The sequence below is a fragment of the Maritimibacter alexandrii genome (genome assembly GCF_005871115.1).
Classification (GTDB): Bacteria; Pseudomonadota; Alphaproteobacteria; order Rhodobacterales; family Rhodobacteraceae; genus Maritimibacter; species Maritimibacter alkaliphilus.
In genome coordinates, this window is sequence record NZ_SWKQ01000011.1 from 335,569 (window position 1) to 390,320 (window position 54,752).

At 64.9% G+C, this 54,752-nt stretch carries 62 protein-coding genes (2 of these 62 only partly in view); 48 read left to right on the top strand and 14 right to left on the bottom strand.

Annotated features, from left to right (window positions below; all coding sequences use genetic code 11):
• From FCT00_RS09680 to FCT00_RS09690, 3 genes are all read right to left on the bottom strand, one after another.
• A protein-coding gene (locus FCT00_RS09680; RefSeq protein ID WP_138422834.1) for a Hint domain-containing protein crosses the window boundary here: on the bottom strand, positions 1 to 723 show its 5' end (the start). Its footprint begins 1,704 nt before the window's first position; 723 of the gene's 2,427 nt are visible here — the first part of the coding sequence; its start codon is at positions 721 to 723; its stop codon lies off the left edge, out of view.
• Positions 724 to 1,020: 297 nt separating this feature from the next.
• Entirely contained in the window at positions 1,021 to 3,240 is a 2,220-nt protein-coding gene (locus tag FCT00_RS09685; protein ID WP_138422835.1) for a xanthine dehydrogenase family protein molybdopterin-binding subunit, read from the bottom strand.
• Position 3,241: 1 nt separating this feature from the next.
• Positions 3,242 to 3,706, bottom strand: coding sequence for a (2Fe-2S)-binding protein (locus FCT00_RS09690; protein ID WP_008327846.1), 465 nt, complete (start codon positions 3,704 to 3,706; stop codon positions 3,242 to 3,244).
• 111 nt (positions 3,707 to 3,817) lie between these two features.
• Here FCT00_RS09690 and FCT00_RS09695 point away from each other — a divergent pair, with 111 nt between their 5' ends.
• Positions 3,818 to 4,417 (top strand): TetR/AcrR family transcriptional regulator, encoded by a 600-nt coding sequence (locus tag FCT00_RS09695; RefSeq protein WP_138422836.1) that lies wholly within the window; start codon positions 3,818 to 3,820, stop codon positions 4,415 to 4,417.
• A gap of 3 nt (positions 4,418 to 4,420) precedes the next feature.
• Here the strand turns inward: FCT00_RS09695 and FCT00_RS09700 are convergent, their stop codons facing one another.
• Positions 4,421 to 5,182 carry an SDR family NAD(P)-dependent oxidoreductase gene (locus FCT00_RS09700; RefSeq protein ID WP_138422837.1) on the bottom strand — a complete coding sequence of 254 codons (762 nt, stop codon included), beginning with the start codon at positions 5,180 to 5,182 and terminating at the stop codon, positions 4,421 to 4,423.
• A 190-nt stretch (positions 5,183 to 5,372) separates the two neighbouring features.
• Here FCT00_RS09700 and FCT00_RS09705 point away from each other — a divergent pair, with 190 nt between their 5' ends.
• The 3 genes from FCT00_RS09705 (at position 5,373) to FCT00_RS09715 (ending at position 8,988) form a co-directional block, all read left to right on the top strand.
• Positions 5,373 to 5,783 (top strand): methyltransferase family protein, encoded by a 411-nt coding sequence (locus FCT00_RS09705; RefSeq protein WP_138422838.1) that lies wholly within the window; start codon positions 5,373 to 5,375, stop codon positions 5,781 to 5,783.
• A 139-nt stretch (positions 5,784 to 5,922) separates the two neighbouring features.
• Positions 5,923 to 7,497, top strand: a complete 1,575-nt coding sequence (locus FCT00_RS09710) for a Re/Si-specific NAD(P)(+) transhydrogenase subunit alpha (protein ID WP_040884259.1) — start codon at positions 5,923 to 5,925, stop codon at positions 7,495 to 7,497.
• Between the two features lie 15 nt (positions 7,498 to 7,512).
• The gene (locus FCT00_RS09715) at positions 7,513 to 8,988 is read left to right on the top strand and encodes an NAD(P)(+) transhydrogenase (Re/Si-specific) subunit beta (RefSeq protein WP_008327856.1); all 1,476 of its coding nucleotides are present in this window, start codon (positions 7,513 to 7,515) and stop codon (positions 8,986 to 8,988) included.
• A gap of 67 nt (positions 8,989 to 9,055) precedes the next feature.
• On the opposite strand, the gene FCT00_RS09720 is transcribed toward FCT00_RS09715, so the two are convergent.
• From FCT00_RS09720 to FCT00_RS09730, 3 genes are all read right to left on the bottom strand, one after another.
• The gene (locus tag FCT00_RS09720) at positions 9,056 to 9,289 is read right to left on the bottom strand and encodes a hypothetical protein (RefSeq protein WP_138422839.1); all 234 of its coding nucleotides are present in this window, start codon (positions 9,287 to 9,289) and stop codon (positions 9,056 to 9,058) included.
• Between the two features lie 192 nt (positions 9,290 to 9,481).
• On the bottom strand, positions 9,482 to 10,036 hold the full coding sequence (locus FCT00_RS09725; RefSeq protein WP_138422840.1) for a hypothetical protein: 555 nt from the start codon (positions 10,034 to 10,036) through the stop codon (positions 9,482 to 9,484).
• A gap of 240 nt (positions 10,037 to 10,276) precedes the next feature.
• On the bottom strand, positions 10,277 to 10,822 hold the full coding sequence (locus FCT00_RS09730) for a pseudouridine synthase (protein ID WP_138422841.1): 546 nt from the start codon (positions 10,820 to 10,822) through the stop codon (positions 10,277 to 10,279).
• A gap of 251 nt (positions 10,823 to 11,073) precedes the next feature.
• Between FCT00_RS09730 and FCT00_RS09735 the strand changes: the two genes are divergently transcribed.
• Both FCT00_RS09735 and FCT00_RS09740 read left to right on the top strand, forming a co-directional pair.
• A complete protein-coding gene (locus FCT00_RS09735; protein WP_138422842.1) occupies positions 11,074 to 12,231 on the top strand; it encodes a type III PLP-dependent enzyme in 1,158 nt (385 codons plus the stop codon).
• Positions 12,232 to 12,346: 115 nt separating this feature from the next.
• Complete coding sequence (locus FCT00_RS09740; RefSeq protein ID WP_138422843.1) at positions 12,347 to 13,633, top strand: DUF3422 family protein; 1,287 nt, start codon at positions 12,347 to 12,349, stop codon at positions 13,631 to 13,633.
• A gap of 19 nt (positions 13,634 to 13,652) precedes the next feature.
• On the opposite strand, the gene FCT00_RS09745 is transcribed toward FCT00_RS09740, so the two are convergent.
• From FCT00_RS09745 to glmU, 6 genes are all read right to left on the bottom strand, one after another.
• Positions 13,653 to 14,705, bottom strand: coding sequence for a YeeE/YedE family protein (locus tag FCT00_RS09745; protein WP_138422844.1), 1,053 nt, complete (start codon positions 14,703 to 14,705; stop codon positions 13,653 to 13,655).
• Between the two features lie 224 nt (positions 14,706 to 14,929).
• The gene (locus FCT00_RS09750) at positions 14,930 to 16,042 is read right to left on the bottom strand and encodes a 5-methyltetrahydropteroyltriglutamate--homocysteine S-methyltransferase (RefSeq protein WP_138422845.1); all 1,113 of its coding nucleotides are present in this window, start codon (positions 16,040 to 16,042) and stop codon (positions 14,930 to 14,932) included.
• A gap of 59 nt (positions 16,043 to 16,101) precedes the next feature.
• Entirely contained in the window at positions 16,102 to 16,779 is a 678-nt protein-coding gene (locus FCT00_RS09755) for a DNA alkylation repair protein (protein ID WP_138422846.1), read from the bottom strand.
• Positions 16,776 to 17,318: a pyridoxamine 5'-phosphate oxidase family protein gene (locus tag FCT00_RS09760; protein WP_138422847.1), complete on the bottom strand. Its 543-nt coding sequence runs from the start codon at positions 17,316 to 17,318 to the stop codon at positions 16,776 to 16,778. The genes FCT00_RS09755 and FCT00_RS09760 overlap by 4 nt, the downstream gene beginning before the upstream one ends.
• 17 nt (positions 17,319 to 17,335) lie before the next feature.
• Positions 17,336 to 19,162, bottom strand: a complete 1,827-nt coding sequence (gene glmS / locus FCT00_RS09765) for a glutamine--fructose-6-phosphate transaminase (isomerizing) (RefSeq protein ID WP_138422848.1) — start codon at positions 19,160 to 19,162, stop codon at positions 17,336 to 17,338.
• Positions 19,163 to 19,164: 2 nt separating this feature from the next.
• A complete protein-coding gene (gene glmU, locus FCT00_RS09770; protein ID WP_138422849.1) occupies positions 19,165 to 20,517 on the bottom strand; it encodes a bifunctional UDP-N-acetylglucosamine diphosphorylase/glucosamine-1-phosphate N-acetyltransferase GlmU in 1,353 nt (450 codons plus the stop codon).
• 87 nt (positions 20,518 to 20,604) lie between these two features.
• Between glmU and FCT00_RS09775 the strand changes: the two genes are divergently transcribed.
• The 25 genes from FCT00_RS09775 to nuoF all read left to right on the top strand — a co-directional run bounded on the left by FCT00_RS09775 (position 20,605) and on the right by nuoF (position 40,705).
• Complete coding sequence (locus FCT00_RS09775) at positions 20,605 to 21,264, top strand: HAD-IA family hydrolase (protein ID WP_138422850.1); 660 nt, start codon at positions 20,605 to 20,607, stop codon at positions 21,262 to 21,264.
• A 42-nt stretch (positions 21,265 to 21,306) separates the two neighbouring features.
• The gene (locus FCT00_RS09780) at positions 21,307 to 22,500 is read left to right on the top strand and encodes a DegT/DnrJ/EryC1/StrS family aminotransferase (protein WP_138422851.1); all 1,194 of its coding nucleotides are present in this window, start codon (positions 21,307 to 21,309) and stop codon (positions 22,498 to 22,500) included.
• 326 nt (positions 22,501 to 22,826) lie between these two features.
• Positions 22,827 to 23,990, top strand: coding sequence for an isovaleryl-CoA dehydrogenase (locus FCT00_RS09785; RefSeq protein WP_138422852.1), 1,164 nt, complete (start codon positions 22,827 to 22,829; stop codon positions 23,988 to 23,990).
• 45 nt (positions 23,991 to 24,035) lie between these two features.
• Positions 24,036 to 24,521: a lysozyme inhibitor LprI family protein gene (locus tag FCT00_RS09790; RefSeq protein WP_235888982.1), complete on the top strand. Its 486-nt coding sequence runs from the start codon at positions 24,036 to 24,038 to the stop codon at positions 24,519 to 24,521.
• Positions 24,518 to 24,802, top strand: a complete 285-nt coding sequence (locus FCT00_RS09795; RefSeq protein WP_138422854.1) for a hypothetical protein — start codon at positions 24,518 to 24,520, stop codon at positions 24,800 to 24,802. Before FCT00_RS09790 ends, FCT00_RS09795 begins: the two co-directional genes overlap by 4 nt.
• Positions 24,799 to 25,383, top strand: coding sequence for a hypothetical protein (locus FCT00_RS09800; protein ID WP_138422855.1), 585 nt, complete (start codon positions 24,799 to 24,801; stop codon positions 25,381 to 25,383). Before FCT00_RS09795 ends, FCT00_RS09800 begins: the two co-directional genes overlap by 4 nt.
• 1 nt (position 25,384) lies before the next feature.
• Entirely contained in the window at positions 25,385 to 25,507 is a 123-nt protein-coding gene (locus tag FCT00_RS21750) for a hypothetical protein (RefSeq protein ID WP_268920920.1), read from the top strand.
• Complete coding sequence (locus FCT00_RS09805) at positions 25,504 to 27,108, top strand: carboxyl transferase domain-containing protein (RefSeq protein WP_138422856.1); 1,605 nt, start codon at positions 25,504 to 25,506, stop codon at positions 27,106 to 27,108. The genes FCT00_RS21750 and FCT00_RS09805 overlap by 4 nt, the downstream gene beginning before the upstream one ends.
• Before the next feature lie 4 nt (positions 27,109 to 27,112).
• Entirely contained in the window at positions 27,113 to 27,613 is a 501-nt protein-coding gene (locus tag FCT00_RS09810) for an O-acetyl-ADP-ribose deacetylase (RefSeq protein ID WP_138422857.1), read from the top strand.
• Complete coding sequence (locus FCT00_RS09815) at positions 27,610 to 28,134, top strand: class I SAM-dependent methyltransferase (RefSeq protein ID WP_138422858.1); 525 nt, start codon at positions 27,610 to 27,612, stop codon at positions 28,132 to 28,134. Before FCT00_RS09810 ends, FCT00_RS09815 begins: the two co-directional genes overlap by 4 nt.
• Positions 28,134 to 30,083: an acetyl-CoA carboxylase biotin carboxylase subunit gene (locus FCT00_RS09820; protein ID WP_138422859.1), complete on the top strand. Its 1,950-nt coding sequence runs from the start codon at positions 28,134 to 28,136 to the stop codon at positions 30,081 to 30,083. Before FCT00_RS09815 ends, FCT00_RS09820 begins: the two co-directional genes overlap by 1 nt.
• Complete coding sequence (locus FCT00_RS09825) at positions 30,080 to 30,739, top strand: glutathione S-transferase family protein (protein WP_138422860.1); 660 nt, start codon at positions 30,080 to 30,082, stop codon at positions 30,737 to 30,739. Before FCT00_RS09820 ends, FCT00_RS09825 begins: the two co-directional genes overlap by 4 nt.
• Positions 30,732 to 31,580, top strand: a complete 849-nt coding sequence (locus FCT00_RS09830; RefSeq protein ID WP_138422861.1) for a hydroxymethylglutaryl-CoA lyase — start codon at positions 30,732 to 30,734, stop codon at positions 31,578 to 31,580. Before FCT00_RS09825 ends, FCT00_RS09830 begins: the two co-directional genes overlap by 8 nt.
• 2 nt (positions 31,581 to 31,582) lie before the next feature.
• A complete protein-coding gene (locus FCT00_RS09835) occupies positions 31,583 to 32,368 on the top strand; it encodes a crotonase/enoyl-CoA hydratase family protein (protein ID WP_138422862.1) in 786 nt (261 codons plus the stop codon).
• The gene (locus FCT00_RS09840; RefSeq protein ID WP_138422863.1) at positions 32,365 to 32,745 is read left to right on the top strand and encodes a hypothetical protein; all 381 of its coding nucleotides are present in this window, start codon (positions 32,365 to 32,367) and stop codon (positions 32,743 to 32,745) included. The genes FCT00_RS09835 and FCT00_RS09840 overlap by 4 nt, the downstream gene beginning before the upstream one ends.
• 274 nt (positions 32,746 to 33,019) lie before the next feature.
• On the top strand, positions 33,020 to 33,385 hold the full coding sequence (locus tag FCT00_RS09845; RefSeq protein WP_008327895.1) for an NADH-quinone oxidoreductase subunit A: 366 nt from the start codon (positions 33,020 to 33,022) through the stop codon (positions 33,383 to 33,385).
• Positions 33,385 to 33,909, top strand: coding sequence for a NuoB/complex I 20 kDa subunit family protein (locus FCT00_RS09850; protein ID WP_008327896.1), 525 nt, complete (start codon positions 33,385 to 33,387; stop codon positions 33,907 to 33,909). Before FCT00_RS09845 ends, FCT00_RS09850 begins: the two co-directional genes overlap by 1 nt.
• Before the next feature lie 2 nt (positions 33,910 to 33,911).
• Positions 33,912 to 34,526, top strand: a complete 615-nt coding sequence (locus FCT00_RS09855; protein ID WP_138422864.1) for an NADH-quinone oxidoreductase subunit C — start codon at positions 33,912 to 33,914, stop codon at positions 34,524 to 34,526.
• 1 nt (position 34,527) lies between these two features.
• Positions 34,528 to 35,388: a sulfotransferase gene (locus FCT00_RS09860; protein ID WP_138422865.1), complete on the top strand. Its 861-nt coding sequence runs from the start codon at positions 34,528 to 34,530 to the stop codon at positions 35,386 to 35,388.
• Complete coding sequence (locus FCT00_RS09865; RefSeq protein WP_008327911.1) at positions 35,385 to 36,608, top strand: NADH-quinone oxidoreductase subunit D; 1,224 nt, start codon at positions 35,385 to 35,387, stop codon at positions 36,606 to 36,608. The genes FCT00_RS09860 and FCT00_RS09865 overlap by 4 nt, the downstream gene beginning before the upstream one ends.
• Entirely contained in the window at positions 36,608 to 36,874 is a 267-nt protein-coding gene (locus FCT00_RS09870) for a hypothetical protein (RefSeq protein ID WP_008327913.1), read from the top strand. The genes FCT00_RS09865 and FCT00_RS09870 overlap by 1 nt, the downstream gene beginning before the upstream one ends.
• Entirely contained in the window at positions 36,874 to 38,145 is a 1,272-nt protein-coding gene (locus FCT00_RS09875; RefSeq protein WP_138422866.1) for an NADH-quinone oxidoreductase subunit E, read from the top strand. Before FCT00_RS09870 ends, FCT00_RS09875 begins: the two co-directional genes overlap by 1 nt.
• Before the next feature lie 112 nt (positions 38,146 to 38,257).
• Positions 38,258 to 39,154, top strand: coding sequence for an endonuclease (locus tag FCT00_RS09880; protein WP_138422867.1), 897 nt, complete (start codon positions 38,258 to 38,260; stop codon positions 39,152 to 39,154).
• 15 nt (positions 39,155 to 39,169) lie between these two features.
• Entirely contained in the window at positions 39,170 to 39,397 is a 228-nt protein-coding gene (locus FCT00_RS09885) for a DUF5337 domain-containing protein (protein ID WP_008327917.1), read from the top strand.
• 6 nt (positions 39,398 to 39,403) lie between these two features.
• Entirely contained in the window at positions 39,404 to 40,705 is a 1,302-nt protein-coding gene (gene nuoF / locus FCT00_RS09890; protein ID WP_008327918.1) for an NADH-quinone oxidoreductase subunit NuoF, read from the top strand.
• Positions 40,706 to 40,786: 81 nt separating this feature from the next.
• Here nuoF and FCT00_RS09895 read toward each other — a convergent pair whose 3' ends face one another.
• Positions 40,787 to 40,972, bottom strand: a complete 186-nt coding sequence (locus tag FCT00_RS09895; RefSeq protein WP_008327919.1) for a hypothetical protein — start codon at positions 40,970 to 40,972, stop codon at positions 40,787 to 40,789.
• Positions 40,973 to 41,050: 78 nt separating this feature from the next.
• On the opposite strand from FCT00_RS09895, the gene FCT00_RS09900 reads away from it, so the two are divergent.
• The 17 genes from FCT00_RS09900 to FCT00_RS09980 all read left to right on the top strand — a co-directional run.
• Positions 41,051 to 41,551: a DUF3291 domain-containing protein gene (locus tag FCT00_RS09900; protein WP_138422868.1), complete on the top strand. Its 501-nt coding sequence runs from the start codon at positions 41,051 to 41,053 to the stop codon at positions 41,549 to 41,551.
• A complete protein-coding gene (locus tag FCT00_RS09905) occupies positions 41,548 to 41,961 on the top strand; it encodes a hypothetical protein (RefSeq protein WP_138422869.1) in 414 nt (137 codons plus the stop codon). The genes FCT00_RS09900 and FCT00_RS09905 overlap by 4 nt, the downstream gene beginning before the upstream one ends.
• Positions 41,962 to 42,017: 56 nt before the next feature.
• Positions 42,018 to 44,042, top strand: coding sequence for an NADH-quinone oxidoreductase subunit NuoG (gene nuoG, locus FCT00_RS09910; RefSeq protein WP_138422870.1), 2,025 nt, complete (start codon positions 42,018 to 42,020; stop codon positions 44,040 to 44,042).
• Entirely contained in the window at positions 44,039 to 44,461 is a 423-nt protein-coding gene (locus FCT00_RS09915) for a hypothetical protein (protein ID WP_407943653.1), read from the top strand. The genes nuoG and FCT00_RS09915 overlap by 4 nt, the downstream gene beginning before the upstream one ends.
• A gap of 8 nt (positions 44,462 to 44,469) precedes the next feature.
• Positions 44,470 to 45,507 (top strand): NADH-quinone oxidoreductase subunit NuoH, encoded by a 1,038-nt coding sequence (nuoH, locus tag FCT00_RS09920; RefSeq protein ID WP_008327927.1) that lies wholly within the window; start codon positions 44,470 to 44,472, stop codon positions 45,505 to 45,507.
• Between the two features lie 3 nt (positions 45,508 to 45,510).
• Positions 45,511 to 46,005, top strand: a complete 495-nt coding sequence (nuoI, locus tag FCT00_RS09925; RefSeq protein WP_008327928.1) for an NADH-quinone oxidoreductase subunit NuoI — start codon at positions 45,511 to 45,513, stop codon at positions 46,003 to 46,005.
• A 14-nt stretch (positions 46,006 to 46,019) separates the two neighbouring features.
• Positions 46,020 to 46,427 carry a DUF4259 domain-containing protein gene (locus tag FCT00_RS09930; RefSeq protein ID WP_138422871.1) on the top strand — a complete coding sequence of 136 codons (408 nt, stop codon included), beginning with the start codon at positions 46,020 to 46,022 and terminating at the stop codon, positions 46,425 to 46,427.
• Complete coding sequence (locus FCT00_RS09935; RefSeq protein WP_008327933.1) at positions 46,424 to 46,840, top strand: carboxymuconolactone decarboxylase family protein; 417 nt, start codon at positions 46,424 to 46,426, stop codon at positions 46,838 to 46,840. The genes FCT00_RS09930 and FCT00_RS09935 overlap by 4 nt, the downstream gene beginning before the upstream one ends.
• Positions 46,837 to 47,451 (top strand): NADH-quinone oxidoreductase subunit J, encoded by a 615-nt coding sequence (locus FCT00_RS09940; protein WP_008327935.1) that lies wholly within the window; start codon positions 46,837 to 46,839, stop codon positions 47,449 to 47,451. The genes FCT00_RS09935 and FCT00_RS09940 overlap by 4 nt, the downstream gene beginning before the upstream one ends.
• Entirely contained in the window at positions 47,448 to 47,834 is a 387-nt protein-coding gene (locus FCT00_RS09945) for a hypothetical protein (RefSeq protein ID WP_138422872.1), read from the top strand. Before FCT00_RS09940 ends, FCT00_RS09945 begins: the two co-directional genes overlap by 4 nt.
• A 2-nt stretch (positions 47,835 to 47,836) precedes the next feature.
• The gene (locus tag FCT00_RS09950) at positions 47,837 to 48,193 is read left to right on the top strand and encodes a hypothetical protein (RefSeq protein ID WP_138422873.1); all 357 of its coding nucleotides are present in this window, start codon (positions 47,837 to 47,839) and stop codon (positions 48,191 to 48,193) included.
• A gap of 88 nt (positions 48,194 to 48,281) precedes the next feature.
• Positions 48,282 to 48,587 (top strand): NADH-quinone oxidoreductase subunit NuoK, encoded by a 306-nt coding sequence (nuoK, locus tag FCT00_RS09955; protein WP_040884267.1) that lies wholly within the window; start codon positions 48,282 to 48,284, stop codon positions 48,585 to 48,587.
• Positions 48,588 to 48,592: 5 nt separating this feature from the next.
• A complete protein-coding gene (nuoL, locus tag FCT00_RS09960; protein WP_138422874.1) occupies positions 48,593 to 50,704 on the top strand; it encodes an NADH-quinone oxidoreductase subunit L in 2,112 nt (703 codons plus the stop codon).
• On the top strand, positions 50,704 to 52,257 hold the full coding sequence (locus FCT00_RS09965) for an NADH-quinone oxidoreductase subunit M (RefSeq protein ID WP_138422875.1): 1,554 nt from the start codon (positions 50,704 to 50,706) through the stop codon (positions 52,255 to 52,257). Before nuoL ends, FCT00_RS09965 begins: the two co-directional genes overlap by 1 nt.
• Positions 52,258 to 52,269: 12 nt before the next feature.
• Positions 52,270 to 53,706 (top strand): NADH-quinone oxidoreductase subunit NuoN, encoded by a 1,437-nt coding sequence (gene nuoN / locus FCT00_RS09970; protein ID WP_138422876.1) that lies wholly within the window; start codon positions 52,270 to 52,272, stop codon positions 53,704 to 53,706.
• Between the two features lie 72 nt (positions 53,707 to 53,778).
• On the top strand, positions 53,779 to 54,537 hold the full coding sequence (locus tag FCT00_RS09975) for a biotin--[acetyl-CoA-carboxylase] ligase (protein ID WP_040885368.1): 759 nt from the start codon (positions 53,779 to 53,781) through the stop codon (positions 54,535 to 54,537).
• Between the two features lie 16 nt (positions 54,538 to 54,553).
• Positions 54,554 to 54,752, top strand: the beginning of a protein-coding gene (locus FCT00_RS09980; RefSeq protein WP_138422877.1) for a type III pantothenate kinase. It continues 581 nt past the right edge of the window; only the first 199 of its 780 coding nucleotides appear in the window; it begins with the start codon at positions 54,554 to 54,556; its stop codon lies beyond the right edge, outside the window.

Consider the following 54,752-nt stretch of genomic DNA (forward strand, 5'->3'; position numbering starts at 1 on the left):
GTCGTCGATCAGGTCGCCGTCCGGGTCGCCGAAATAGGCGGCGTCGATCGTATCGGCACCCGACGTGCCCTCGACCACACCGTCGCCAAAGACGGGCTGGCCATTCACGAAGAAGAAGTCGGTGGTGCCGTTCGGGTCGTTGGTGCCGAAGTCGTAGGTTTCGTAGTTCGACATCGTGGTGGCATTGCCGGAGCCTGGGAGGATGAAGTCGTTCGCCCCTCCATCCGTGATGCCCGCCTGGGCGACCTGGCTGTAGCCGGTCGTCCACTGGATGTCTTCGTAGATGAATTCGACCGTGAAATTGCCGCCGCCGATGTCGGTCAGCACGATCTGGAACGAGTTCGCGCCGGACCCGTTGTAGGGCGCGACCCCGTCCCACGTGATCGTCACGGTGCCTGCGGCGGCGTCGAGATCCCAGTAAATCTCGCCGCCCGAATTGATGTTCACGTCGCCCCAGAAGGGCGCGATCATGCGTGACGAGGTGCCCGCGAGGTTCGAGGTCTGATAGGCGGTGTTGGCGGCCCCGAAGGTGATGTTGCCGTTGGAGTTAACGTAAAGCCCGGAATAGGTGGTTCCGAAAAAGTCGATGCCGTCGCCGAAGACGGACGAGGTATCGACATAGACCGACCCGTCGTCGTTGTTGCCCGTGGTCTTGGAGGTGGAGGAAAAGAGGTTCTCGCCGTAGCCCGCTGGCCCGCCGAGGCCTGAATTCATCGTGGCCATGATCGCGCCTCACACCCGGGGCGGGGCGAGGCGAAGGGGCGGATGTAGGGGAGGCCGGCAAAACCCGCCAGCAAATACCTGCAACGATCAATGGCTGACCAATACGCCATCACACCTGAACCACTCTGCCTCGATGCCGCCGGTTATGATCCGGTCGTGCTGAAGTGATTTGTAACGAACTGGTTCATTCATTTCGATGATTGACGTAGCGTCAATATTTTCGGGCAGGTAAGGAATTCCGCCATGAGGCGGAATTCCGTGCTTTTATGCAACAGGGCGCAGTCTCATTTGCGCACCTTAGGCGTAGAAGTCGACCTCGTGTCGGAAGGGCATTTTGCGCAGGCGCGTGCCGTTCAGGTCGAAAATCGCATTCGCGAGGGCGGGGGCCGCGGGGGGCGTGCCGGGTTCGCCGACGCCACCGACCGCACCGCCCAAGGCAAGGGCCTTGACCTCGAATTCCGGCGTCGCGTTCATGCGGAGCGCGTCGTGATCCCAGAAGTTGCCTTCGACGACCATGCCGTCTTCGAACGTGATCTCGTCATGGATCGCGGCGGACAGGCCATAGATCGCGCCCGAGATAAGCTGGGCCTCGACGTTGCCGGGGTCGATGATCTTGCCCAGATCGGCGGCGATCCAGACCTTGTCGATCTTGACCGCGCCATCCACGTCGGACACCTCGACGATCTCGGCCACGGGCGTCCCGAAGGAATAGGTGACGGCGATGCCGCGCCCTTTGCCCGCAGGTGTCTTCCCCGTCCAGTTCGCCATGTCGGCCACGGTCTTGACGACCTCGACCGTCTCGGCGTCCACGCCCTCCATATGCGCAAGGCGGAACGCCACCGGATCGACGCCCGCCTTGTGGGCCAGTTCGTCGATGAAGCTTTCCATGAAGAACGCGTTCTGCGAATTGCCGACCGAGCGCCAGAAGCCGACGCGCGGGGACCGCTCGGGCACGTAGCCCCGGATCAGCACGTTGTCGAAGCCATAGGGCTGTTCGGCCACGCCTTCGGTCACCATCGGGTCGGCCATCGGGCGGTCGATCCCCATGAACGCCTTCATCGTCGCGCGCATGACGGACCCGGCGGCGAGGTCGGCCTTGAACATCTCGACCTTGTCGCCGTTCAGGCGTGCCCGCATCCGGCCGATCGCGCCGGGGCGGTAGAAGTCGTGCCGCATGTCCTCTTCGCGCGACCACGTGACGTTGACCGGGGTGCCGGGCATCTCTTTCGCGACCTTCGCGGCGTAGATGGCGAAGTCGTTGAAGCCGCGGCGGCCGAAGCTGCCGCCCATGATCGTGGTGTGGACCGTGACCTGATCCTGTTTCAGCCCCACGGCCTTGGCCGTCTGCTGCTGGGTGATGATCGGGCCCTGAATGCCCGCCCAGAGTTCCAGCGCGTCGCCGGTGAACAGCGCGGTGGCGTTCATCGGCTCCATCGGCGCGTGGGACAGGAAGGGCGCGCGATACTCGGCCACCACATCGTCGTCGGACTCGGTGATTTCGCCGTGATCGTGCGGGGTCGAGTTCACCTCGCCGTCGAAGGCGGCTTCGAGGTCTGCGAAAACCTCGTCCGTGGTCGCGCCATAGGGCGCTTCGCCCCATTCAAACGTGATCGCTTCGGCGGCCTGCATGGCGAGCCAAGTGTTGTTGGCAACCACCGCGACGCCGTCGCCAAGGTCGATGATCTTCTCGATCCCCGGCATCCCTTCGGCCACGCTCGCGTCGAACGAGATCATTTCGCCTTCGATCCGGGGCGTCATCTTGACGGTCGCGAACTTCATCCCCTCGGCCCGCGTGTCGATGGCGAAGGGCGCGGTGCCCGTCGCTTTGGCAGGCTGATCCAGGCGTGGGAGCGCCTTGCCCACCAGCTTGAAATCCTTGGGGTCTTTCAGCGGCGGGTTGTCCGGCGGCGTGATGGCGGCGGCGGCTTCGGCAAGCTCCGCGTAAGGAAGGGTGGTGCCGTCGGTCGCCACGATGGCCCCGTTTTCGGCCCGCAGCTGGTCGCGGCCCACGCCCAGTTTCTCGGCGGCGGCGGAAATCAGCATTTCGCGTGCGGCGGCCCCTGCGATCCGGTTCTTTTCCCACGCGTCCACGGCACTCATCGAGCCGCCGGTGATCTGCATCCCCATCATGCGGGGCATCGCCTCCATCACCGTGTTCACCAACTTGCCCGGCGGTTCGCTGTCATAGCTGCGCGGCAGAATGAACTTGGAGTTGGCATAGGCCTTGGCGGGGGGGCCATGTTCGACGCGCACCATGCTCATCGGCACTTCCAGTTCCTCGGCCACCAGCGCGGCGAGCGAGGTCTGGACGCCTTGCCCCATCTCGGCGCGCGGCACGATGACCGTCACGCCGTCCTTGTCGATGATGACGTAGGAGTTGAGCGACGCGCCCTCGGACGGGTCGAGCGGGTTTTCGGGATCGCGCGTGATCGCATAGGCGCCGACGGCAACGCCGCCGGTCACGGCGACGGCACCAACGAGGAAGACGCGGCGGGTGATTTTTCCGAGACGGGACATATCAGGCCTCCTGCATCGCTTTGGCCGCGTCGTGGATCGCGGCGCGGATTTTCGGATAGGTGCCGCAGCGGCAGAGGTTGCCCTGCATGGCGTCGTCGATGTCCTGATCGGTCGGGTTCGGAATGTCGGCGAGCAGGGCGGCGGCCTGCATGATCTGGCCGGACTGGCAATACCCGCACTGCGCGACGTTGTTGTCGACCCAGGCCTGCTGAATGGCGGCCAGATTGTCCGGCGTGCCGACGCCCTCGATCGTGGTCACCTCGCCCTCGACCGCTTCGAGCGGCAGTTGGCAGGACCGCTGGGCGATGCCGTCGACCTGAACCGTGCAGGCCCCGCAGGCCGCGACACCGCAGCCGAACTTGGTCCCGGTCAGGCCCAGTTCGTCGCGCAGGACCCACAGAAGCGGCACCTCGCCCGGCAGGTCGACGTCGTGCGACGTTCCGTTGACGGTGATCTTGTAACTCATGGCTGGTCTCTCCCGTGACTGGCTGTTCGCGCGCCATTGCTTCTGACAAAATGCACGAAAAATGTCAGCGCGTCAATTGACAGATTTTGTCCAAAGTGTCAGAAGGCTCTCATGCAGGTTGATACGGGACGAATTGGGCAGTCGGATGACAAACAGCAGGTGATCCTCACCGCTGCGATGGCGGCGTTCGCCCAATACGGCTTTCGCCGGGTGTCGATGGACGAGATCGCCAAGCGGGCGGGCATGTCGCGCGCGGCGCTCTATCTGCATTTCCGCAACAAGGAAGACATCTTCGCCACGGGTGTGGAGCTTTACTTCGAACAGGTCGCGGGCGCGATGGCGCAGGTTCTGCACGGCGCGGGCGACCCGGTCGATGCGCTCAGGGGCGCATTCGCGGCCAAGGTCGCGCCGCCTTACGACATGCTTATGGATTCACCGCATGGCGAGGAACTTATCGACCTCAAGACCACCGCCGCCGCCGGTGTGGTGGCCGAGGGCGACGCCAAGCTGATCGCGGTGATTTCGGATTGGCTCGCACGGGCGCAGGCGGCAGGCAATGTGACGCTCGAGGATTATGGAACGGCGGAGGATGCCGCCCGCACGATCCTGAACGCGCTTCACGGGGTCGTCATGGCCGCGCGCAGCTATGCCGTGCTGCGCGCCGACCTCGACCGCCTCGCGCGGCTCATCGGACGGTCGCTGCGGCCCTGACCGCTACATCTGACCGCCGGCGATCTCGATGGTCTGGCCGTTCACGCTTTCCGATCCCGCGCCGACCAGCCACATCGCGGCCGCCGCGACCTCTTCGGGCTGGATCAGGCGCTTGTGGCGGTTGAGATCGCGCATCATGGCCAGCGCCGCCTCGCGGTCGCCGCCGATCTTTTCCGAGATCGCATCCACGTTGCGGGTGACGATGGCTGTATCGACATAGGCCGGGCAGATCGCGTTGAACGTAAGCCCCGATCCCATGAAATCTTCCGAGAACGACCGGATCAGGCCGATGACCCCGTGTTTCGAGGCGGAATAGGCGCCCGCGCCCTTCAGCCCCTTGAGCCCCGCGATGGACGAGATCGCGACGACACGGCCCCAATCCTCGCGCTCCATGTCCGGCACCACCTCGCGCAGCGTGTAGAACACCCCGTCGAGGTTCACCGCCATCACCTTGCGCCACATCTCGGTCGAGGTCTTGGTAAGCTTGCGCCCCTCGGCGATCCCCGCGTTCGCGACGCAGATGGTGATCGGCCCACGCGCCTCGCGCGCCTTGGCGACCGCCGTTTTGACGTCGGCCTCGTCCGACACGTCCATCACGCCCGGATGCAGGTTCGGATGCGCCTTGGCCGCGTCCTCCAGAACCTCGATCCGGCGTCCGGTGATGGTCACGTCGGCCCCGGCGCCCGCCAGCGATGTCGCGATGGCCAGACCGATGCCCGTGCCGCCGCCTGTCACAAGCGCATGTTTTCCCGTCAGTTCGTTCATGGTTCCTCCCGCGTTTGTGGTCACGCTACGCCTGTGACGCTGCGGCGCAATCGCTACGTTACGGAAATGCTGCACCTGCGAGGGGTTGCGTCGGCAAGATTGTTCCTCAATAAACGGTGGCTGATGAAATTATGTTGCGCGAGAGATTCTGCTGCTCAAGTGGCTCGACATACCGCCCTTCTGGCTGATCGTGGCGATCGCCGCGTCGTTCGGACTGGACCGGCTGGTTCCCGGCGGCACGTTCGGGCCGGGCTGGGTGCGCTATCTGGGCGATGCCCTTGTCGTGGTCGGCCTGGGGCTGATGGCCTTGGCGCTCGTGGAGTTTCTGCGCGGGCGAACGAGCTTCATTCCGCGCCGCGTGCCTTCGGCCTTTCTTCGATCCGGCATCTACCGCGTGACGCGCAACCCGATCTACCTCGGCGACGCGCTGGTGCTTGCAGGGGTGATCCTGCATCTCGACGTGCCGCTCGCGCTGATCCTCGTCCCGATCTTCGCCGCCTTCATCTCGCACAGGTTCATCCGGGGCGAGGAGCGGGGCCTGATCGAAGCCTTTGGCGACGAGGCGCGGGACTGGATGGACCGCGTGGGCCGATGGTTGTGACGCAGGGGCAAGCACGCTAGGAGAACATAAAGTCGCAAACCCTACGGTTTCGGTCGCAATCCGGAATCGTAGCGTATAGGAAATTTTCTTGAGACTGCGGGGGAAACACCCGCGGCGTGAGTGGGAGAAGGAAAGTACCGTGAAGATAGGGGTTCCAAAGGAAACCATCGCGGGGGAAAACCGCGTTGCCATGACGCCGGAATCGGCGGGCATGTTGCAGAAGCTGGGGTATGACTGCCTCATCGAAACCAAGGCCGGCGAAAAAGCCGGGTTCAACGATGCGGATTACGAAGCCGCGGGCGTGAAGGTGGTCAAGACCGCCGCGAGCCTGTGGAAAGAGGCCGACATCATCGCCAAGGTGCGCATTCCGACCGATACGGAACTCAAGCGCCTAACCAAGGACAAGACGCTCATCACCTTCTTCAACCCCGGCGGGAACGAAGAGGGGCTGGAACTGGCCAAGTCCAAGGGCGCGACCGTCATCGCGATGGAAATGGTGCCGCGCATCAGCCGCGCGCAGAAGATGGACGCGCTGTCGTCCATGGCCAACATCGCGGGCTACCGTGCCGTGATCGAGGCGGGCAACAACTTCGGCCGGTTCTTCACCGGTCAGGTGACGGCGGCGGGCAAGGTGCCCCCGGCGAAAGTGCTCGTCATCGGTGCCGGTGTGGCCGGACTTGCCGCGATCGGCACCTCGACCTCGCTGGGTGCGCAGACCTTCGCCTTCGACGTGCGGCCCGAAGTGGCCGAGCAGGTCGAGTCGATGGGTGCCGAGTTCGTTTATCTCGACTTCGAGGAAGAGCAGGCCGACGGCGCCGCGACCGGTGGCTACGCCGCCGTATCGTCGCCGGAGTTCCGCGAGGCCCAGCTTGCCAAGTTCCGTGAACTGGCCCCCGACATGGACATCGTCATCACGACGGCGCTCATCCCGAACCGGGAAGCGCCGAAGCTGTGGCTGAAGGACATGATCGACTCGATGAAGCCGGGTTCGGTCATCGTCGACCTCGCCGCCGAAAAGGGCGGGAACGCCGAAGGCACGGTGATGGACGAGAAGGTGGTGACACCCAACGGCGTGACGATCATCGGCTACACCGATTTCCCGAGCCGCATGGCGACCCAGTCGTCCACGCTCTACGCCAACAACATCCGGCACATGATGACCGATCTGACGCCCGACAAGGACGGCAAGATCAACGTCAACATGGAGGACGACGTCATCCGCGGGTCCACCGTGACCCATGCGGGCGAGATCACCTTCCCGCCGCCGCCGCCAAAAGTGCAGGCCATCGCGGCCCAGAAAAAGGCGCCGCCGCCCAAGGAACTGACGGCGGAAGAGAAGCGGGCGCAGGAAATCGCGGCCTTCAAGCAGCAGACCAAGACGCAGGCGACCCTTCTGGTCGTGGGCGGTGGCCTGATCCTGCTTGCCGGTCTCTTCGCGCCCGCCAGCTTCATGCAGCACTTCATCGTGTTCGTGCTGTCGGTCTTCGTCGGCTTCCAGGTCATCTGGAACGTCAGCCACTCGCTGCACACGCCGCTGATGGCCGTCACCAACGCCATTTCGTCGATCATCATCCTCGGCGCGCTCATGCAGATCGGATCGGGGAGCTTCCTCGTGATCCTGCTGGCGGCCGTGTCGGTCTTCATGGCCGGGATCAACATCTTCGGCGGCTTCCTCGTCACCCGGCGCATGCTCGCCATGTTCCAGAAATCGTAAGGGGGAGACGGACTTATGGAATTCGGATTCACCACCGCGGCCTATGTGGTCGCAGCCGTCCTCTTCATCCTGTCGCTGGGCGGGCTTTCGGGCCAGGAAAGCGCCAAACGGGCTGTCTGGTACGGCATCGTCGGCATGGCGCTGGCGGTTTTCGCAACGCTGATCGGGCCGGGCACCGGCCTGTGGCTTCTGTCGGTCGTGCTCGTCGCGGCGGGCGGGATCATCGGCTTCTACGTCGCCAAGCGCGTCCAGATGACCGAGATGCCGCAACTCGTGGCCGCCATGCACTCGCTCGTCGGTCTTGCTGCCGTGTTCGTGGGCTACAACGCGCATCTCGAAATGGGCCGCGTGGCCGAGATCATGGCGTCGGCCCCCACCTCGCTCAACGCGCAAGGCATGTCCGTCTGGCTGCATGAGCAGGGGCTGGGCACGTTCGGGGAACTGATCGCCAAGAAAAGCCAGGCCGAGCTGAACATCCTGAAGGTCGAACTGTTCCTTGGGATCTTCATCGGTGCCGTGACCTTTACCGGCTCGGTCATCGCCTATGGCAAGCTTGCAGGCAAAGTGACCTCGGCGGCGAAAAAGCTGCCCGGTGGCCACGTTCTTAACGCGGGCGCCGCGATCATCTCGCTCATCGCGCTGATCTGGTACGTGGGCTCGGGCGCGTTCCTGCCGCTCGCGATCATGACCGTCATGGCGCTTTTCATCGGCTACCACCTCATCATGGGGATCGGCGGCGCGGACATGCCCGTCGTGGTCTCGATGCTCAACTCGTATTCGGGCTGGGCGGCGGCGGCCATCGGCTTCTCGCTGGGCAACGACCTCCTGATCGTGGTCGGCGCACTCGTGGGTTCGTCCGGTGCGATCCTGTCCTACATCATGTGTAAGGCGATGAACCGGTCCTTCGTCTCGGTCATTCTGGGCGGTTTCGGCGGCCCGGCGGGCGAGCAGATGGAGATCGAGGGCGAGCAGAAGCCGATCGACGCAGAAGGTGTCGCGCAGGCGCTCAAGGATGCCGACAGCATCGTGATCGTGCCGGGCTACGGCATGGCCGTGGCGCAGGCGCAGAACGCGGTCAGCGACCTGACCAAGAAGCTGCGCGGGCAGGGGAAAGAGGTGCGTTTCGCCATCCACCCCGTCGCCGGGCGTCTTCCGGGCCACATGAACGTGCTGCTGGCCGAGGCCAAGGTGCCTTACGACATCGTGCTCGAGATGGAAGAGATCAACGACGACTTCCCCTCGACCGACGTGGTCATCGTCATCGGGTCGAACGACATCGTGAACCCGGCGGCGCAGGAAGATCCGAACTCGCCCATCGCCGGGATGCCGGTGCTGGAGGTCTGGAAGGCCAAAGACGTGTTCGTTTCCAAGCGCGGGCAGGGCACCGGCTATTCGGGCATCGAGAACCCGCTGTTCTACAAGGACAACACGCGGATGTTCTACGGCGACGCCAAGGATTCGGTCACCAGCCTGTTGTCGCTGCTCGACTGACCCGACCACACATCATCGAAAAGGCCCCGCGATCTGCGGGGCCTTTTTCATTGCGGGGCCGGGCGGTTCAGTCCAGTTCGCTGGCGCCGTCCGCCTCGTCCTCCTGCCCGAATGTTTCGAGTGAGAAATCGTTGTCGGCGATTTCGACCATCGTGTCGTCAACCGCGTCGGCGAGTCCGGTGACGCTGTGATCGAAGGCGAAGATCACGCCGGTCGCAAGGCCGAATACGGCGGCGGTGAGAACAAGCCAGTCAACGGTGACAGCACCTGCATCGCTGCCGAGAAAAATTTTCAAACGCATCGGTTTTCAATCCCGTCATAATGTGTCGTCCGAAATAAAAGTTATGTGGTCAATGCGGTCGCGTCGTGGCCCGAACCGGCGCGATGAAAGGTTCTTTTGGGACCGCCGCGCCACAGCTGTTACCAGATGATTGACGCCGCGGCCGGTCTGCGGCGCGGGCGGCCCGATCCCTCCGCCTGCGCCTGTCGGGTATCAGTCGTTCCACCCGTTGTGGTTGCCGTTGTTCCCGTTATTGCCGTTGTTGGCGTTGTTGCCGTTGTTTCCCGAGTTCCCGTTGTTCCCGGAATTGCCGTTCGAACCGGAATCGCTCATCCCGTTTGACCCCGATCCCCAGTCGTCACGCCCGTTCGGGTTTTCACCGGCATTCCCGACATCCTTGTCGTTGCCCGGGTTGCCCGTGCCACCGTCGTTGCCACTGTCGCTTCCGCTGTCGGAGCCTCCGGTTTCGTTGGACGCCGTGTCCTCGGTCCCGGTCTCGTCGTCGTCGGACGGGTCGTCGTCGTTTCCGGTCTGGTCGGGTGCGGCGGTCGTGGCGATGCCGGTGATTTCTTCGAGCGACAGGTTGGTCGCCGCGATTTCCTCCAGCGCGCCGGAAATGCCGTCGGCAGCGCGGATCACGCCATGCGACACATCGCCGACGACGGTATAGGCCATCAGCATGGAGCCCCCCCAGAACACCACGAAATCGACCGTGATGGCGCCGGTTTCGTCTTTGAGGAAGTTCGTTATCGCGGATTTGAGCAGCATTCTAAACGTCTCGATCTGATGAACTGGTATCGTCGGGCAGAAGACGACTTGGGGTAGGGATTACCCCCGGTTTCAGGCCGGAATAGGGTGCGATCACGCTTGGATTGGGCCATTTCTCGGCGATTGGTGACGAAAAAGGGGCAGGATAACCCGTCCATGGCACCCTTGGGACCGGACGGGTCGAACGCGGCACCAATGTGGCCCGCGACCTGTGCCAAAGGATAGGGTCGGTATCCCGGCCTAGCGCGCGTCGCGCCACGTGCCGGGTGCGATTCCCTCGACCGACCAGTCGCCCACGCGCCAACGCACGAGCCGGAGAGTGGGAAAGCCCACGGCGGCGGTCATGCGCCGGACCTGCCGGTTGCGCCCCTCGGTGATGGTGAGCTCGATCCACCGATCCGGCACGCTCTTGCGATAGCGGACGGGCGGATCGCGCTCCCACAGGTCCGGCGGTTCGATCAGACGCACCTCGGCGGGGCGGGTGAGACCGTCTTTCAACGTCACACCCTTGCGCAACGGGTCGAGGTCGGCGTCGGTCGGTGCCCCTTCGACCTGCGCGAGATAGGTTTTCGGGGTGCGCGACTTGGGCGACGAAATGCGCGCCTGCAACCGCCCGTCATCGGTCAGAAGCAAAAGCCCCTCGCTGTCGCGGTCAAGCCGTCCTGCCGGGTAAACCTTTGGCACGTCTATGTAATCCGACAGCGTCGCCCGCGGAGAGGGGGACTTGGTGTCGGTGAATTGCGACAGCACGTCGAAGGGTTTGTTGAACAGGATCAATCTCGCCATGTGTTCCGCATAAGCGGGTTTTCAAAAAATTTCACCCACGGATTCAAAAACTCTTGCAACGACTCAACACATGCCCCAAATGCGCAATTCAAGACGCCAACGCACGCGCCTCTGGCCACGACCGGCAGACCATATGAGCGACCCCCCGCCAAAAGGGGCTGCGAGGATGGATCGGCACGCGTTTATGCAGCGACGGTAACGTCTCCACTTGGAACCTTGGGGTACTGCACCCCTGTCTATTGGAGATAGACATGACCTACGTTGCACAGGGCGATTTCGCCCCGATCACCCGTCTCGAATCCGCTGTTCAGTCGATGTCCGTGGACCGTCCGACGCTCGTCCTCGACGTGGACCGTGTCGAATTCCAGTACCATCAGCTCAAGCAGGGTCTGGGCCGCGCCAACATTCACTACGCGGTGAAGGCGAACCCGACCCGCGAAATCATCGAGCGCCTCGTGAACATCGGCTCGCATTTCGATGCGGCCTCGCGCGCCGAGATCGAGCTGTGCCTCAGCCAAGGTGCGGACCCGGCGGACATTTCCTTCGGCAACACCGTGAAAAAGGTGAACGACATCGCGTTCGCCTGGCACGCCGGTGTGACCCTCTTCGCCGCCGACGCGGAAGAAGAGCTCGAGAAGATCGCCGAGCACGCGCCGGGCGCCGAAGTCTATATCCGCATGATCGTGGAAAACAGCCAGGCCGACTGGCCGCTCAGCCGCAAATTCGGCTGCCGTGGCGAGAAAGCGATCGCGCTCATGGCCTATGCGGTCGAACTGGGCCTCAAACCCGTCGGCCTGTCGTTCCACGTGGGTTCGCAGACCAAACGCGCCGAGATGTGGATCGGTGTCCTCGATGCCGTGGCCGAGATCTGGCACCGCGCCGTGGCCGAAGGCTTCGACCTCGACCTCCTGAACATCGGCGGCGGCTTCCCGGCCTTCTACGGCGAAGCGATCGACGCGCCCGCAGCCTACTCGGCCCGCGTTATGGAACTCGTCACCGAGCGGTTCGGCATGGTCGAGCGTGTGATGGCCGAGCCGGGTCGTGGCCTTGTCGCCGAGTGCGGCGCGATCATTGCCGAAGTGCTGCTCGTGTCGAAGAAATCCGACGACGACATGCACCGCTGGGTCTACCTCGACATCGGCCGCTTCTCGGGCCTTGCCGAGACCGAAGGCGAAGCAATCCGCTACCAGATCGCGACGCCGCGCGATTTCGACGAGATGGGGCCCTGCATCCTTGCCGGTCCGTCCTGCGACAGCGCCGACGTGCTGTACGAAAAGCGTCCGATCATGCTGCCGATGACGCTGAAATCGGGCGACCGTGCGATCATCCGCAACGCGGGTGCCTATACCTCGTCCTACTCCTCGGTCGGCTTCAACGGCTTCCCGCCGCTGGACGTCGTCGTCCTCTAAGTCCTTGGCCGGGGTGGCGCATTCGCCGCCACCCCAGCGCGACAATCGACCACTGTATCGGTGCCCTGACTTCGCGTAACCTCGTGAAACGAAACGCGACGAACGGGACCGGGACATGGCCACCATCGAAGACCATCCGCTGCGCTATGCGCTGGCGAACGAGCTGCATGCCCGCCCGTTCCCCACGCTCGACGCACCGTGCTTTGCCGTCTACCTCGCCATCAAACGGCCCGAGAATGCGGCGGGGCGGGATCGGTCTGCGGACGTGGCGCATCTGACCGATCTGCTCGACCGCTACGGCACGGCGCATCCCAAGCCGGGGGCCAACCATTTCTTCGGCGATCTGGGCAAATATCGGCTGAAGTGGGAAAGCCACACGGAATTCGTGACCTACACGATCTTCGGTGACGGTAATTCCGATACGCCCTTCGACGGCAAGAATTTCGGTGTGTTCCCCGAAGACTGGCTGGCCCAAGCGCCGGGCGTGCGCATGACCTCGGCCCTGATCCGGGTGGAGCGGATGCCTTCGGACGACGAGATTCGGGCGAAGATCGACAGGTGGTTCGTGCCGGAAAGCATGGCGGCGACCCATGTGCTCGACCAAGCGGGCATCATGGCGGGGGATTTCCGCATCGACGAAGGCGGACATGCGCGGTTCGCGCTCTTCGCCGGAGACGACTGTTCGCCGCGCCGCATCGGGCGGATCGTGCAACGAATCTGCGAGATCGAGACATACAAGCAGATGTCGATGCTGGGTCTGGCCCGGGCGCGCGCGATACAGGGGCGGCTGGGCGAAATGGGCGACGAGCTGTCGCGCCTCGTCGCGGACATGGGGAGCGAGACGACCGCCTCCGAGGCCCGGTTGCAGAAGCTTCTCGGCATTTCGGCCGATCTGGAACGTCTGAACGCCGAAACCTCGTTCCGGTTCGGGGCGACGGCGGCCTATGAGGCCATCGTGAACCAGCGGATCGAGGTCTTGCGCGAGGAACGCTGGGACGGGCGGCAGACCTTTCGCGAATTCATGACCCGCCGCTACGATCCGGCGATGCGCACCGTGAAGGCGGTCGAGCGGCAGTTGCACGATATGGCCGAACGCGCAATACGGGCCGGTGACCTGCTGCGCACCAAGGTCGATGTGGAACGCTCGGCCGAGAACAAGGCGCTGCTGGAATCGATGGATCGGCGGGCCGACTTGCAGCTACGGCTGCAAGAGACGGTCGAAGGGCTGTCGGTGGTGGCGATCAGCTATTACGCGGTCAGCCTTTTGGGCTATCTGACGGCGCCCGTCGCCAGTGCGCTGCACGTGGACAAGGTGTGGTGGACCGCCGGGCTGGTCATCCCCGTCGTGCTGCTGGTCTGGCTTGCGGGCCGGACGGTGCGAAAACGGCTGATCCCGCACTAGGATCAGCCGCTCGGCAGGGTCATTCGGCGGGCACGGCCAGACCGCGCGGGGCGGCCTCTCCCAGCGCGCGGGAGGTGACGAGGGCGCCGCCCGCGATGGCCACGAGGGCGAGGATCGCCGCGAGCGACAGGGTCGGCACGCCCGACAGGCCCGCACCCACGGTGCAGCCGCCCGCCAGCACGCCCCCGATCCCCATGAGCGCCGCGCCGGAAGCGTAGCGCCCGGTTTCGCGGGGGGAGGTGAAGCTTTGCCATTTGAAGCTGCGGAACACGAGCGACGCGAGCAGGGCACCGACAAGGACGCCACCGATCAGCGCCGTGCCGAAGCCCGCAGGGATCGAGGTCGAGGCGATGGTGAAGAACAGCGCCTCGGTCGCGGGCGAGGTGAACGAAAGGCTTTCCATCGCGATCGGGTCGAAATCGTCATAGAGCACGTATCCCGTGCCCACCCAGGCAAGCGGAACGAGCAGACCCAGAAGCGCGGCCAGCAAAAGCGTGCCGGGGCGGTTGCCGGATCGCAGGGCCACGGCCAGCGCCGCCACGGCTATCACGGCGGACCACAACAGCGCACCGCCGGGCAGGGCGGCAAGGCTGACCGCGTCGCCCAAGGGCAGGGTGACGGCACCCAGCGACGTGCGGATCGGGGCCAGAACGCCCTTCAGCGTGGCATGGGCCACGACCGCGAAGACGAGGATCACGAACAGCGCGCGCAGGTTGCCGGTGCCCCCCAGCACGGTCAGGCGCGACGCGCAGCCACGGGTCAACACCATGCCCGCCCCGAACAATGCACCCCCTATGAGGATGGCGAGGATCGGTAGATCGCCCGTCATGAAGCGGTGATCGTCGAACGCGATCAGCCCGGCGGCCACGGCGGCCTGCGTACCGATCAGCGCACTCGCCAGCGCCATGAACCAGACACCGGCGGCGGCGCGGCGATCCTGCCCCACGACGGCACGTCGGAAGCAGAACTTCGTGCGCTCGGCCAGCACGCCGAACAAAACCCCGACAAGGGCGCCGAACATCACGGCGACCTGCGGTGCGGTGAGCGTTTCAAATCCAAGGCTTTCAAACATCGCGCTTCCCCCGATCTGGAATGATTGTTCCCTTTGGCCGGAGAAAACGTGCCGATCAAGGAAAAAACCGGCCGGGATCGTCGGACTGGAAGAACGCTGTTCCGAACGGCAATTGCGGGGAAAACAGCTGCCCGCGCAGTTGCCGCCCCGTCAAAACAATGTCGCCGCACCCGGAGGCGCGGCGACACGTTTGGTCTTATCTGAATGTTTGGGTGCGTTCGGCTTCAGACGCCGCCCCAGATCTCTTCCGCGCAGCGCACGATCAGCTCCAGCTTGCGGCGCTGGTCGTCCTCGGTCACGGCATTGCCTTCTTCGGTCGAGGCGAAGCCGCACTGGGGCGCGATGCCGAGCTGGTCGATATCGACGTATTTCGACGCCTCGTCGAACTTGGACTTGAGCCAGTCCATCTCTTCCAGCTCGGGCGTCTTGGTCGTCACGAAGCCGGGCAGGATGCGCTGCTTGCCCTTGGGCAACAGGCCCAGAGGCTCCAGCCCGCCCGCGCGGTCGGTGTCGTATTCCATGAAGAAGATGTCGACGCCGGTGTCGAAGATCGCTTCGGCGGCGAGGTCATAGGCACCTTCGGCCGCATGGGTGGAGCGGAAGTTGCCCCGGCACATATGCATCCCGATGGTCATGTCGGCGGGCCGGTCCTTGATCGCCTCGCGCATCATCCAGCTGTATTTCTGGATCAGCCAGTCGGGGTCTTGCCCGTTGGCCTGCTTCTCGGCCCGGTGCTTGGGGTCGCAGAGATAGGCGAAGAAGATGTCGTCCATCTGAAGGTAACGACACCCGGCCTCGTAGAACTTGGTCACCGCTTTCTTGTAGGTCGCGGCGATGTCCGCCATCAGCACTTCGGGGTCTCTGTATTCTTCGGGATGGATGTCCTCGGGCGCGGTGCGGAAGTGGCAGCAGGACGGGCCGGGGATCGAGATTTTCGGCACGACCTTGGTGTTCGCGGCCACGAATTTGAAGTGGTCCAGCATCGGGTGATCGTCGGGGAAGTCCAGCTTCTGCGTGATCGTCGGGAAGATCGGACGCAGCTTGACGCCTGCGAACTGCACGCCCTCGTCCCGCTCGTCGAGGTCGAGGCCGGTCAGCATCCCCATAAAATCGTAGTGCCAGAACGACCGGCGCGCTTCGCCGTCGGTCACGGCCTTCAGCCCGACGTCTTCCTGCATCTTGATGAGCGCGGGGATCTCGGCATCCTCGACCGCCTTCAGCTCGTCCGCCGACAGGCTGCCCTCTTCGAAATGCTTCTTGCGGGCGGCCTGAATGGCTTTGGGGCGCAGAAGCGATCCGACGTGATCGGCGCGGAACGGGGGTGTCAGGTCAGTCATTCGATCCTCCAAATCTGATTTTCGCGGACGTTAGGCGGAGTTCGTTGCAACGACAACTGTCAAGCGAGGTATTTCCCGGCTTCCTTGCGCGCGAATGCCTTCATCCGTTCGCCATGAGCGGCGAGGAAGGCGCGGGTGCGGTCGGGGTCGTGCTTGGACAGGTCGCGCAGCCACCATGCGACGGCCTTCTGGATGAACCACTCGCGGTCGTCGACATAGGTCGCCGCCCAGCCCAGAACCCGGTCGCGGATGGCGAGGTCTTCGGGCTTGGGGTGGTTCTGCTTGGTCCAGGGCAGGGTGATGACGAGCGCGGCGCGGCGCGTCCACATATGGTCGGAGGTGGTCCAACCCTCGACCGTGTCCACCCGCGTCGGATCGGCCACCAGCCGTTTCTGCCCCGCCATGCACACATGGTCGGCAATGGCCCAGCTGTCGAAATCCGGCACCCAGGACACGATCAGCGCCCACACCGGGTCGTCGCCCTTGATCCGGGCCTGAGTCAGCAGTTTGGCGGCGGCCAGTCGCGCCTCGTAGATGTCGGTCTTCCAGAGCGCATCGGCCAGCGTCACGCGTTCGTCGACGGTGAGGGTCCGGCGCCAGCCCGTCGTGATCTCGTTGATCGCCGGGTTGGTCACACCAAGGTATTCACGCTCCACCTTGTGATAGGCGGCGGCCCCTTCGGCGCGGCCCGGTTCGATCCGGGCGCGCAGATCGGCAAGCGCCTCGTCCAGCGTCATTCGAACAGCCCCGTGTCCGCACCGTCGATGGTGGTGCGGTTCTTTTCCTCCCAATAGGCCGCGATCCCGTCCGCGCCCTTGTCGTCCGACCACTTGGTCAGCGTGTCGCGTTCACGCGGATTGTCGAAGAACGGAACGGCATAGCCGCAGGAGGTCTGCACCAGATCGACCGTCACGTCGTAGATCTGCCGCGCGCCCGCGTGGTCGTCGAACAGCGCATACAGGTCGCCCCATCCCGCATCGCGCGGATGCACGGTTTCGGCGGTGCCGTAGCAGCGCAGGATCAGGGGGCGGGTGGTGAAGCTGCACCACATGAGCGTCATGCGGTTCACGTCGCGCAGATGCCCGGCGGTTTCGTTCCCCGATCCGGTGAGGTTCAGCCAGACGATCCGGTTCGGCCCCATGATACGCAAGCTGTCCATCCCCTTGGGCGAGACGTTGACGCGGCCTTCGCGCGCCGCCGAGCCCACGAAATAGATGTGCTGGTCTTCGATGAACCGCTTATGGGCGTCTTCGATCCGGTCGAACTGCTTGGCCATGGCTCACTCCCCGCAGGTCACTCCACCGTCACCGATTTGGCGAGGTTTCTGGGCTGGTCAACGTCCGTCCCCTTGGCGATGGCGGCGTGATAGGCCAGCAGTTGCGCCGGAATCGCATAGAGGATCGGCTGGATCAGCTCCGGCGCGTCGGGCATCGTGATCGTGCGCCAGACGCCGGTGCCTGCCTGAGCGATGGCGCGCGCGTCCGAGATCAGGAGCACCCGGCCACCGCGCGCCATCACCTCCTGCATGTTCGAGACGGTCTTCTCGAACAGTCCGTCATGGGGGGCCAGAACCACCGTGGGCGTTTCCTTGTCGACCAGCGCGATGGGGCCATGTTTGAGTTCACCCGATGCATAACCTTCGGCGTGCAGGTAGCTGATTTCCTTGAGTTTCAGCGCGCCTTCAAGGGCCAGCGGGAACATCTGCCCACGCCCGAGGAAGAGCACGTCATGGGCTTGGGCCACCTTGCGCGCGGCCTTGCTCAACTCCCCGTCGATGGAGATCGCGTGGCTCATCAGCCCCGGCAGTTTGCGCAGGTCCGTCAACCGTTCGGCCAGCGTGTCCGCGTCCATCTCGCCCCGCTCGACGGCGGCCTTCAGCACCATGACCACGAAGGTCGCGAGCATCGCGGTGAAGGCCTTGGTTGAGGCCACCGACACCTCGACGCCCGCGTGGATCGCCACCGCCACATCGCTTTCGCGCGCGATCGAGCTTTCGGGGCTGTTTACGAGGCTGACGATCTTGGCGGCTTTCCCGTCGGAATATCTAAGCGCGGCCAGCGTATCGGCGGTTTCGCCCGACTGGCTGACGAAGACCGACAACGTGCCATCGGGGAATGGCGGCTCACGATACCGAAACTCGCTGGCCACATCGAGGTCGACGGGTAGGCGGGCGTAGCGTTCGAACCAGTATTTCGCGACGAGGCCCGCGTAATAGGCGGTGCCACAGGCGACAATCGAGACGCGGCTGACCTTGGTGAAGTCGACGCCGGGCAGGTCCATCGTGATCGCGTCGCCGTCGGGGGTGAGATAGGCGTCGAACACCGCGTCCACCACGGTCGGCTGCTCGGCGATCTCCTTCATCATGAAGTGTTTGTAGCCCGCCTTTTCGATCCGGGTGGCGCTGAGCGCGACCTTTCGGACCTCGCGGTTGGCCAGTTTCCCGGCCTCGTCATAGATCGTCGCGCCCGCGCGGGTGATGACGGCCCAGTCGCCTTCTTCCAGATAGGTCACGCGGTCGGTCATCGAGGCGAGCGCGATGGCGTCGGAGCCCACATACATCTCGCCGTCGCCATGCCCGATGGCCAGAGGCGAGTTCTTGCGGGCGGCGATCATCAGGTCGTCCTCGCCCTCGAACAGGAACAGGAGCGAATAGGCCCCTTCCAGTCGCGGCAGCACCGCGCGCACCGCCTCCACGGGCGTTTTGCCCTGATCCATCATGACGTTGACCAGCCCGGCCACGGTTTCGGTGTCGGTCTGGCTTTCGCAGGCATATCCGCCCGCCTCAAGCTCGGCACGGAAGGTGGCGAAGTTCTCGATGATCCCGTTGTGGACCAGCGCCACGCGGCCCGCCTTGTGCGGATGCGCGTTCGGCACGGTCACGCCGCCGTGGGTCGCCCAGCGGGTGTGGCCAATGCCCGCCTTGCCGGGGAGGGGATTGTGGACGAGTTCATCCGACAGGTTCACGAGCTTGCCCACGGCGCGGCGACGGTCGAGCACGCCGCCCTCCTGAATGGTCGCGATCCCCGCGCTGTCGTAACCACGGTATTCGAGCCGCCGGAGCGCCTCGACGATGATGGGGGAAACCTCGTGCGTGCCAAGGACGCCGACAATACCACACATGCTTAATGACCTTTTTTTGCGGCCTTCCGGGCGCGAAGTTTTTCAAAGAGTTTCACGGCGAAGCCCGGCTTCACCTCCATCCGTGCGCGGCCCACGCCCATCGCCCCGTCTTCGATGTCGCGGGTGACGACGGTGCCGGTGGCGGTCATGGCGTCCGCGCCCACACGAACCGGGGCCACGAGCATGGTGTCCGACCCGATGAAGGCGCGCGGCCCGATCTCGGTCCGGTGCTTGAACACGCCGTCATAGTTGCAGGTGATCGTGCCCGCGCCGATGTTCGCGGCCTCGCCGACGGTGGCGTCCCCGATATAGGACAGGTGGTTGACCTTGGCGCCCTCGGCGATCTGCGCGTTCTTGATCTCGACGAAATTGCCGACCTTGGCCTTTTCCGCCAGTTCCGCGCCGGGGCGCAGACGGGCGAAGGGGCCGACGACGGCCCCCGCGCTGACATGGCAGCCCTCTAGATGGCTGAACGCCTTGATCCGCGCGCCGGATTCGATGGTCACATCGGGGCCGAACACCACGTTGGGTTCGATCACGGCGTCGCGCCCGATGAAGGTGTCATGGGCGAAGAACACGGTGTCGGGGGCGACCAGCGTGACCCCGTTCTCGAAGGCTTCGGCCCGCTTGATCGCCTGAAGCTGGGCTTCGGCGGCCGCCAGTTCCTCGCGGCTGTTGATGCCGAGCGTCTCGGCCTCCGGGCAGGTCACGGCTTCGGCACGCAGGCCTTTTTCGCGCGCCACCTCGACAATGTCGGTAAGGTAGTATTCGCCCGCCGCATTCTCGTTCGACAGCCCCGAGATCAAGTCGAAGAGTGTGGCGCAATCCGCCGCGACCACGCCGGAGTTGCACAGGGTGATCGCGCGCTCCTCGTCGTTCGCGTCGTTGTATTCCACGATCCGGCGCAATTCCTGACCGTCCATGACGAGACGACCATATCGCTTGGGGTCTGCCGCCTCGAACCCGAGGATGACCACATCCGCGCCACCTCGCCGCGCGGCGATCATCGCCTCAAGCGTCTCGGGCGTGATGAAAGGCGTGTCGCCGTAAAGGACGATGGCGTCCCCGTCGAACCCGGCAAGTGCGGCGCGGGCCTGATCCACGGCATGCCCCGTGCCAAGCCGATCCTCCTGCAACACCACTTCGATTTCGTCGTCGAGCTTGGTGGCGGCGGCCGAAACGGCCTCGGCTCCGTTGCCCGCGACCAGCACGATCCGATCCGGGGCGAGCGCCGATCCGGCGGACAGCGCATGGGCGAACAGCGGCGCGCCGCCCAGTTCATGCAGCACCTTCGGCAGGTCGGAGTTCATGCGCTTGCCCTGTCCGGCAGCGAGGATGATGAGGGCGGTGGCCATGCGTCTGCTCTTTTCTTCTCTGTCACCTCGTTTTACCCCTCGGCGCGTATCACGCAATGGGTGCGTCTGAAAGAGCGGGGCTTTGGCATGAAAACGGTGATTTTCGATCTGGACGGAACGCTTGCCGATACGTCGCGCGACCTGATCTGCGCCGCCAACGCCTGTTTTTCGCGCGCGGGCCATGGCGATCTGCTCGACCCCGTGGCGGATGCGGCGACGGCCTTTCGCGGTGGGCGCGCGATGCTGACACTGGGCTATGACCGGCTTGGGCTGGGCGCGGCGGAGGTGGAGCGGGATTACCCCTATCTGCTCGAATGGTATGGCGAGAACATCGACACCCACACGGTGATGTATCCCGGCGCGGTGGCCGCCGTCGAACGGCTTCGGGCGGGCGGCTATGCGGTCGGCATCTGCACGAACAAGCCGGAGGGGCTCGCAGAAACGCTGCTCACCCGTCTCGGCGTGCGCAGCCTCTTCGCCTCGCTCATCGGCGCGGACACGCTGCCGGTCAAGAAACCGGACGCGGCCCCCTTTGTGGCGGCGGTCGAACAGGCCGGCGGCGAGGTGGCGCGATCGCTTCTGGTGGGCGACACCGTGACGGATCGCGAAACCTCGCGCGCGGCGGGGGTGCCCTCGCTCCTCATCACCTTCGGGCCGTCGGGGCGGGGTGTCGCCGATCTCGCGCCAGAGGGGCTGCTCGATCACTATGACGATCTCGACCGCGAAGTCGCGCGCCTGATCGGCTGAGGGCAGTTGACCCCAACGCGGACCCCGCGCAATGTCCGGTCCATGAGCGAGACCTTCAAAGGCAATTTCACCCAGCAGGAGCCGATCCCGGAAACGGCGATCGACGCGGCGGTCGCCGTCATGCGGTCGGGCCGGCTGCACCGCTACAACACGGCACCGGGGGAGGAGAGCCAGGTCGCGCTGCTCGAACGCGAATTCGCAGACTGGTCGGGGGCGAAATACTGCCTCGCTGTCGCGTCGGGCGGCTATGCGCTGGCCACCGCGCTGCGGGCTGTGGGGGTGAAGCCCGGCGACCGGGTTCTGACCAACGCATTCACGCTGGCCCCGGTGCCCGGCGCCATCGCGTCGGTCGGCGCGATCCCGGTCTTCGTCGGCGTGACCGAAAGCCTTGTCATCGACCTTGAGGATCTTGCGGCGAAAGCGGGCCAGTCCGACGTGCTCATGCTTTCCCACATGCGGGGGCATCTCGCTGACATGGACGCGCTGATGGCGCTGGCCGAGGCCCATGGCCTGACCGTGATCGAGGACTGCGCGCACACCATGGGCGCGCGTTGGAACGGCGTGCTGTCCGGTCGTTCGGGTCATATCGGCTGCTATTCGACCCAGACCTACAAGCACATGAACTCCGGCGAGGGCGGGTTGCTCATCACCGACGACGAAGACATCGCGGCCCGCGCGGTCATGCTGTCTGGCAGCTACATGCTCTACGGACGCCACCTCGCCGCGCCGGGGCCCGAGGTCTTCGAGCGGGTGAAATACGACACGCCCAACGTGTCGGGCCGGATGGACAACCTGCGCGCCGCGATCCTGCGCCCGCAACTCGCCGATCTGGACGCTCGATGCGCGCGCTGGAACGAACGGTATCGAGTTGTGGAAGATGGGCTTCGGGAAACCCCCGGTCTGACCATCGTGGAGCGGCCGGAGGCGGAGGACTACGTCATGTCCTCGTTCCAGTTCTTGTTGCTCGACTGGGACGGGGCAAAGATCACCGAGGTCGTGTCGCGCTGCGCGGGGAAGGGCGTCGAGCTCAAATGGTTCGGGGCGGCAGAACCGGTCGGCTTCACCTCGCGCTACGACAGCTGGCGCTATGCGCCGTCCGCGCCGATGCCGGCCTCCGACCGCGTCTTGCGCGGGATTCTCGACCTGAGGCTTCCGCTCACCTTTTCACTCGACGACTGCGCCCAGATCGCACGGATCATCCGGGCTGAGGTCTCGGCGGTCCATCAATCCGGCTGACGCCGGATCCGGAGGGCCAGCCCTCCGGACCTCCCGAGATATTTCGGACCGGAAAGAGGACGGGTCCACCCCCGGAGGATGCCCGGGGGCTTTCCGGTCACGGCCATCGGCTTCCCAGCCTGTACCGTGGATGCACCGTAGGCCATTAACCTTAACAATTCCTTTCCGGTCCAAAATATCCCGGGAGAGCGCGAGAGGGCTGGCCCTCTCGCATGGGTCGGCGTCCGGCGGAGCCGGGCGGCGAAACATCGGATGCGTCACCGCTTGACCCGACTCGCCACTCGTGACTAGAAATGAACAAGTGTTCAATAAACGGGAGGGCGGCCATGTTCATGGCGTCGATGAATTTCGATCTGGGCGAGGATATCGCGCAGCTTCGCGACATGGTGCATCGGTTCGCACAGGACCGGATCAAGCCGCTGGCGGCCGATATCGACCAGACGAACGACTTCCCGGCGCACCTTTGGAAAGAGATGGGCGACCTGGGTCTGCTGGGGATCACCGTCTCCGAGGAGTATGGCGGGGCCGGCATGGGCTACCTCGCCCATACCGTCGCGGTCGAAGAGATCGCGCGGGCCTCGGCCAGTGTGTCCCTGTCCTACGGCGCGCATTCCAACCTGTGCGTGAACCAGATCAAGCTGAACGGGACCGAAGAGCAGAAGCGCAGGTATCTGCCGGGGCTCATTTCCGGTGACCATGTCGGCGCGCTCGCCATGTCGGAGCCGGGGGCGGGGTCCGACGTGGTGTCGATGCAGCTTCGGGCTGAGAAGAAGAACGGGTATTTCACGCTGAACGGCTCGAAATTCTGGATCACCAACGGGCCGGATGCCGACACGCTGGTCGTCTATGCCAAGACCGATCCCGACGCAGGCTCGAAGGGGATCACCGCCTTCATCGTCGAGAAGGACATGAAGGGGTTTTCGGCCAGCCCGCATTTCGACAAGCTCGGCATGCGCGGGTCGAACACCGCGCAGTTGTTCTTCGAGGATGTCGACGTGCCGTTCGAGAACATCTTGGGCGAAGAGGGCAAGGGGGCCAAGGTACTCATGTCCGGGCTCGACTACGAGCGTGTCGTGCTGTCGGGCATCGGCACGGGCATCATGGCGGCCTGTCTGGATGAGGTCATGCCCTACATGGTCGAGCGCAAGCAATTCGGCCAGTCCATCGGGGATTTCCAGCTCATGCAGGGCAAGATCGCCGATATGTACACCAAGATGAACTCGGCCCGCGCTTACGTCTACGAGGTCGCCAAGGCCTGCGACCGGGGCGAGGTCACGCGGCAGGACGCGGCGGCCTGCGTGCTCTACGCCAGCGAAGAGGCCATGACGGTCGCGCATCAGGCGGTGCAGGCGATGGGTGGCATGGGGTTCATGAACGAAACGCCGGTGAGCCGTATTTTCCGCGATGCCAAGCTCATGGAGATCGGGGCGGGCACGTCCGAGATCCGGCGGATGCTCGTGGGCCGCGAACTGATGGCGAAGATGCGCTAACCTCGGGATACGGGGTCGAATCCCCGGTTTTTCAAGGAGTTCATGATGCGTTTCCTCATTGCCTCGCTTTGCCTTCTGGCCACGCCTGCGGTCGCGCAGGACCTGACCTATGACTTCGCCCATTCGCAGGACTGCATCGCGGCGACCGACGACTGGTTCGAGAAACTGCAATGCGTCGGCACCTCGGCCAACCGCTGCATGGAAGTCACCGAGGGCGGTTATTCGACGGTGGGCACGGGGGCCTGCATCTGGGCGGAATACGAGGATTGGGATGCCGAATTGAACGCACTCTACGGGCCGCTGCGCGAACGTCTGGCCAATGACGACAAGGTCAACGAGATGCCCGTGAGCACGTCCGATGCCCTGCGCGACGCGCAGCGGGCGTGGATTCCCTGGCGTGACGCGGCCTGCGCCTTCGAGCGGTCGAAATGGGGCGGCGGCACGGGGGGCGGTCCGGCCGAAGCGGGTTGCCTGATGCAGATGACCGCCGAGCGCGCGCTTTCGCTGCGCAACGAGTTGGAGTTCCATTGATCCGCAAGACTCACATCGTCACGCTCGTCGCCCTGTGCGGCCTGTCGGCTGTGCTGGGATACCGGGTGGCCGGAATGGGGCCGCCAGACCCGTCGTCGATCGTGGCGGACTGGGCGTCGGTCTATGCCCGCGAAACCGGGCGCGACGATCTGCATTGCGCAGGCTGGCCCGAGGGGCAGGGATACGTGATCGAATGCGGGCAGGGGGACGACAAGGTCGCCTATGTCACCGATAGGTACGGCGCTCTCGTGGGCCGCCGGGTAGGGGGGAGCGGCGGATGAAGGGTGCCCTCATGTTCCTAGCCTTGTTCACGGCGGATGCGGCCCTTGCTCAGGATCAGCCGCCGATCCCCGATTTCCAGACCTGCATGGACGTCTACATGGATCGCTACGAACAGAAGCTGATCGTGAACCGCTCGATCGACATCGACGCGGTCGAGGGCGGGCTTTGGGACGTGGGGCAGGTCTATACCTGCGGCGGGGGCGGTATCGTCCTGTGCGACCGGTCCGACGCGCCGCTGCCGTGCCAGCGCGATCTGGCCGCCGAGCAGGACGCGATGACGGGTGCCGTGCTGGCCGAGCTGCCTCCGGCCGGTGCGGTCGATGGCAAGGCGTGGGTCGAGGCGCTCTACGACAAGACCTATCTGCTGGCCAACGGCACCTCGGCCGGGCCGGATTGCGACGGGATGCCGGAGATCATGGAGGTCTGGTGCGGTGCGAACGAAGCGAACAACCGTTTGAGGATCGCCGTGCTCGCCTGGCAGATCGCGCGTTGGGCGGGGGAGGTTCCGTCGGCGGTCGAAAGCGGCTGGGCGCGCCGCCCGCCCGCGATCCGGCCCCGTCCCCGGCCCGAGGGGCGATGACATGCGCAATCTGACACCCACCGAACGGGCCAAGGGGTTCGGCACATACGGCGTGGCGGCCGAGACGAAGATCGAGATGCACGGGCGCGGTGCGCCGCACCCGTCGCAGGAGGAGACGACATGAAACTGCAAACCCAAGCCATGACGGGGTCCGAGAGCTTTCAGGCCAATCGCGCCGCGCATCTGGAGATGCTGGGCACGGTGGCCGACGCGGCGGCGCTGGCGGCTGCCGGGGGCGGCGACAAGGCACGTGAGCGCCACCTTTCCCGCGGCAAGATGCTGCCGCGCGACCGGGTGGCAAATCTGCTCGACGCCGGGTCGCCCTTCCTCGAAGTGGGCGCAACGGCGGCGCATGGCATGTATGACGGCGCGGCCCCGGCGGCGGGCGTGATCGCGGGCATCGGTCGGGTCCACGGGCAGGAGGTGATGGTGATCGCCAACGACGCCACCGTGAAGGGCGGCACGTATTATCCGATGACGGTCAAGAAACACCTTCGCGCGCAGGAGATCGCGCAGGAATGCAATCTGCCGTGCCTCTACCTTGTCGACAGCGGGGGCGCGAACCTGCCCAACCAGGACGAGGTCTTCCCGGATCGCGACCATTTCGGGCGGATTTTCTACAATCAAGCGCAGATGAGCGCGAAGGGCATTCCCCAGATCGCGGTCGTCATGGGCTCCTGCACCGCAGGCGGGGCCTATGTGCCTGCGATGAGCGACGTGACGATCATCGTGAAGGATCAGGGGACCATTTTCCTTGCCGGGCCGCCGCTGGTGAAGGCCGCGACCGGCGAAGTCGTGACGGCAGAAGATCTTGGCGGCGGCGACGTTCACACGCGCCTCTCCGGTGTGGCGGACTACCTGGCCGAGGATGACGCCCATGCGCTCGCCCTGGCCCGCCGGGCGGTCGAAAGCCTGAACCGGACGCGACCCGACACCGTGCGCTGGCAGGCGGCGGAAGACCCGGCCTATGACCCGGACGAAATCCTCGGCGTCGTGCCGGGTGATCTGCGCACGCCCTACGACATCCGCGAGGTGATCGCGCGGGTCGTGGACGGCTCGCGCTTCGACGAGTTCAAGCCGCGCTTCGGCGAAACGCTGGTGACCGGCTTTGCGCATCTCATGGGCTGCCCGGTGGGGATCATCGCGAACAACGGCGTGCTTTTCTCCGAGGCCGCGCAGAAGGGCGCCCATTTCGTCGAACTTTGCTCACAACGCCGCATCCCGCTGATATTCCTGCAAAACATCACGGGCTTCATGGTGGGCCGGAAGTATGAGAACGAAGGGATCGCGCGCCACGGGGCCAAGATGGTCACGGCGGTCGCGACGACGAACGTGCCCAAGGTCACCATGCTCGTCGGCGGGTCTTTCGGGGCGGGCAACTATGGCATGGCGGGCCGGGCCTATCAGCCACGCTTCCTGTGGACATGGCCCAACAGCCGAATTTCCGTCATGGGCGGCGAACAGGCGGCGGGCGTGCTGGCCACGGTCAAACGCGACGCCATCGAACGCGGCGGCGGTGATTGGTCGGCCGAGGACGAGGCCGAATTCAAGCGCCCCACCATCGAGATGTTCGAGCGTCAGTCGCACCCGCTCTATGCCTCGGCCCGGCTGTGGGACGACGGCATCGTGGACCCGCGCAAGACCCGCGAGGTTCTGTATCTGTCGCTACTCGCCGCGCTGAACGCACCCATCGAGGAAACGCGCTTCGGCGTGTTCAGGATGTGACGCCGTGCCGGTCGAGATCATCACCGCCGACATCGCCACGCTGGAGGTGGACGCCATCGTGAACGCCGCGAACGAAACGCTTCTGGGTGGGGGCGGTGTGGACGGGGCCATTCACCGGGCGGCGGGGCCGGGGCTGCTGGACGAATGCCGCAAGATCGGCGGCTGCCCGACGGGCGAGGCGCGGATCGCCGGGGGCTATAACCTGCCCGCCCGTCACGTGATCCATACGGTCGGCCCGGTCTGGCATGGCGGGGACCGGGGCGAGCCGGACCTACTCGCCGCGTGCTACCGCGAAAGCCTTCGTCTGGCGCGCGAAAGCGGCTGTGACAGCATCGCCTTTCCGGCCATCTCGACCGGCGTCTATGGCTACCCGGCGGATCAGGCGGCCTGGATCGCCGTGCGCGAGGTGTCGGCTTGGAACGGCGCGCCGGAGCGGATCGTGCTGTGCTGCTTTTCCGACGACAGCGCGGCGGCGCATCGCCGGGCGATGGAGGATCGGGCATGAGCGCATGGGACGATGAAAAGGCGCAAAGCTACGTCGACGCTTATGGCGACGATCCGAGCATCTTCGCCGTTGTCGACGCCGCCGGGATCGCGAAAGGGTCGGATGTGATCGACATCGGATGCGGGGGCGGCGCGGCCTTGGCGGCCATCGCGCCCCTCGCCGGACGGCTCGCCGGGGTGGACCCCACGCCGCGCATGGTCGAAATCGCGCGCGGGCGCTGCCCCACGGCGGACCTGCGCGTGGCGCCGGGCGAGGCGACGGGGTTCGAGGACGGGGCCTTCGACGTGGTGACGATGATAAACGTGATCGACCATTTCGAAGACCGCGACGCGGGGCTGGCGGAAGCGTTCCGCCTGCTCAGGCCCGGCGGGCGCATCGTCATCGGCGGCGAGGTCTTCGATACCGAATGGGTGCCCAAGGGGCAGAACTATGCGCAGCCCTTGCAGGCGGCGGGATTTGTCGACCATGCGCGTCGGGATCTCGCCGGCGCTTTCATCACGACAGCCCGGAAGGAGGGGTGATGTTCAAGAAAATCCTGATCGCGAACCGGGGTGAGATCGCCTGTCGGGTGATCGACACGGCCCGCAAACTTGGCGTGGCCACGGTTGCGGTCTATTCCGACGCCGACCGATCCGCGCGCCACGTGGCGATGGCGGACGAGGCGGTGCATATCGGCGGCCCGCAACCCGCCGAGAGTTACCTGCGCGGCGAGGCGATCATCGCGGCGGCCAAGGCGACGGGGGCCACGGGCATTCACCCCGGATACGGGTTCCTGTCGGAGAACCCCGGCTTCGTCGAGGCGGTCGAGGCGGCGGGCCTGACCTTCATCGGTCCCTCCGCCAAGGCGATCCGGGCGATGGGGCTGAAGGATGCCGCGAAGAAGCTGATGGAAGAGGCCGGGGTGCCCGTGGTGCCGGGGTATCACGGCGCGGACCAGTCCGACGACCTTCTGGCGAAGGAGGCCGACAAGATCGGCTACCCGGTGCTCATCAAGGCCGTGGCGGGCGGCGGCGGCAAGGGGATGCGGCTGGTCGCACGTGCGGGCGACTTCGCCGATGCGCTCGCCTCGGCCCGGTCCGAGGCCAAGACCGCCTTCGGCAACCCGGACGTGCTGATCGAAAAGTTCGTGACCAGCCCGCGCCATATCGAGGTGCAGGTCTTCGGAGACGGGACCGAGGCGGTACATCTTTACGAGCGCGACTGTTCGCTCCAGCGCCGCCACCAGAAGGTGATCGAAGAAGCGCCCGCGCCGGGCATGACGCAGGAGATGCGCGCGGCGATGGGCGAGGCGGCGGTGCGCGCCGCCGAGGCGATCGGATATGCCGGGGCGGGGACGGTCGAGTTCATCGTCGACGGCTCGGACGGGCTCAGGCCCGACGGGTTCTGGTTCATGGAGATGAACACGCGGCTTCAGGTCGAGCACCCGGTGACCGAAGAGGTCACGGGCATAGACCTTGTCGAATGGCAGTTGCGGGTCGCTTCGGGCGAGCCTCTGCCGCTTGGGCAGTCCGACATTCCGCTTCGCGGCCATGCCTTCGAGGCACGGCTTTATGCCGAGGATGTGCCTGCGGGCTTTCTGCCGGCCACCGGGCGGCTGGCGCATCTTGCCTTTGCCGATGGATGCCGGGCCGAGACCGGGGTGCGGACGGGGGACGAGATCAGCCCGTTCTACGATCCGATGATCGCCAAGATCGTCACCCACGGCCCGACCCGCGATATCGCGCTGGGCAAGATGCGGCGGGCGCTGGCCGAAACGCAGGTGGCGGGCACGGTCACGAATCTTGGGTTCCTCTCGGCGCTCTGCGCGCATGACGGGTTCGCGGCGGGCGAGGTCGACACCGGCCTGATCGACCGCGATCTGGCGATGTTGACCAAGACCCCGGCGGCCACTGCCGAGGACATCGCGCTTGCCACCCTCGCGGGGGCGGGTCTGATGGGCGACGCCGAACCTGTCAGCGGCTTCACGCTCTGGGCGCCCATTCGGCGGACCATCCTGCTCGACCATGACGGCGACGTGCTGTCGCCCGCGATCGAATTGTCCGGCCCGGATGCGGCGCGGGTGACCGTGGGCGACACCGTGGTCGAGGCGGTGCGAGGCCCGTCCGGCTGGCGGATCGGCGGCTCGCCTGCGCCCGAGGTGGCGATCACCGGAGATCTCGTCACGGTGTTCTCGGGCGCCGGGCTGGGCTTCCGCGTGCCGGACCCGTTGGCCATTCTGTCGGCGGACGCGGCGGGCGGCGATGTGGTCGAAGCGCCGATGCCGGGGCTGGTGAAGGCGGTCTTCGTCGCGCCCGGCGACCGGGTCGAGGCCGGGCAGAAGATGGCGATCATGGAAGCGATGAAGATGGAGCACACGCTGACCGCGCCGCGCGACGGTGTGGTGGGCGAGGTGCTGGCCGCCGAAGGCGCGCAGGTGGAGGCCCATGCCGCCCTCATCGCGCTGGAACCGGAAGAGGAGGCCGCCGCATGATCCGTCTGCACGCCGTTCCCGGTAGCCGGTCGTTCCGGGTGCATTGGCTGCTTGCCGAGATGGGGCTGGAGCCGGAGGTGGAGAACTACCGTATCGGCGACGGCAGCCTCGGCACCGACGACTTTCACCTCGTGAACCCGGCGGGGCGCGTTCCGGCGCTCGAGATCGACGGGATGACGCTGATCGAATCCGGCGCGATCGTGGAATACCTGTGCGAGACGCGGCCCGAGCACGGGCTGGGCCGTCTGCCGGGCGATGCGGAACGTGCCGAATTCCTCGTTTGGCTCCACTATGCCGAAACGGTCGCGACCTGCATCCAGAACCTCAATCTCCAGCAGGTGTTCCTGCCTGATCCGGCGATGCGGTCGCCGACGGTGATCGGGCTGGAAACCCGCCGGTTGGCCAAGGCGCTGAAGCCCGTGGCGAAACGGGTCGAGGCGCAGGATTACCTGCTCGCCTCGGGTTTTTCGGCGGTCGATGTGATGTTCGGGTTCGGGATCGAAGCCGCGTTTCACTATGTCCATGCCGAGAAGTTCCCGACCCTCGCCGCTTATCAGAAACGGCTCGCCGCCCGTCCGGCCTATCAGACGGCGTTCGCGGCGCAGGGGCCGGACACGATCTACAAGCAGGATTTCTACGAGGTGCCCGTTGGATAGCGTCGAACTGGTCGAAATGGGCCCGCGCGACGGGCTTCAGAACGAAAAGACCCTGATCCCCACGGATCGCAAAGTGGCGCTTGTCGATACCCTGTCCGGCGCGGGCTTCCGGCGGATCGAGGTGGCGAGTTTCGTCAGCCCCAAATGGGTGCCGCAGATGGCCGACAGCGCCGAGGTGCTGGCCGGGATCACCCGCGCCGAAGGCGTGTCCTACATGGCTTTGACGCCGAATCTGAAGGGTTTCGAACGGGCGATGGAGGCCGGGGCGGACGAGATCGCCATTTTCGGCTCCGCCAGCGAGGGTTTCAGTCAGGCAAATATCAATTGTTCGATTGCTGAAAGTCTTGAGCGGTTTCTGCCGGTCGTTGAGGCAGCTTTGGTTCGAAAAGTGAAAGTCCGCGGATACGTCTCCTGCGTGACGGACTGCCCTTATGATGGCCGGGTCGCGCCGGATGCGGTCGCCGCTGTCGCGGGGGAGCTGATGGCGATGGGCTGCTACGAAGTATCGCTCGGCGACACCATCGGGCAGGGCACGCCCGAGACCATCCGCGATATGCTGATCGCGGTGCTGGACCGCGTTCCGGCCGGGCGCCTTGCCGGGCATTACCACGACACGGGCGGCCGGGCGCTCGACAATATCGAGATGTCGCTGGAACTGGGCCTGCGCGTATTCGACGCGGCGGTCGGCGGGCTGGGCGGCTGCCCCTATGCGCCCGGTGCCAAGGGCAACGTGGCGACGGAGAAGGTGCACGACCGGCTGACGGCGCTGGGCCTGTCCACCGGGCTGGACCGGGAGGTTCTGGGACGTGCGGGCGACATGGCCAAGGCGATGCGGGGGTAGACATGTACGAAACGATTTCGATCACGACCGACGGGCGGGGTGTGGCGACACTGACGCTGGATCGGGCCGACAAGCACAATGCGCTGTCCGCCACGATGATCCGCGAGTTGACGGAAGCGGCGCAGGCGCTTGGCGCGGATGACGGCGTGCGGGTGGTGGTGCTGACCGGCGCGGGGAAAAGCTTCTGTGCAGGTGGCGATCTGGGATGGATGCGCGATCAGTTCGCCGCCGATCCCGAGACCCGGTTCATCGAGGCGCGCAAGCTCGCCCTCATGCTCAAAGCATTGAACGAAATGCCGAAACCGCTTATCGGCCGGGTGCAGGGGCAGGCGTTCGGTGGCGGGATCGGCATGTGCAGCGTCTGCGACGTGGCGATCGCGGCGGATCATGCCAAGTTCGGTCTGACCGAAACGCGTCTGGGTCTGATCCCGGCCACCATCGGCCCCTATGTGCTGGCCCGGATCGGCGAAGCGATGGCGCGGCGCGTGTTCATGAACGGGCGCGTGTTCGGCGCGGCCGAGGCGCAGCGATTGGGCATCGTCGCCCATGCCGTGCCCGAGGGTGCGCTGGATGCGGCGGTCGAGGAAGAGGTCGTGCCCTATCTCACCTGTGCACCGGGCGCCGTCGCGGCGGCCAAGCGACTGGCGCGCCGACTGGGACCGCCGATCACCGACGACATCATCGACGACACGATCCGCGCGCTGGTCGACTGCTGGGAAGGGGCCGAGGCGCAGGAAGGGATCGGTGCCTTCTTCGAGAAACGCAAGGCGGAATGGATGACGCAATGACGCTGGTTGAAATCGCCGCGCTGGTGTTCAGCGTCCTCGCCCTGATCGTCTGCCTGTTCCAGTTCGCGCTGGCGCTTGGCGCGCCCTGGGGGCATCTCGCCATGGGGGGGCGGTGGCCCGGCAGGATGCCCGTGCCGCTGCGGGTCGGGGCCGTGGTTCAGGGCGGTCTCATGGTTCTGTTCGCGCGGCTCGTGGCAGGCGCCGGGGGGCTGCTTGCCCCTGTCGGTCCCGGCTGGCTGATCTGGGCCGTCGTGGCGATCACGGGACTGTCGACGCTGATGAACAACGTGACCCCGTCACGCCCCGAGCGCCTGCTCTGGGGGCCGGTCACCGTGGTCATGTTTCTTTGCGCGGTCTACGTCGCGGTTTCGGCCTGAGTCGGCATCGGGCCGGGCCGGTTCCTGAACTTCGTTCAAAGATGATTGAATAGCACACCTTTTGTGCGGTGCGGAAAACCGCGTTCCATCCTTGTAAACAACGGTATACAATGCGCTTTGCCGCGTCGCAGAAGCGCGTGGAACCCCTTGTTCAAATTGCCCGAAACAGGGGGTGGCTCGGTTGACCCTCTCCGGCGTTGAGAGTAGACCCCGAATTGAGCCAAACTGTCGCGGGTTCCCGTTCATATGAAACGGCCCGAACAAAGGAGCCAACGTGGAAGACCTTCTTCGTGAATACCTCCCCATCGTGATTTTCCTCGCCGTTGCCGTCGGCCTTGGCCTCGTCCTCGTGCTTGCGGCTGCCGTGCTCGCGGTCCGTCACCCGGACCCGGAAAAGGTGTCGGCCTACGAATGCGGGTTCAATGCCTTCGACGACGCGCGGATGAAATTCGATGTGCGGTTTTACCTCGTCTCGATCCTGTTCATCATTTTCGACCTCGAGATCGCATTCCTGTTCCCCTGGGCGGTGGCCTTCAAGGATGTCGGGATGATCGGGTTCTGGTCGATGATGGTGTTCCTTGCGGTCCTGACCATCGGCTTTGCCTATGAATGGAAGAAGGGAGCACTCGAATGGGAGTGATGACCGGCGCCAACACCGCGGGCGGCGATCGCGAAGTCGCGACGCGCCAGCTTTCGGACGAGTTGCAGGACAAGGGTTTCCTGCTGACCACGACCGACGACATCATCAACTGGGCGCGCACCGGCTCGCTCCACTGGATGACCTTCGGTCTGGCCTGCTGCGCGGTCGAGATGATGCAGTCGTCCATGCCGCGTTACGATCTCGAGCGTTACGGGACCGCGCCGCGCGCCTCTCCGCGCCAGTCGGACCTGATGATCGTCGCGGGCACGCTCACCAACAAGATGGCCCCGGCGCTGCGCAAGGTCTACGACCAGATGCCCGAGCCGCGTTATGTGATCTCGATGGGGTCCTGCGCGAACGGCGGCGGGTATTATCACTACTCCTATTCGGTGGTGCGGGGCTGTGACCGCGTGGTGCCCGTGGACGTCTACGTTCCCGGCTGTCCGCCCTCGGCCGAGGCGCTGGTCTACGGCATCCTTCAGCTTCAACGCAAAATCCGCCGCACCGGCACGATCGTGAGGTAACGATGGCAGACGACGCACTGAACGAGCTGGGCGCGCTGATCGAAGTCAAGCAGATGGACGTGGTCGTGGGGTGGGAGGTCGCCTTTGGCGAACTCACCGTCACCGTGCGGCCCGAGGCCCTGATCGGCTTTGTCGAATTCCTCAAGACCGACCGGGGTTGCCGGTTCTCGACGCTGGTGGACATCACGGCGGTCGACTACCCGGAGCGCGAGGCGCGGTTCGACGTGGTCTATCACTTCCTGTCGATGTACCAGAACCACCGCATCCGCGTGAAGGCGGCGGTCGAGGAGCGCGAGATGGTGCCGTCCATCGTGACCGTCTATCCGGCCGCCAACTGGTTCGAGCGCGAGATCTTCGATATGTTCGGGATCATCTTCAAAGGTCACCCCGACCTTCGCCGCATCCTGACCGACTACGGTTTCCGCGGTCATCCGCTGCGCAAGGATTTCCCGACGACCGGCTTCACCGAAGTCCGCTACGACGAGGTCGAGAAGCGCGTGGTCTACGAGCCGGTGTCGCTGGTTCAGGAATACCGCCAGTTCGACTTCATGTCGCCGTGGGAAGGCGCGGAATACGTGCTGCCGGGCGACGAGAAGGCGGACGGGGCCAAAGGCTGACGTGAGCACCCAGACCCTCATATACTGCGTCGGCGCGGCCAAGGCCGGGACCAGTTGGTTGTTCGATTACCTCTACAACCACCCGGAGACCTATTTCCCGACCGTGAAGGAGCTGAACTACTGGAATTCGGTCGCGATGGGCGCGGGCGAATTCTATCGTGACGAGCTTGCACGGCGGAAGGGCGAGATCGCCGCGCGCCATGCGGTGACGCGGGATGAGGATATCCACGCCTATCAGCTGCAAAGCATGGCGGATATCGAAGAATGGCTCGTCACCTTCGACGGCAAGACCCGCGACGACAAAGCCTATCTCGGCTTCATCGGGGCCGGGCTGCGCGACGCCAAGCTGGTGGGGGATTTCTCGCCCGGCTACGCGCTGCTTGGGCCTGAGTGGTTCGCCGAGATGGCCAAAAGCCATGAGAACGTGAAATTCCTTTATCTGCTGCGCGAGCCCGTGGATCGGCTCTGGTCGCATTTCCGCATGAACGCGGGCGGGGACGAAGCCGCGGCGACCTCGATGGTCGACGGTTACCTGTCCGGCGGGGAAGAGAACGTCTCGCGCCGGTCGAATTACCGCCGCACGGTCAAGCGGCTGATGCAAGCGGTGCCTCAAGACAGGCTTCACGTCGAACTTTACGAACGTCTCTTCACCGATGAGGCGCTTGAGAAAATGTGCGATTTCCTCGGGATCGAGATGATCCCGGCCGATTTCGGCAAGCGGGTGCATGGCTCACCCGAAGCGGGGCTCGATCCCGCGCGGCGGGCGCGGCTGCAATCCGCGCTGAAACCGCAATACAACTTCATCGAACGCTACATGGGCGCGGTGCCCGTGGAGTGGCAGGAAAGAATGGTGGCGGCATGATGGACGGCTCCAAGGGATTTCAGGACGCCGAGACCGGCGAACAGCAGATCCGCAACTTCAACATCAACTTCGGGCCTCAGCACCCGGCGGCGCACGGCGTGCTGCGTCTGGTTCTGGAACTGGACGGCGAGATTGTGGAACGCTGCGACCCGCATATCGGGCTGCTTCACCGCGGCACCGAGAAGCTGATGGAAAGCCGGACCTACCTTCAGAACCTGCCGTATTTCGACCGGCTCGACTATGTCGGCACGATGAACCAGGAACATGCCTGGTGCCTCGTGATCGAAAAGCTGTGCGGTGTCGAAGTTCCGCGCCGCGCCTCGCTCATCCGGGTGCTGTATTCCGAGATCGGGCGCATCCTGAACCACCTGCTGAACGTCACGACGCAGGCGATGGACGTGGGCGCGCTGACCCCGCCGCTGTGGGGTTTCGAAGAGCGTGAAAAGCTCATGATCTTCTACGAGCGTGCCTCGGGCGCGCGCCTGCACGCGGCCTATTTCCGCCCCGGCGGCGTGCATCAGGATCTGCCGCCGAAGCTGATCGACGATATCGAAGCCTGGTGCCACGAATTCCCAGCCGTACTCGACGACATCGACGGGCTGCTGACCGAGAACCGGGTGTTCAAGCAGCGCAACGTCGACATCGGCGTCATCACCGAGGAAGAGATCCTCGACTGGGGCTATTCCGGCGTCATGGTGCGCGGCTCCGGCTTTGCATGGGATCTGCGCCGCTCGCAGCCTTACGAGTGCTATGACGAGTTCGACTTCAAGGTCTGCATCGGCAAGAACGGCGACTGCTACGACCGCTACCTCGTCCGTATGGCCGAGATGCGCGAGAGCGTGAAGATCATGCTTCAAGCCATCGAAAAGCTGCGTGCGCCCGAAGGGCAGGGCGACGTGCTGGCCCGTGGCAAGCTGACGCCGCCCAAGCGCGCCGACATGAAGACCTCGATGGAGGCGCTCATCCATCACTTCAAGCTCTACACCGAGGGCTTCCACGTCCCGGCGGGCGAGGTCTATTGCGCCGTCGAAGCGCCCAAGGGCGAATTCGGCGTCTACCTCGTGTCCGACGGCACCAACAAACCCTACCGCGCCAAGCTGCGCGCCCCCGGCTATCTGCACCTGCAATCGATGGATCACGTCGCCAGCGGGCACCAACTGGCCGACGTCGCCGCCATCATCGGCACCATGGATATCGTTTTCGGAGAGGTCGACCGCTGATGCGTTTCGCCCTGGCCATACTCGTCTGGACCGTGCCAGCCATCGGGGTCGCTGATGCGTCGAACCCGTGGCCGGCCGTTTTCGAGATGATGGAAGCCAAGGATTGCATGGCGAGCGAAGAGGAAATCATAGCGGTCCTGACGGACGAAGGCGTCGATAGCTGGACGCGGAACATCATGATCGCGAACGCAGGCGAGTCCGGAACCTTCTCGCATGACCGGGAGAGCGGAACCTACACCCTGCATAAAACGGAGAAGTGCACCTAATGCTGCGCCGTCTGCACCACGAACAGCCCGCGTCTTTCGCCTTCACGCCTGACAATCAGGCCTGGGCGGAAGCGCAGATGACCAAATACCCGGAAGGGCGGCAGGCGTCCGCCATCATCCCGCTCCTGTGGCGCGCGCAGGAGCAGGAAGGCTGGCTGACCAAGCCCGCGATCGAGGGTGTGGCCGATATGCTCGGCATGGAATACATCCGAGCGCTGGAAGTCGCGACCTTCTACTTCATGTTCCAACTGCAACCGGTTGGGTCCGTTGCGCATTTTCAGATCTGCGGGACAACCTCCTGCATGATTATGGGCGCCGAAGACCTGATCGCGGTCTGCAAGGAAAAGATCGCGCCGAACCCGCATGAACTTTCGGCGGACGGCAAGTTCTCGTGGGAAGAGGTCGAATGCCTCGGCTCCTGCGCGAATGCGCCCATGGCCCAGATCGGCAAGGATTATTACGAGGATCTGACGACCGAGAGCTTCGGTGACCTGATCGACCGCATGGGTGCGGGCGAGGTGCCGGTGCCGGGTCCGCAGAACGGGCGTTACGCGTCCGAACCAGCGGGCGGGCTGACGAGCCTCAAGGACCATGAGGCGAACAAGAACCCGGCGAACGCGTCGGTCGCGCTGGCGACGGACATCGGCGACACGCTCAAGCGCATCGACGGGACCGAGGTGCCGCTCACCGCGCCGTGGCAGGGCGAAGGCCGCAAGGTCGCCGTCAAGGCACGCAAGACGGTCAAGTCGCCGGGGGATGCACAGGCGGCCATGTCCGACGCGAACGAGACCGCCAAGCCCAAGGCCAAGGCCACCGGCAAGCCCGCCGAGACGACCGACGCGGGTGCGGCCAAGACGACGACCGGCAAGGCGGACGACGCGAAAGCGGCCAAGGGGGGCGACGCGCCCTCGAAGACGGATGCTCCGGCCATGACCGCCGGATCGGACGCGCCGGGCGCGACCGGAACGCCCGCATCCGGTCCGGGCACGAAGCCCCGCACGATGAAAGCGCCGCGCAAGTCGGGCGCCGACGATCTGAAGGCGATCAAGGGCGTCGGTCCCAAGCTCGAAACCATGCTGAACGGCATGGGGTTCTATCACTACGACCAGATCGCCAAGTGGTCGGGCGAGGAAATCGCCTGGGTCGACCAGAACCTCGAAGGGTTCAAGGGCCGCGTCAGCCGCGACAACTGGGTCGATCAGGCCAAGACACTCGCCGAAGGTGGCGAAACCGAATTCTCGAAGAAAGTGAAGAAAGGCGACGTCTACTGAGGCGTCGGTTCAAGCATGAGGTTGGCAGGGGACATAAGACGAAAGTCTGCGGCACAAGACCGCGGGTCCGTTGCTATGGGTGAAACCCTCAACTGCAACAGGGAATTGGGAAATGGCAAATAACGACGGCGGCCTGTTTTCGTGCCGCAATACCTGCTGGATCGTCGGGGGGCTGCTAGGCCTCGTGGTGCTTCTGCTCATCAACAGCCCGTGGATCGTGGCGATCCTCGTGGGCCTCGTGGTCGCGGTGGCCGTGGCGCTGATCCTGCAACGGCTGTTCTGTTCGGACGTTCCGGCGTCCTCCGGCATGGCGACCAGTGCGCCTGCTAGTGCGGCGGCGACATCGACCACCGAACCGGCGGCGGCAGCGGCGAGTTCCGCAGGCACCGGCGACATGGACGCGGCGGCGGCCAAGCCCGCGCCTGCCGAAGAGGCTTCGGCCAAAGCGCAAGCCGCCGAGGATGCTCCGGGGACCGAGACTGTGGCGGACGAAACCGCCGCGCCCGCAGCCGCGCAGGAGGCCGAGCCTTCGCCGGACCCGATCATCAAGCCGTCCACCGCGCTTCCGGGTCAGCGTGAGCTGGAAGCCAAGAAGGGCGACTGGAAATACGAGAAAGAGCCTGCGGCGAAACCGGCGGCCAAGACCAAGACCGCCAAGGCCTCCAAGGCCGAAACCGCGAAACCGGCGGCAGCCCCCGTCGCGGCGGGCGAAGGCCCGGAACTGCTCGACGGACCCAAGGGCGGCGTGGCCGACGACCTCAAGCTCATCAAGGGCGTGGGGCCGGGGATCGAGAAGAAGCTGCATGATGCGGGCGTCTATCACTACGACCAGATCGCCCAGTGGACCGATGCCGACATCGCGGTGATGGACGACAAGCTGTCGTTCCGGGGCCGCATCAAGCGCGACGACTGGATCACGCAGGCCAGACAACTCGCCTCGGGCGAACAAACGGAGTTCTCGAAACGGGCGTCCTCATCGGGGCTCTACGACGAGAACAAGAAGAAGTAAGGCCAGGTGCACGCGATGAGCACGGGTGAGGACGGACTGGAACGCAAACGGCAGGGGCGGCTGGCCACTGTCGCGATCCTCGCGTCCGCCCTCGGCTTCATGGGGCTGACTTGGCTTGGGGAAACCCTCGGCTGGTCGAACCGTGTGCTCGGCCTCATCGGGCTTGCCGCCATGGCGGGCTTCGCATTCGGACTGATCGTGGCCATCCGGCTTTTGCTGGATGGTCGCAACACCAAAGGATAGACAGGCATGCTGAAAGATCAGGATCGGATCTTCACCAACCTCTACGGGATGCACGACCGGACCTTGAAGGGCGCGCAGATGCGCGGCCATTGGGACGGGACCGCCGGCATCATCCAAAAGGGGCGTGACTGGATCGTCGACCAGATGAAGGCCTCGGGTCTTCGGGGCCGGGGCGGCGCGGGCTTCCCCACGGGTCTCAAATGGTCGTTCATGCCGAAAGAGTCGGACGGGCGCCCCGCCTATCTCGTCGTCAACGCGGACGAATCCGAGCCGGGCACCTGCAAGGACCGCGAGATCATGCGCCACGATCCGCACACGCTGATCGAGGGGTGCCTGATCGCGTCTTTCGCGATGAACGCGCATGCCTGCTACATCTACATTCGCGGCGAATACATCCGCGAGCGTGAGGCGCTTCAAGCCGCCATCGACGAGGCTTACGACGCGGGCCTTCTGGGCAAGAACGCGGCTGGCTCCGGCTGGGACTTCGACCTCTACCTGCACCACGGGGCAGGCGCCTATATCTGCGGCGAGGAAACCGCGCTGCTCGAGTCGCTGGAAGGCAAGAAGGGGATGCCGCGCATGAAGCCGCCGTTCCCCGCAGGCGCGGGTCTTTACGGCTGCCCCACCACGGTGAACAACGTCGAAAGCATCGCGGTGGTCCCGACCATCCTGCGGCGCGGGCCGGAATGGTTCGCGAGCTTCGGCCGCAAGAACAACGAAGGCACCAAGCTTTTCGCCGTGTCCGGTCACGTGAACAACCCCTGCGTCGTCGAAGAGGCGATGTCGATCTCGTTCGAGGAACTGATCGAAACGCATTGCGGCGGCATTCGCGGCGGCTGGGACAACCTGCTCGCGGTCATCCCCGGCGGGTCGTCCGTGCCCTGCGTGCGCGGCGAGAAGATGAAAGACGCCGTGATGGACTTCGACTACCTGCGCGGCGAGCTCGGCTCGGGCCTCGGCACAGCGGCGGTGATCGTGATGGACAAGTCGACCGACATCGTGAAAGCGATCTGGCGGCTGTCGAAATTCTACAAGCACGAAAGCTGCGGCCAGTGCACGCCTTGTCGCGAAGGCACCGGCTGGATGATGCGCGTCATGGACCGTCTGGTGCGCGGCGAGGCCGAGTTGGAAGAGATCGACATGTTGTTCGACGTGACCAAGCAGGTCGAAGGTCACACCATCTGCGCGCTCGGCGATGCGGCGGCATGGCCCATTCAGGGTCTGATCCGCAACTTCCGCGAAGAGATTGAGGACCGCATCAAGGCGCAGAAGTCGGGCCGTATCTCGGCAGCGGTGGCGGCGGAGTAACGGCGTGATGCGGGTGGCGCATAACGGGCCGATGCGGCGAGGGACCGGGCGGGAAAACCGCGCGGCCCATCGTCCTGCGCGTCAGTCGGTATTCGTCACCTTGTCGATGTTCTCGCGGTCCGTCTTCGGCATACCTTCGGAGATGTCGTCCGAGGTCTCTTCGGTCTTCTCGCGGCCCGCGTCGCCGGTTTCGATGAATTTCTCGGTCTGGTCCTCGGCGATTTCCGCGCCTTTCTCAAGATCGGTCGGTTTGACTTTGTCGGACATGGGATGGTCCTCCTTTCCGCTCAAACGCGGCACCGGGGGTCTCGGTTCCGCGCCTGCGACAATGGTGGGAGGTGCGGCATGACGCGTGAAGGTCTGCATCTGGCCGAGTTGAACGTGGGACGGCTCGTCGCCGACACTGAAGATCCGCGTGTGGCCGAATTCATGGGCGCGCTCGACCGTGTGAACGGCATGGGCAAGCGGATGCCGGGGTTCGTCTGGATGATGGAAGGGTCGGGCGAGCCGGGGACCGGCAACACCGAGGCCAAGATTGGGGGTGATCCGCGCTTCGTGTCGAACCTGACGGTGTGGGAGAACGTCGAGAGCCTTGAGCATTTCGTGTTCAACACCGTGCACAAGCAATTCTACGACCGCCGCGCCGAGTGGTTCGAACTGATGACCGACCAGCACTTCGTGATGTGGTGGGTGCCGATTGGTCACCAGCCCACGCTCGACGAGGCGCTGGACCGGCTCGAGGCGCGAAAGCGCGATGGCGACAGCGACGCGGCCTTTGGCTGGGCGTGGCTGAAAGAGGCGACGCTGCACGAAACCAAATCCTGCGCGGAGGTGGCGGCGGAATGATCCGGGTGTCGCATATCGCAATGCTGACCGCCGCCGTGACGTTGTCGGGCTGCGGGATGCTGAACCGTGTGTCGGCGCGGGCGGCGCCGGAGCGCCCCGCGGAGGCCATCGGCTCGGCGGCGCAGGACGTGGACCGCTTCACCTCGGGCGGGGCGGATTACACGGTCGAATATCGCAGCCACGGGTTGTGGCGCGATGCCATGGGCAATGCGGGGGCCGATGCCGGTGCGCCGCAGATCACGGTCGGGCGGGCCGATGGCACGCCGCTGACCGAAGACGACATTCTGGCGGCGCGGGGCGTCGCCAAGGCCTATTGCGCCGAGCACCCGCAGTTCCGGCGTGACACGATCTTCGGCGACGGGGTCGTGGTGGAGGACGGGAAGGTGATCTTCTCGGAAATCTGCGACTAGGGCCGAACGGGAAATGACAAGCGCCGGGGCAGCCCGGCAGGATGAGTGAGAGACGCATGAGCGATCTGAAGAAAATCGTCATCGACGGGAACGAGGTCGAGGTGGACGGGGCGATGACCCTGATTCAGGCCTGCGAAGAAGCCGGGATCGAAATTCCCCGGTTCTGCTATCACGAGCGCCTGTCGATCGCGGGCAACTGCCGCATGTGTCTGGTCGAGGTCGTGGGCGGCCCGCCCAAACCCGCCGCATCCTGCGCGATGCAGGTGAAAGACCTGCGCCCCGGGCCGGAAGGCCAGCCGCCGGTCGTCAAGACCAACAGCCCGATGGTCAAGAAGGCCCGCGAAGGGGTGATGGAGTTCCTGCTCATCAACCACCCGCTCGATTGCCCGATCTGCGATCAGGGCGGCGAATGCGACCTTCAGGATCAGGCGATGGCGTATGGCGTCGACTTCTCGCGCTACCGCGAACCCAAACGCGCGACCGAGGATCTGGACCTCGGCCCGCTGGTGTCGACCCAGATGACGCGCTGCATTTCCTGCACCCGCTGCGTGCGCTTCACGACCGAGGTCGCGGGCATTCACCAGATGGGTCAGACGGGTCGCGGCGAGGATGCCGAGATCACCAGTTACCTGAACGAAACGCTGGATTCGAACCTTCAGGGCAACATCATCGACCTGTGCCCGGTGGGCGCGCTGACGTCGAAGCCCTATGCCTATCAGGCCCGCCCGTGGGAGTTGACCAAGACCGAGACCATCGACGTGATGGATGCGCTCGGGTCGAACATCCGCGTGGACACCAAGGGGCGCGAAGTCATGCGCATCCTGCCGCGCAACCATGACGGCGTGAACGAAGAGTGGATTTCCGACAAGACCCGCTTCGTGTGGGACGGTTTGCGCCGCCAGCGGCTCGACAAACCTTACGTGCGCAAGAACGGTAAACTCACGCCGGTCGAATGGCCCGAGGCGCTGTCGGCGGCGGCCGATGCCATGAAAGGCAAGAAGGTCACGGGTCTGATCGGTGATCTGGCTTCGACCGAGGCGGCCTTCAGCCTCAAACAGTTGATCGAGGGGCAGGGCGGCACGGTCGAATGCCGCGTGGACGGGGCCAAGCTGCCCGCCGGAAACCGCTCCGGCTATGTCGGCACGGCGACCATCGAAGACATCGATTCAGCCGAGATGATCCAACTGATCGGCACCAACCCGCGTGACGAGGCGCCGGTGCTGAACGCACGTATCCGCAAGGCGTGGCTGCGCGGTGCGACGGTCGGCTATGTCGGCGTGCCGGGTGTGGACCTGACCTATGACTATGTGCAGGTCGGCGACGACCGCGTGGCGGTCGAGGAACTGTCGTCCAAGACCATTTCGGACGCGACCAAGGCCAAGAAAACGCTCGTGATCGTGGGCATGGGCGCACTGAACGAGGCGGACGGCGAGGCGGTTCTGTCGCACGCCATGAAGCTCGCTGAGAACACCAACGGCAAACTGTTGGTCCTGCACACCGCTGCGGGCCGGGTCGGCGCGATGGATGTGGGCGCGGTGACCGAGGGTGGTATCAAGGCCGCGACCGAAGGGGCCGAGGTCATCTTCAACATGGGCGCGGACGAGGTCGAAATCGACGCGGGTGCGACCGTGATCTACATGGGCAGCCACGGAGACCGTGGGGCGCACCGTGCCGACATCATCCTGCCCTCGGCTGCCTACACCGAAGAGTCGGGCCTGTTCGTGAACACCGAAGGCCGCCCGCAACTGGCGCTGCGCGCCGCCTTCCCGCCGGGTCAGGCGAAAGAGAACTGGGCCGTCCTGCGGGCGCTGTCCGCCGAACTGGGGGCCACGCAGCCGTGGGACACGCAGGCCGGTCTGCGCCGCGCCATGGTGGAAGCGGTGCCGCATCTGGGCGCGGTCGACGTTGTGGCCGAGAACGACTGGCAACCGCTGGCGCTTGGGAAACTCGGCAATGCGACGTTCCGTCCGATCATTGCGGACCACTACCTGACGAACCCCATCGCGCGGGCGTCGGCGGTGATGGCCGAACTGTCCGCGAACGCCAAGGCACGCGGGTCGCAGAAGGTGGCCGCCGAGTGATCCGCACCGTCGCATATGGCACGCTGGCTCTGGTCGCGCTGACCGCCTGTTCCGAACAGGTGGAAGTCAGCCGTGCTGTGGCGAGCGCGCAGGCGGCGACAACGCCGTATCAGCCGGAATACCTCGATATCGGGACCCGGCTGCTCGACGGCGACCTCGTCGCCTTCGACGTCAAGATGAAGGGGGCCCGCAACAATCAGGACGTTGCGGACTATGCCCAATGCGCCGCCTCGCAATATGCGTTGATCCGGGGGTACGGATTTGCGCGTCACGTGCGAACTGCGGTGGATAAACGCGGCGAAGTGTGGGAAGGGGACGCGACTTACGTGATCTCCGATGCGCTTCCCGATGGGTTGGCCAAGATCGACGCCGAAGTGGCGGTCGCGGCTTGCAAGGAAAACGGAATACCGACGATCTGAGGCGACAGATGTACGAATTTTTCACGACGACCAATCTGGGGATTGCGCTGACGATCGTGGGGCAGGTGCTCCTGATCGTGGTGCCGCTTCTGGTCGCGCTGGCCTTCCTGCTCTACTACGACCGCAAGGTCTGGGCGGCGGTTCAGATGCGCCGCGGCCCGAACGTGGTGGGCGCTTTCGGCCTGCTGCAAAGCTTCGCGGACTTCCTGAAGTATGTGCTCAAGGAAATCGTGGTGCCGGCGGGGGCGGACAAGTTCGTCTTCTTCCTCGCCCCGATGCTGTCCTTCGTGCTCGCCATGGTGGCCTGGGCCGTGATCCCGTTCAACGACCGCTGGGTTCTGGCGGATGTGAACGTCGCGATCCTGTTCGTTTTCGCCGTCTCCTCGCTCGAGGTTTACGGCGTCATCATGGGCGGCTGGGCCTCGAACTCCAAATACCCGTTCCTTGGCTCGCTCCGGTCCGCCGCGCAGATGATTTCCTACGAGGTGTCCATCGGCCTCATCATCATTGGCGTCATCATCTCGACCGGGTCGATGAACTTCGGCGACATCGTGCGCGCGCAGGACGGGGCGGGGCTGTTCAGTTGGTATTGGCTGCCGCACTTCCCGATGGTGTTCCTGTTCCTGATCTCGGCCATGGCCGAAACCAACCGCCCGCCCTTCGACCTGCCGGAAGCGGAATCGGAACTCGTCGCGGGCTATCAGGTGGAATACTCGTCCACCCCGTTCCTTCTGTTCATGATCGGGGAATACGTGGCCATCGTGCTGATGTGCACGCTCGTCTCGATCCTGTTCTTCGGCGGCTGGCTGTCGCCCATCGAGGCGATCCCGGACGGGGCGCTCTGGCTCATCCTCAAGATCTTCTTCTTCTTCACGATCTTCGCGATGGTGAAGGCGATCACCCCGCGCTACCGCTACGACCAGCTTATGCGGATCGGCTGGAAAGTGTTCCTGCCCCTGTCGCTGATCTGGGTCGTTCTGGTGGCCTTCTTTGCTCAATACGGCGCGTTCTGGGGCACCTACGCGCGCTGGACCGTGGGAGGCTGACGCATGGCTAACATCGACTACACCCGCGCCGCCAAATACTTTCTGCTGACCGACTGGATCAAAGGGTTCCAGCTGGGCATCAAGTATTTCTTCAAGCCGAAGGCGACGCTGAACTACCCGCATGAAAAGGGGCCGCTTTCGCCCCGTTTCCGTGGCGAACATGCGCTGCGCCGCTATCCCAATGGCGAAGAACGCTGCATCGCCTGCAAGCTGTGCGAAGCGATCTGCCCGGCACAGGCGATCACCATCGACGCGGAACCGCGTGAGGACGGCTCGCGCCGCACCACGCGCTACGACATCGACATGACGAAATGCATCTACTGCGGCTTCTGTCAGGAAGCCTGCCCGGTGGATGCCATCGTCGAGGGTCCGAACTTCGAATTCGCGACCGAAACCCGCGAGGAGCTGTTCTACGACAAGGACAAGCTTCTGGACAACGGCGAGCGTTGGGAAGCCGAGATTGCGCGCAATCTCGAACTCGACGCGCCCTATCGGTAAGGGGGCGGCGGCGCATGGGCGCGAGCGGCGCAAATCTGTTCGAGGATGACGCCTCGATGGACTGGCTGGAGGGCTATCGCGCCTCCGGGGCCGGTGCTGTCGCGTCCGCGCTCGACACCGCCGCCGGGACGCCCGTGACCGACTACCTCGACATGGATCAGGGCGCGGCGGCGCGGGCGGCGGCGGAAGTCGTGGCCGTGGCGCATGGCGCGTTTCCGTCGGGGATGTCGCAGGACCGTCTGGACCTGCTCAACACCCACGGGTCCGACGTCCGGGCCATGGACGGCATAAAGTCCCGCGCCACGTCGGCGCTGGATCGGTTGATTTCGGAGAACTCCGAGCTTCACGAGGTGTGGATGGACAGCGACGCCCAGTCCGACTGGGTCGCGGCCATGAACGATTTGCGGCGGAGGCTGGGATGAGCGATTTCACCAAGACATACGCGCGGATGATGGAGCAGGGCACGGCGATGCTCAAAGCCTTCAACCCGATGCTCGAAGATTTCACGCCCGAAGGGTTCGACAAGCTCTGGCCGACCATGCCCCGCGACTGGATGGAGGCCATGTTCGGCAATTCGTTCAACCCCGACGGGCTGGACGCGAAGACCCGGCTGATGGTCCTTCTGGGCGGTCTGGTCGCCACGGGGGCGACGCAGGACAGCCAGATCAAATACACGGTGCGTCACCTGATGGAGGCGGGCGCAACGCAGAAAGAGATTGGGGAAGTCATCTACCAGATGTCGATGCTGGGCGGACTTCCGGCGATGAACCACGCGCTCGAACTGGCCCAGGAGGTCTATGACGCGCAGAAAGACGACGAGGAGGGGGACGCATGACCGTCGCCGATTTCGCATTCTACGCCTTCGCGGTGACGACGCTTGTGGGCGGGCTGTTCACCGTTCTGGCCCGCAACCCGGTCCATTCCGTGCTGTGGCTCATCATGGCCTTCATCGGGTCGGCGGGGCTGTTCGTGGTGCTGGGGGCCGAATTCCTCGCCATGCTTCTGATGATCGTCTACGTCGGCGCGGTCGCCGTGCTGTTCCTGTTCGTCGTGATGATGCTGGACGTGGATTTCGCCGAGTTGAAGGCGGGCATGGCGAAATACATGCCGCTCGCGCTTCTGATCGCGGTCGTGCTGCTGATGCAGATGGGTATGATCTACGGCACGTGGCAGTTCGCGGACGGGGCCGAAGCCGCTCGTCGCGCGGTGACGCCGGACATGACCGAGGTCGAGAATACCGCCGCACTGGGTCAGCTGATCTACGACGACTATTTCCTTCTGTTCCAGCTTTCCGGGCTGGTGCTGCTCGTCGCCATGATCGGCGCCATCGTCCTGACCCTGCGCCACCGCAAGGACATCAAGCGGCAGGACGTGCTCGCCCAGATGTATCGCGATCCGGCCAAGGCGCTGGAGCTTGTCGACGTGAAGCCGGGGCAGGGGCTTTGATCCGCGCCGCGCTCATATCCTTCGCGCTGGCCGGGGCGCCCGTCGCTGCCGTGGCCGAAGCGCCGCCGATGCCGTCCTGTTCGGCAGGCGGGTACGAATGGCATCTGAGCAGCATTTTCGGTGGCGGCCTGATCCACGCCCTGCGCGTGGCCGGGTCGGGGGCCGAAACGGAATACGTCATCGCCTGCACCGCGGGCCGCGCGGTCGAGGCGACCCGCGTCGGCACCGAATACGGCGTGCTCTACGATCTCGCCCAAGGCATGTCGGCATCCGCCGAACGCTACACGCTGGACGACCTTGCCAAGTTCACGCGGGAATCCGGGTGGCAGGCCAAGGTCGTAAGCTTCGACAAGGGGGCTTGCGTGTGCAAGCTGGGGTTCTGAGCATGGCGCGGCTGACCCATATCGCGGCCCTGATGCTGACGCTGGCGGCCACCGGCGCGCAAGCGGCGTCCTGCACGGACGGGGGCAGCACGTATACCTCTGTCGAACGGATCAGCGCGAACGTCGTTTATGCCGAGGACGGCGCGCGGGCGATCATCGCCGTGTGCAGCATGGACATGGCGGTCGAGGCCACGGACCCCGGCGGCGCGGAATACCCGGCACGCGACTTTGCGGCGGGGTTGAACCCGAACAACGCGGACTACGACCTGACGGAACTGGCAAGCCTCATGCGCTCCATGGGGCTCGAGGCACAGACGACGCCGTTCAGCAGCAAGGGCTGCGTCTGCGCGGCACAATAGGGCGGCGCCCCGGCGGCGCGGCAAGAGAATGGACCCCGCAGGGGGCCCGAACGAAGACAAACCAAGGGCAAAGGCCCAGAGGGACAAGATGGTTGGACTTGAACATTACCTGGGACTGGCGGGGGCACTCTTCGTCATCGGCATCTTCGGTCTTTTCCTGAACCGCAAGAACGTGATCATCCTGCTCATGTCGATCGAGTTGATGCTGCTCTCGGTGAACATCAACCTCGTCGCCTTTTCCTCCTACCTCGGGGACATGGTGGGGCAGGTCTTCACGCTGTTCGTCCTGACGGTCGCCGCGGCTGAGGCCGCCATCGGCCTTGCCATTCTGGTCTCGTTCTTCCGTAACCGCGGCACGATCGCGGTCGAAGACGTCAACGTGATGAAAGGCTGACGCTCATGGTCACGATCATCCTCTTCGCGCCGCTGATCGGCGCCATCATCGCGGGCTTCGGCCACCGGATCATCGGGGACAAGGGCGCTCAGGTTCTGACGACCGGGCCTCTGTTCCTTGCGGCCCTTCTGTCGTGGATCGTGTTCCTGACCCATGACCCGGCGAACACCGAGCATGTGCAGATCCTGCGCTGGGTCGAAAGCGGGACGCTCAGCACCGACTGGTCGATCCGGCTCGACCGCCTGACGTCGATCATGCTGATCGTGGTCACCACGGTCTCGTCGCTCGTCCACCTCTATTCCATGGGTTACATGGCGCATGATCCGCAGTTCGAGGGCGAAAGCTATCGCCCCCGGTTCTTCGCCTATCTCAGCTTCTTCACCTTCGCGATGCTGATGCTGGTGACCTCGGACAACCTGCTCCAGATGTTCTTCGGGTGGGAGGGCGTCGGCGTCGCCTCGTACCTTCTGATCGGGTTCTACTACAGCAAGCCCTCGGCCAACGCCGCCGCGATCAAGGCCTTCGTCGTGAACCGCGTGGGCGACTTCGGCTTCGCGCTCGGTATCTTCGGGCTGTTCTTCCTGACCGACAGCATCCGCTTCGACGAGGTCTTCGCCGCCGCGCCGGGCCTTGCCGAAACCTCGATCACCTTCCTTTGGCGCGACTGGAATGCGGCCAACCTGATCGCCTTCCTGCTCTTCGTCGGCGCGATGGGCAAATCGGCACAACTCTTCCTGCACACATGGCTGCCGGACGCGATGGAAGGTCCGACCCCGGTGTCGGCGCTGATCCACGCCGCGACCATGGTGACCGCGGGCGTCTTCCTCGTCTGCCGCATGTCGCCGGTAATGGAATACGCGCCCGCCGCGACCAACTTCATCGTCTATATCGGGGCCTTCACCGCCTTCTTCGCGGCGACCGTGGGTCTGGTGCAAAACGACATCAAACGGGTGATCGCCTATTCGACCTGTTCGCAGCTCGGCTACATGTTCGTGGCGGCGGGCGTCGGCGCCTATCCGGTCGCCATGTTCCACCTGCTGACGCACGCCTTCTTCAAGGCGATGCTGTTCCTTGGCGCAGGCTCGGTCATCCACGGGATGCACCATGAGCAGGACATGCGGAACTACGGCGGGCTGCGCACCAAGCTGCCGCTCACGTTCTGGGCCATGCTGATCGGCACGCTCGCCATCACCGGCGTCGGCATCCCGCTGACGGCCATCGGGTTTGCGGGCTTCCTGTCGAAAGACGCGATCATCGAGGTGGCCTTTGCGGGCACGGACGGTGGCGTTGCCTTCTGGCTGCTCGTCATCGCGGCGCTGTTCACCAGCTTCTACTCGTGGCGGCTCATGTTCCTGACCTTCTGGGGCAAGCCGCGCGGCGACAAGCACACCCACGACCACGCGCATGAAAGCCCGGCGGTCATGACCATCCCGCTCGGCGTGCTCGCCATCGGCGCGGTGTTCTCGGGCATGGTGTTCTACAATTCGTTCTTCTACGACCACGACCGGATGAACGCCTTCTTCGGCCTGCCGGAGCATCATGCGGAAGCCACCGAGCACGGTGAAGAGGCCGGAGCCGGCGACCACGGCGAAGAGGCCGCGACGGATGAAGCCGCGCATGGCGACGAGGCGACGGATCACGCCATGGCGGGTAGCCACGGCGCGCCGCAGGGGGCCGTCTACTTCGGCCCCGACAACACGGTGATCGACGACGCGCACCATGTGCCGACCTGGGTCAAGGTCTCGCCCTTCATCGCGATGCTGCTCGGTCTGGCCACGGCATACTGGTTCTACATCGTGAACCCGTCGCTGCCGAAACGGCTCGCCGCGACGCAGCCGCATCTCTACCAGTTCCTGCTGAACAAGTGGTATTTCGACGAGATCTACGACTTCCTCTTCGTGCGGCCCGCCAAGGCCATCGGCCGCTTCCTGTGGAAGCGCGGTGACGGGGCGACCATCGACGGGGCGATCAACGGCGTGTCGATGGGGATCATTCCCTTCTTCACCAAGCTCGCGGGCCGCTGGCAGTCGGGCTACCTCTTCACCTACGCCTTCGCGATGGTGCTCGGCATCGTCGCCTTCGTGACACTCATGACGCTGACCGGCGGTGCGAACTGATGAACAACCTGCTTTCGATCATTACCTTCCTGCCGCTGGTGGCAGCCCTCATCCTCGCGCTGTTCCTGCGCGGTGACGATCCGGCGGCGCAGCGCAACGCGAAATGGCTGGCGCTCGCCGCGACCACGGCGACCTTCCTGATCTCGCTCGGCGTGCTCTTCGGCTTCGACCCGTCCGACACGGGCTTTCAGTTCGTGGAGGAAGCCGACTGGCTCATGGGTTTGAAATACAAGATGGGCGTCGACGGGATCAGCGTGCTCTTCGTCATGCTGACCACCTTCCTGATGCCGCTCACCATCGCGGCCTGCTGGAACGTGACGACTCGGGTGAAGGAATACATGATCGCCTTCCTCGTGCTTGAAACGCTCATGCTGGGCGTGTTCATGGCGCTGGACCTCGTGCTGTTCTACCTGTTCTTCGAGGCGGGCCTCATTCCGATGTTCCTCATCATCGGCATCTGGGGCGGCAAGAACCGCATCTACGCCGCGTTCAAGTTCTTCCTCTACACCTTCCTCGGGTCCGTCCTGATGCTGGTCGCGATGGTCTATATGTTCATGGAGGCCGGGACGACCGACATCCCGACCCTGCTGAACCACGCCTTCGATTCCACCACAATGCGCGTGCTCGGCATTACCGTGACGGGCGGGGCGCAGACGCTGCTGTTCGTCGCCTTCTTCGCGAGCTTCGCGGTGAAGATGCCGATGTGGCCGGTGCACACATGGCTGCCCGACGCGCACGTTCAGGCCCCGACGGCGGGCTCGGTCGTGCTGGCTGCGATCCTTCTGAAGATGGGCGGCTACGGGTTCCTCCGGTTCAGCCTGCCGATGTTCCCGGTCGGCTCCGACGTGATGGCGACCTTCGTGCTTTGGCTCTCGGCCATCGCGATCGTCTACACCTCGCTCGTCGCGCTGGTGCAGGAGGATATGAAAAAGCTCATCGCCTATTCGTCCGTTGCGCATATGGGCTATGTGACCGCCGGTATCTTCGCGGCCAACCAGCAGGGGATCGACGGGGCGATTTTCCAGATGATCTCGCACGGCTTCATCTCGGGCGCGCTCTTCCTGTGTGTCGGCGTGATCTACGACCGGATGCACACGCGCGAGATCGACGCTTACGGCGGCCTCGTGAACCGGATGCCGGCCTATGCGCTGGTGTTCATGTTCTTCACCATGGCGAACGTGGGCCTTCCGGGCACGTCGGGCTTTGTCGGTGAATTCCTGACGCTCGTCGGCATGTTCCAGGCCAACACTTGGGTCGCCGCCGTGGCGACCTCCGGCGTGATCCTGTCGGCGGCCTATGCGCTTTGGCTTTACCGCCGCGTGGTCATGGGCGATCTCATCAAGGAAAGCCTCAAGGCGATCACCGATATGAGCCGCCGCGAGAAATGGATCTTCGCGCCGCTCGTCGCGATGACCCTTCTGCTCGGCGTCTACCCGAGCCTCGTCACCGACATCATCGGCCCCTCGGTCGAAAACCTTCTGAACCACTACGAAGCCGCGCTTCCCGCGGTGGACGACGCCGCCACGGAAGTGGCTCAGGCAGCAGCGCATTGAGGACGTGAGAGTATGGCAACCGATCTTCAAACCATCCTGCCGGAACTGATCCTCGCGGTTTACGCGATGCTGGCGCTCGTCGGCGCGGTCTATACCGGCAAGGACAACCTCACCGGCCCGATCACATGGCTGACCGCCGGTCTCATGGCGGTTCTGGCGCTCTGGATCGGGACCGGCAGCGCCGGGTCGACGCAGGCGTTCGGCGGCATGTTCCTGTCCGATGCCTATGCCCGCTTCGCCAAGGTCGCGATCCTGATCGCGGGGGCGGCGGTGCTTTTGTCCGGGCAGGAAGCCGTGGCGCGCCGGGGTCTGGGCCGCTTCGAATATCCGCTTCTCATTGCGCTCGCGACGGTCGGCATGATGATGATGGTCTCGGCGGGTGACCTCATGTCGCTATACCTCGGTCTCGAGCTGCAATCGCTGGCGCTTTACGTGGTCGCGGCGATGAACCGCGACAGCGTGAAATCGACGGAAGCGGGGATGAAATATTTCGTGCTGGGCGCGCTGTCCTCGGGCCTTCTGCTTTATGGCGCGTCGCTCACCTATGGCTATGCCGGCACGACGCTGTTCTCGGGCATCATCGGCGCAGCGACCGGGGGGGAGATCAGCCTTGGCCTTCTCATCGGTCTGGTGTTCGTCTCGGCGGGTCTTGCGTTCAAAATCTCGGCGGTGCCGTTCCATATGTGGACGCCCGACGTCTACGAAGGCGCGCCCACCCCGGTCACGGCCTTCTTCGCCACCGCGCCCAAGCTGGCGGCCATGGGCCTCTTCGCCCGCGTGCTGTTCGATGCGTTCGGCGGCGTGATCGCGGACTGGCAGCAGATCATCTCGCTCATGGCGATCCTGTCGATGGCGCTGGGGGCCGTGGCCGCCATCGGGCAGACCAACATCAAGCGCCTGATGGCCTATTCGTCGATCTCCCACATGGGCTTCGCGCTCATGGGTCTGTCGGCAGGCACCGCGCTTGGCGTGCAGGCGATGCTGGTCTACATGGCGATCTACCTGACCATGAACGTCGGCACCTTCGCCTTCATCATGTCGATGGAGCGGGACGGAAAGCCGGTCACGGAAATCGCATCGCTTAACCAATTCGCCAAGGGCGAGCCGCTCAAGGCGCTGGCGATGCTGGTGCTGCTGTTCTCGCTCGCGGGCGTGCCGCCCATGGTCGGGTTCTTCGGCAAGCTTTACGTGCTTCAGGCCGCCGTGGACGCGGGCCTGACGTGGCTGGCCATCGGCGGCGTCATCGCCTCGGTCATCTCGGCGTTCTACTACCTGCGCATCGTCTATTTCATGTATTTCGGCCAGACCGAAGGGCAGGCGCAGGCGCCGATGTCGCCCGCGGCCTGGGTCGCGCTCATGGGGTCGGCGGCGATCATGGTGCTGGGGGTCGTGAACCTCTTCGGTATCGAAACCGCCGCCGCGCAGGCCGCGCAGGCGCTGGTCAACTGAGCCGGCATTGCCCGAACGCAATATCCGGGGCCTGTGGGAAATGACCCGCGGGCCCCGTCTTTATCCGGAGACCTGAGTGTGAGCGGAGACTGGCCCCACGGCTACGGCTACCTGCCCTTGGGCGAGGTCACCTCGACATTGGACGAGGCGCGGGCGCGTGTGGGCGAGATGTCGGGGCCGACATGGATCACCGCGACGCACCAGACCGCCGCGCGTGGGCGGCGCGGTCGGCCATGGTCGAACCCCGCCGGCAATTTCGCGGGCACTCTGGTCCTGCCGAACCTGACCGACCCCGCGTCCGCCGCGCTGCGCTCGTTCACCACCGCGCTCGCGCTGGACGAGGCGCTGACGACGCTTACCGGACGGCCCGAAGCCTTCGCGCTCAAATGGCCGAACGACGTGCTTCTGAACGGCAGCAAACTTGCCGGGATATTGCTTGAAAGCCTGACCGAGCGGGGGCACCTGACAGGACTCGTCATCGGGATCGGCGTGAACCTCGCCTCGGCCCCGGACCCCGGTGCGCTGGAACCCGGTGCGCTGGCGCCGGTGTCGCTCATGGGGGAGACCGGGTTGTCGGTGACCCCCGACGATTTTCTCGAGGCTCTGGCACCGGCTTTCGCCCGGTGGGAGGCGCAGTTGCGTCAATACGGCTTCGCGCCGATCCGCACCGCATGGCTCGCCCGTGCCGCCCGCATCGGAGAGACCGTGACCGCGCGCTTGCCGGGCGACGAGATCACCGGCACATTCCGCACGGTGGACGAAGCGGGCCATCTTGTCCTATCCACGCCCAAAGGCGAACGCGCCATCGCGGCGGGGGATGTGTTTTTCTGACGGCCGGGAGGCGCCGATGCTGCTCACCATCGATTGTGGCAACACCAATACCGTGTTCACGCTGTGGCAGGGGGACGAGGTGCTGTGCACCCTGCGCACCTCGACCGCCCACCAGCGCACGGCGGACGCATACTGGGTCTGGTTCTCGACCCTGGTGAAGCACCACGGGATCGACCCCAAGGTCGAGGGCGTCGTCATCTCGTCCACCGTGCCGC

Excerpts from the sequence above, each read along its gene's own strand:
- FCT00_RS09685 (WP_138422835.1), bottom strand. The coding sequence starts at position 3,240 with ATGTCCCGTCTCGGAAAAATCACCCGCCGCGTCTTCCTCGTTGGTGCC.
- FCT00_RS09690 (WP_008327846.1), bottom strand. The coding sequence starts at position 3,706 with ATGAGTTACAAGATCACCGTCAACGGAACGTCGCACGACGTCGACCTG.
- FCT00_RS09695 (WP_138422836.1), top strand. The coding sequence starts at position 3,818 with ATGCAGGTTGATACGGGACGAATTGGGCAGTCGGATGACAAACAGCAG.
- FCT00_RS09700 (WP_138422837.1), bottom strand. The coding sequence starts at position 5,182 with ATGAACGAACTGACGGGAAAACATGCGCTTGTGACAGGCGGCGGCACG.
- FCT00_RS09715 (WP_008327856.1), top strand. The coding sequence starts at position 7,513 with ATGGAATTCGGATTCACCACCGCGGCCTATGTGGTCGCAGCCGTCCTC.
- FCT00_RS09720 (WP_138422839.1), bottom strand. The coding sequence starts at position 9,289 with ATGCGTTTGAAAATTTTTCTCGGCAGCGATGCAGGTGCTGTCACCGTT.
- FCT00_RS09725 (WP_138422840.1), bottom strand. The coding sequence starts at position 10,036 with ATGCTGCTCAAATCCGCGATAACGAACTTCCTCAAAGACGAAACCGGC.
- FCT00_RS09730 (WP_138422841.1), bottom strand. The coding sequence starts at position 10,822 with ATGGCGAGATTGATCCTGTTCAACAAACCCTTCGACGTGCTGTCGCAA.
- FCT00_RS09735 (WP_138422842.1), top strand. The coding sequence starts at position 11,074 with ATGACCTACGTTGCACAGGGCGATTTCGCCCCGATCACCCGTCTCGAA.
- FCT00_RS09740 (WP_138422843.1), top strand. The coding sequence starts at position 12,347 with ATGGCCACCATCGAAGACCATCCGCTGCGCTATGCGCTGGCGAACGAG.
- FCT00_RS09745 (WP_138422844.1), bottom strand. The coding sequence starts at position 14,705 with ATGTTTGAAAGCCTTGGATTTGAAACGCTCACCGCACCGCAGGTCGCC.
- FCT00_RS09750 (WP_138422845.1), bottom strand. The coding sequence starts at position 16,042 with ATGACTGACCTGACACCCCCGTTCCGCGCCGATCACGTCGGATCGCTT.
- FCT00_RS09755 (WP_138422846.1), bottom strand. The coding sequence starts at position 16,779 with ATGACGCTGGACGAGGCGCTTGCCGATCTGCGCGCCCGGATCGAACCG.
- FCT00_RS09760 (WP_138422847.1), bottom strand. The coding sequence starts at position 17,318 with ATGGCCAAGCAGTTCGACCGGATCGAAGACGCCCATAAGCGGTTCATC.
- glmS (WP_138422848.1), bottom strand. The coding sequence starts at position 19,162 with ATGTGTGGTATTGTCGGCGTCCTTGGCACGCACGAGGTTTCCCCCATC.
- glmU (WP_138422849.1), bottom strand. The coding sequence starts at position 20,517 with ATGGCCACCGCCCTCATCATCCTCGCTGCCGGACAGGGCAAGCGCATG.
- FCT00_RS09775 (WP_138422850.1), top strand. The coding sequence starts at position 20,605 with ATGAAAACGGTGATTTTCGATCTGGACGGAACGCTTGCCGATACGTCG.
- FCT00_RS09780 (WP_138422851.1), top strand. The coding sequence starts at position 21,307 with ATGAGCGAGACCTTCAAAGGCAATTTCACCCAGCAGGAGCCGATCCCG.
- FCT00_RS09785 (WP_138422852.1), top strand. The coding sequence starts at position 22,827 with ATGTTCATGGCGTCGATGAATTTCGATCTGGGCGAGGATATCGCGCAG.
- FCT00_RS09790 (WP_235888982.1), top strand. The coding sequence starts at position 24,036 with ATGCGTTTCCTCATTGCCTCGCTTTGCCTTCTGGCCACGCCTGCGGTC.
- FCT00_RS09800 (WP_138422855.1), top strand. The coding sequence starts at position 24,799 with ATGAAGGGTGCCCTCATGTTCCTAGCCTTGTTCACGGCGGATGCGGCC.
- FCT00_RS21750 (WP_268920920.1), top strand. The coding sequence starts at position 25,385 with ATGCGCAATCTGACACCCACCGAACGGGCCAAGGGGTTCGGCACATAC.
- FCT00_RS09805 (WP_138422856.1), top strand. The coding sequence starts at position 25,504 with ATGAAACTGCAAACCCAAGCCATGACGGGGTCCGAGAGCTTTCAGGCC.
- FCT00_RS09815 (WP_138422858.1), top strand. The coding sequence starts at position 27,610 with ATGAGCGCATGGGACGATGAAAAGGCGCAAAGCTACGTCGACGCTTAT.
- FCT00_RS09820 (WP_138422859.1), top strand. The coding sequence starts at position 28,134 with ATGTTCAAGAAAATCCTGATCGCGAACCGGGGTGAGATCGCCTGTCGG.
- FCT00_RS09825 (WP_138422860.1), top strand. The coding sequence starts at position 30,080 with ATGATCCGTCTGCACGCCGTTCCCGGTAGCCGGTCGTTCCGGGTGCAT.
- FCT00_RS09835 (WP_138422862.1), top strand. The coding sequence starts at position 31,583 with ATGTACGAAACGATTTCGATCACGACCGACGGGCGGGGTGTGGCGACA.
- FCT00_RS09840 (WP_138422863.1), top strand. The coding sequence starts at position 32,365 with ATGACGCTGGTTGAAATCGCCGCGCTGGTGTTCAGCGTCCTCGCCCTG.
- FCT00_RS09850 (WP_008327896.1), top strand. The coding sequence starts at position 33,385 with ATGACCGGCGCCAACACCGCGGGCGGCGATCGCGAAGTCGCGACGCGC.
- FCT00_RS09855 (WP_138422864.1), top strand. The coding sequence starts at position 33,912 with ATGGCAGACGACGCACTGAACGAGCTGGGCGCGCTGATCGAAGTCAAG.
- FCT00_RS09865 (WP_008327911.1), top strand. The coding sequence starts at position 35,385 with ATGATGGACGGCTCCAAGGGATTTCAGGACGCCGAGACCGGCGAACAG.
- FCT00_RS09870 (WP_008327913.1), top strand. The coding sequence starts at position 36,608 with ATGCGTTTCGCCCTGGCCATACTCGTCTGGACCGTGCCAGCCATCGGG.
- FCT00_RS09875 (WP_138422866.1), top strand. The coding sequence starts at position 36,874 with ATGCTGCGCCGTCTGCACCACGAACAGCCCGCGTCTTTCGCCTTCACG.
- FCT00_RS09880 (WP_138422867.1), top strand. The coding sequence starts at position 38,258 with ATGGCAAATAACGACGGCGGCCTGTTTTCGTGCCGCAATACCTGCTGG.
- FCT00_RS09885 (WP_008327917.1), top strand. The coding sequence starts at position 39,170 with ATGAGCACGGGTGAGGACGGACTGGAACGCAAACGGCAGGGGCGGCTG.
- nuoF (WP_008327918.1), top strand. The coding sequence starts at position 39,404 with ATGCTGAAAGATCAGGATCGGATCTTCACCAACCTCTACGGGATGCAC.
- FCT00_RS09895 (WP_008327919.1), bottom strand. The coding sequence starts at position 40,972 with ATGTCCGACAAAGTCAAACCGACCGATCTTGAGAAAGGCGCGGAAATC.
- FCT00_RS09900 (WP_138422868.1), top strand. The coding sequence starts at position 41,051 with ATGACGCGTGAAGGTCTGCATCTGGCCGAGTTGAACGTGGGACGGCTC.
- FCT00_RS09905 (WP_138422869.1), top strand. The coding sequence starts at position 41,548 with ATGATCCGGGTGTCGCATATCGCAATGCTGACCGCCGCCGTGACGTTG.
- nuoG (WP_138422870.1), top strand. The coding sequence starts at position 42,018 with ATGAGCGATCTGAAGAAAATCGTCATCGACGGGAACGAGGTCGAGGTG.
- nuoH (WP_008327927.1), top strand. The coding sequence starts at position 44,470 with ATGTACGAATTTTTCACGACGACCAATCTGGGGATTGCGCTGACGATC.
- nuoI (WP_008327928.1), top strand. The coding sequence starts at position 45,511 with ATGGCTAACATCGACTACACCCGCGCCGCCAAATACTTTCTGCTGACC.
- FCT00_RS09930 (WP_138422871.1), top strand. The coding sequence starts at position 46,020 with ATGGGCGCGAGCGGCGCAAATCTGTTCGAGGATGACGCCTCGATGGAC.
- FCT00_RS09935 (WP_008327933.1), top strand. The coding sequence starts at position 46,424 with ATGAGCGATTTCACCAAGACATACGCGCGGATGATGGAGCAGGGCACG.
- FCT00_RS09940 (WP_008327935.1), top strand. The coding sequence starts at position 46,837 with ATGACCGTCGCCGATTTCGCATTCTACGCCTTCGCGGTGACGACGCTT.
- FCT00_RS09950 (WP_138422873.1), top strand. The coding sequence starts at position 47,837 with ATGGCGCGGCTGACCCATATCGCGGCCCTGATGCTGACGCTGGCGGCC.
- nuoK (WP_040884267.1), top strand. The coding sequence starts at position 48,282 with ATGGTTGGACTTGAACATTACCTGGGACTGGCGGGGGCACTCTTCGTC.
- nuoL (WP_138422874.1), top strand. The coding sequence starts at position 48,593 with ATGGTCACGATCATCCTCTTCGCGCCGCTGATCGGCGCCATCATCGCG.
- FCT00_RS09965 (WP_138422875.1), top strand. The coding sequence starts at position 50,704 with ATGAACAACCTGCTTTCGATCATTACCTTCCTGCCGCTGGTGGCAGCC.
- nuoN (WP_138422876.1), top strand. The coding sequence starts at position 52,270 with ATGGCAACCGATCTTCAAACCATCCTGCCGGAACTGATCCTCGCGGTT.